The 54438-nt window shown below is 69.1% G+C and carries 64 protein-coding genes (1 of these 64 only partly in view); 8 read left to right on the top strand and 56 right to left on the bottom strand.

The window, feature by feature from the left end; genetic code table 11:
* From phnE (A4X16_RS12980) to A4X16_RS12960, 5 genes are all read right to left on the bottom strand, one after another.
* A protein-coding gene (gene phnE, locus A4X16_RS12980) for a phosphonate ABC transporter, permease protein PhnE (protein ID WP_067121181.1) crosses the window boundary here: on the bottom strand, positions 1–451 show its 5' portion. 386 nt of this gene lie to the left of the window's left edge; the window shows 451 of its 837 coding nt (coding positions 1–451); its start codon is at positions 449–451; the stop codon falls past the left edge of the window.
* Positions 448–1269 (bottom strand): phosphonate ABC transporter, permease protein PhnE, encoded by an 822-nt coding sequence (gene phnE / locus A4X16_RS12975; protein ID WP_231880364.1) that lies wholly within the window; start codon positions 1267–1269, stop codon positions 448–450. The genes phnE (A4X16_RS12980) and phnE (A4X16_RS12975) overlap by 4 nt, the downstream gene beginning before the upstream one ends.
* Positions 1266–2090 carry a phosphonate ABC transporter ATP-binding protein gene (gene phnC, locus A4X16_RS12970; protein WP_231880363.1) on the bottom strand — a complete coding sequence of 275 codons (825 nt, stop codon included), beginning with the start codon at positions 2088–2090 and terminating at the stop codon, positions 1266–1268. The genes phnE (A4X16_RS12975) and phnC overlap by 4 nt, the downstream gene beginning before the upstream one ends.
* A 1-nt stretch (position 2091) precedes the next feature.
* Positions 2092–3081 (bottom strand): phosphate/phosphite/phosphonate ABC transporter substrate-binding protein, encoded by a 990-nt coding sequence (phnD, locus tag A4X16_RS12965; RefSeq protein WP_067121179.1) that lies wholly within the window; start codon positions 3079–3081, stop codon positions 2092–2094.
* Between the two features lie 67 nt (positions 3082–3148).
* Entirely contained in the window at positions 3149–3796 is a 648-nt protein-coding gene (locus A4X16_RS12960) for an HAD family hydrolase (protein WP_067121177.1), read from the bottom strand.
* Between the two features lie 133 nt (positions 3797–3929).
* Here A4X16_RS12960 and A4X16_RS12955 point away from each other — a divergent pair, with 133 nt between their 5' ends.
* A complete protein-coding gene (locus tag A4X16_RS12955; RefSeq protein WP_231880362.1) occupies positions 3930–4583 on the top strand; it encodes an amino acid deaminase in 654 nt (217 codons plus the stop codon).
* Positions 4584–4686: 103 nt separating this feature from the next.
* Positions 4687–6009 (top strand): MFS transporter, encoded by a 1323-nt coding sequence (locus A4X16_RS12950; protein WP_067121436.1) that lies wholly within the window; start codon positions 4687–4689, stop codon positions 6007–6009.
* A 15-nt stretch (positions 6010–6024) separates the two neighbouring features.
* On the opposite strand, the gene A4X16_RS12945 is transcribed toward A4X16_RS12950, so the two are convergent.
* Entirely contained in the window at positions 6025–7476 is a 1452-nt protein-coding gene (locus tag A4X16_RS12945) for an XRE family transcriptional regulator (RefSeq protein ID WP_067121173.1), read from the bottom strand.
* Between the two features lie 131 nt (positions 7477–7607).
* Between A4X16_RS12945 and aceA the strand changes: the two genes are divergently transcribed.
* The 3 genes from aceA to A4X16_RS12930 all read left to right on the top strand — a co-directional run bounded on the left by aceA (position 7608) and on the right by A4X16_RS12930 (position 11145).
* Positions 7608–8933: an isocitrate lyase gene (aceA, locus tag A4X16_RS12940; protein WP_067121171.1), complete on the top strand. Its 1326-nt coding sequence runs from the start codon at positions 7608–7610 to the stop codon at positions 8931–8933.
* Between the two features lie 33 nt (positions 8934–8966).
* Positions 8967–10613, top strand: a complete 1647-nt coding sequence (gene aceB, locus A4X16_RS12935; RefSeq protein ID WP_067121169.1) for a malate synthase A — start codon at positions 8967–8969, stop codon at positions 10611–10613.
* 97 nt (positions 10614–10710) lie between these two features.
* Entirely contained in the window at positions 10711–11145 is a 435-nt protein-coding gene (locus A4X16_RS12930) for a hypothetical protein (protein WP_067121167.1), read from the top strand.
* Positions 11146–11502: 357 nt separating this feature from the next.
* Here A4X16_RS12930 and A4X16_RS12925 read toward each other — a convergent pair whose 3' ends face one another.
* The gene (locus A4X16_RS12925; RefSeq protein WP_082914455.1) at positions 11503–12564 is read right to left on the bottom strand and encodes an AraC family transcriptional regulator; all 1062 of its coding nucleotides are present in this window, start codon (positions 12562–12564) and stop codon (positions 11503–11505) included.
* 115 nt (positions 12565–12679) lie between these two features.
* Positions 12680–13189 carry an Lrp/AsnC family transcriptional regulator gene (locus A4X16_RS12920; protein ID WP_067121163.1) on the bottom strand — a complete coding sequence of 170 codons (510 nt, stop codon included), beginning with the start codon at positions 13187–13189 and terminating at the stop codon, positions 12680–12682.
* A gap of 111 nt (positions 13190–13300) precedes the next feature.
* Between A4X16_RS12920 and ald the strand changes: the two genes are divergently transcribed.
* Positions 13301–14395, top strand: coding sequence for an alanine dehydrogenase (gene ald, locus A4X16_RS12915; RefSeq protein ID WP_067121161.1), 1095 nt, complete (start codon positions 13301–13303; stop codon positions 14393–14395).
* A 63-nt stretch (positions 14396–14458) separates the two neighbouring features.
* On the opposite strand, the gene A4X16_RS12910 is transcribed toward ald, so the two are convergent.
* The 7 genes from A4X16_RS12910 to A4X16_RS12880 form a co-directional block, all read right to left on the bottom strand.
* Positions 14459–15289 (bottom strand): fumarylacetoacetate hydrolase family protein, encoded by an 831-nt coding sequence (locus A4X16_RS12910; protein WP_067121159.1) that lies wholly within the window; start codon positions 15287–15289, stop codon positions 14459–14461.
* Positions 15286–15693, bottom strand: coding sequence for a RidA family protein (locus A4X16_RS12905; RefSeq protein WP_067121157.1), 408 nt, complete (start codon positions 15691–15693; stop codon positions 15286–15288). The genes A4X16_RS12910 and A4X16_RS12905 overlap by 4 nt, the downstream gene beginning before the upstream one ends.
* A gap of 53 nt (positions 15694–15746) precedes the next feature.
* Positions 15747–18179 (bottom strand): bifunctional salicylyl-CoA 5-hydroxylase/oxidoreductase, encoded by a 2433-nt coding sequence (locus A4X16_RS12900; RefSeq protein WP_067121155.1) that lies wholly within the window; start codon positions 18177–18179, stop codon positions 15747–15749.
* Position 18180: 1 nt separating this feature from the next.
* The gene (locus A4X16_RS12895; RefSeq protein ID WP_067121153.1) at positions 18181–19839 is read right to left on the bottom strand and encodes an AMP-binding protein; all 1659 of its coding nucleotides are present in this window, start codon (positions 19837–19839) and stop codon (positions 18181–18183) included.
* A gap of 31 nt (positions 19840–19870) precedes the next feature.
* On the bottom strand, positions 19871–20737 hold the full coding sequence (locus A4X16_RS12890) for an acyl-CoA thioesterase (protein WP_067121151.1): 867 nt from the start codon (positions 20735–20737) through the stop codon (positions 19871–19873).
* Positions 20734–21174 carry a cupin domain-containing protein gene (locus tag A4X16_RS12885; protein WP_067121149.1) on the bottom strand — a complete coding sequence of 147 codons (441 nt, stop codon included), beginning with the start codon at positions 21172–21174 and terminating at the stop codon, positions 20734–20736. The genes A4X16_RS12890 and A4X16_RS12885 overlap by 4 nt, the downstream gene beginning before the upstream one ends.
* 78 nt (positions 21175–21252) lie before the next feature.
* The gene (locus A4X16_RS12880) at positions 21253–22080 is read right to left on the bottom strand and encodes a PaaX family transcriptional regulator (RefSeq protein WP_067121148.1); all 828 of its coding nucleotides are present in this window, start codon (positions 22078–22080) and stop codon (positions 21253–21255) included.
* Between the two features lie 95 nt (positions 22081–22175).
* Here A4X16_RS12880 and A4X16_RS12875 point away from each other — a divergent pair, with 95 nt between their 5' ends.
* Positions 22176–23378, top strand: a complete 1203-nt coding sequence (locus tag A4X16_RS12875) for a pyridoxal phosphate-dependent aminotransferase (protein ID WP_067121146.1) — start codon at positions 22176–22178, stop codon at positions 23376–23378.
* Positions 23379–23393: 15 nt separating this feature from the next.
* On the opposite strand, the gene A4X16_RS12870 is transcribed toward A4X16_RS12875, so the two are convergent.
* From A4X16_RS12870 to A4X16_RS12850, 5 genes are read right to left on the bottom strand one after another with little or no spacing between them, the layout of a single operon-like run.
* Positions 23394–23795 (bottom strand): VOC family protein, encoded by a 402-nt coding sequence (locus A4X16_RS12870; protein WP_067121144.1) that lies wholly within the window; start codon positions 23793–23795, stop codon positions 23394–23396.
* A 32-nt stretch (positions 23796–23827) separates the two neighbouring features.
* Entirely contained in the window at positions 23828–24973 is a 1146-nt protein-coding gene (locus A4X16_RS12865; protein WP_442922913.1) for a UDP-N-acetylmuramate dehydrogenase, read from the bottom strand.
* The gene (locus A4X16_RS12860) at positions 24973–25371 is read right to left on the bottom strand and encodes a MaoC/PaaZ C-terminal domain-containing protein (protein WP_067121142.1); all 399 of its coding nucleotides are present in this window, start codon (positions 25369–25371) and stop codon (positions 24973–24975) included. Before A4X16_RS12860 ends, A4X16_RS12865 begins: the two co-directional genes overlap by 1 nt.
* A complete protein-coding gene (locus A4X16_RS12855; RefSeq protein WP_067121141.1) occupies positions 25371–25826 on the bottom strand; it encodes an FAS1-like dehydratase domain-containing protein in 456 nt (151 codons plus the stop codon). The genes A4X16_RS12860 and A4X16_RS12855 overlap by 1 nt, the downstream gene beginning before the upstream one ends.
* Positions 25827–25875: 49 nt before the next feature.
* Positions 25876–26673: a sulfite exporter TauE/SafE family protein gene (locus A4X16_RS12850; RefSeq protein ID WP_067121139.1), complete on the bottom strand. Its 798-nt coding sequence runs from the start codon at positions 26671–26673 to the stop codon at positions 25876–25878.
* A gap of 219 nt (positions 26674–26892) precedes the next feature.
* Between A4X16_RS12850 and A4X16_RS12845 the strand changes: the two genes are divergently transcribed.
* Positions 26893–28464 (top strand): AMP-binding protein, encoded by a 1572-nt coding sequence (locus A4X16_RS12845; protein ID WP_067121137.1) that lies wholly within the window; start codon positions 26893–26895, stop codon positions 28462–28464.
* An 88-nt stretch (positions 28465–28552) separates the two neighbouring features.
* On the opposite strand, the gene rplQ is transcribed toward A4X16_RS12845, so the two are convergent.
* The 36 genes from rplQ to A4X16_RS18115 form a co-directional block, all read right to left on the bottom strand.
* Entirely contained in the window at positions 28553–29131 is a 579-nt protein-coding gene (gene rplQ, locus A4X16_RS12840; protein WP_067121135.1) for a 50S ribosomal protein L17, read from the bottom strand.
* Positions 29132–29195: 64 nt separating this feature from the next.
* Positions 29196–30185, bottom strand: coding sequence for a DNA-directed RNA polymerase subunit alpha (locus tag A4X16_RS12835; RefSeq protein ID WP_067121133.1), 990 nt, complete (start codon positions 30183–30185; stop codon positions 29196–29198).
* A gap of 125 nt (positions 30186–30310) precedes the next feature.
* The gene (rpsK, locus tag A4X16_RS12830) at positions 30311–30709 is read right to left on the bottom strand and encodes a 30S ribosomal protein S11 (RefSeq protein ID WP_045249905.1); all 399 of its coding nucleotides are present in this window, start codon (positions 30707–30709) and stop codon (positions 30311–30313) included.
* A 31-nt stretch (positions 30710–30740) separates the two neighbouring features.
* Positions 30741–31115 (bottom strand): 30S ribosomal protein S13, encoded by a 375-nt coding sequence (gene rpsM, locus A4X16_RS12825; RefSeq protein ID WP_067121131.1) that lies wholly within the window; start codon positions 31113–31115, stop codon positions 30741–30743.
* A gap of 147 nt (positions 31116–31262) precedes the next feature.
* A complete protein-coding gene (rpmJ, locus tag A4X16_RS12820; RefSeq protein ID WP_005050492.1) occupies positions 31263–31379 on the bottom strand; it encodes a 50S ribosomal protein L36 in 117 nt (38 codons plus the stop codon).
* 64 nt (positions 31380–31443) lie between these two features.
* Positions 31444–31665 (bottom strand): translation initiation factor IF-1, encoded by a 222-nt coding sequence (infA, locus tag A4X16_RS12815; protein ID WP_017201569.1) that lies wholly within the window; start codon positions 31663–31665, stop codon positions 31444–31446.
* A gap of 173 nt (positions 31666–31838) precedes the next feature.
* Complete coding sequence (locus A4X16_RS12810) at positions 31839–32507, bottom strand: DsbA family protein (protein ID WP_067121129.1); 669 nt, start codon at positions 32505–32507, stop codon at positions 31839–31841.
* 162 nt (positions 32508–32669) lie between these two features.
* Positions 32670–33518 (bottom strand): type I methionyl aminopeptidase, encoded by an 849-nt coding sequence (map, locus tag A4X16_RS12805; protein ID WP_067121127.1) that lies wholly within the window; start codon positions 33516–33518, stop codon positions 32670–32672.
* A 10-nt stretch (positions 33519–33528) separates the two neighbouring features.
* A complete protein-coding gene (locus A4X16_RS12800) occupies positions 33529–34125 on the bottom strand; it encodes an adenylate kinase (protein WP_067121125.1) in 597 nt (198 codons plus the stop codon).
* Entirely contained in the window at positions 34122–35444 is a 1323-nt protein-coding gene (secY, locus tag A4X16_RS12795) for a preprotein translocase subunit SecY (protein WP_067121123.1), read from the bottom strand. Before secY ends, A4X16_RS12800 begins: the two co-directional genes overlap by 4 nt.
* Before the next feature lie 104 nt (positions 35445–35548).
* Positions 35549–36175 (bottom strand): 50S ribosomal protein L15, encoded by a 627-nt coding sequence (gene rplO / locus A4X16_RS12790; protein WP_082914454.1) that lies wholly within the window; start codon positions 36173–36175, stop codon positions 35549–35551.
* Entirely contained in the window at positions 36175–36360 is a 186-nt protein-coding gene (rpmD, locus tag A4X16_RS12785) for a 50S ribosomal protein L30 (protein ID WP_067121122.1), read from the bottom strand. The genes rplO and rpmD overlap by 1 nt, the downstream gene beginning before the upstream one ends.
* Positions 36360–37037, bottom strand: coding sequence for a 30S ribosomal protein S5 (rpsE, locus tag A4X16_RS12780; protein WP_269454908.1), 678 nt, complete (start codon positions 37035–37037; stop codon positions 36360–36362). Before rpsE ends, rpmD begins: the two co-directional genes overlap by 1 nt.
* Before the next feature lie 20 nt (positions 37038–37057).
* Entirely contained in the window at positions 37058–37417 is a 360-nt protein-coding gene (gene rplR / locus A4X16_RS12775; protein WP_017201578.1) for a 50S ribosomal protein L18, read from the bottom strand.
* Between the two features lie 2 nt (positions 37418–37419).
* Positions 37420–37956, bottom strand: a complete 537-nt coding sequence (gene rplF, locus A4X16_RS12770; RefSeq protein ID WP_067121120.1) for a 50S ribosomal protein L6 — start codon at positions 37954–37956, stop codon at positions 37420–37422.
* A gap of 6 nt (positions 37957–37962) precedes the next feature.
* On the bottom strand, positions 37963–38361 hold the full coding sequence (gene rpsH / locus A4X16_RS12765) for a 30S ribosomal protein S8 (RefSeq protein WP_067121118.1): 399 nt from the start codon (positions 38359–38361) through the stop codon (positions 37963–37965).
* A 133-nt stretch (positions 38362–38494) separates the two neighbouring features.
* A complete protein-coding gene (gene rplE / locus A4X16_RS12760) occupies positions 38495–39085 on the bottom strand; it encodes a 50S ribosomal protein L5 (RefSeq protein ID WP_067121116.1) in 591 nt (196 codons plus the stop codon).
* Positions 39085–39444, bottom strand: coding sequence for a 50S ribosomal protein L24 (gene rplX / locus A4X16_RS12755; RefSeq protein ID WP_067121114.1), 360 nt, complete (start codon positions 39442–39444; stop codon positions 39085–39087). The genes rplE and rplX overlap by 1 nt, the downstream gene beginning before the upstream one ends.
* Positions 39445–39446: 2 nt before the next feature.
* Positions 39447–39815: a 50S ribosomal protein L14 gene (gene rplN / locus A4X16_RS12750; protein ID WP_053097479.1), complete on the bottom strand. Its 369-nt coding sequence runs from the start codon at positions 39813–39815 to the stop codon at positions 39447–39449.
* On the bottom strand, positions 39812–40129 hold the full coding sequence (rpsQ, locus tag A4X16_RS12745) for a 30S ribosomal protein S17 (RefSeq protein WP_025102400.1): 318 nt from the start codon (positions 40127–40129) through the stop codon (positions 39812–39814). The genes rplN and rpsQ overlap by 4 nt, the downstream gene beginning before the upstream one ends.
* A complete protein-coding gene (gene rpmC / locus A4X16_RS18425; protein WP_067121112.1) occupies positions 40129–40446 on the bottom strand; it encodes a 50S ribosomal protein L29 in 318 nt (105 codons plus the stop codon). Before rpmC ends, rpsQ begins: the two co-directional genes overlap by 1 nt.
* Positions 40446–40865 carry a 50S ribosomal protein L16 gene (gene rplP, locus A4X16_RS12735; RefSeq protein ID WP_045275476.1) on the bottom strand — a complete coding sequence of 140 codons (420 nt, stop codon included), beginning with the start codon at positions 40863–40865 and terminating at the stop codon, positions 40446–40448. Before rplP ends, rpmC begins: the two co-directional genes overlap by 1 nt.
* The gene (rpsC, locus tag A4X16_RS12730) at positions 40865–41620 is read right to left on the bottom strand and encodes a 30S ribosomal protein S3 (protein WP_067121109.1); all 756 of its coding nucleotides are present in this window, start codon (positions 41618–41620) and stop codon (positions 40865–40867) included. The genes rplP and rpsC overlap by 1 nt, the downstream gene beginning before the upstream one ends.
* Positions 41620–42018: a 50S ribosomal protein L22 gene (gene rplV / locus A4X16_RS12725; protein WP_067121107.1), complete on the bottom strand. Its 399-nt coding sequence runs from the start codon at positions 42016–42018 to the stop codon at positions 41620–41622. The genes rpsC and rplV overlap by 1 nt, the downstream gene beginning before the upstream one ends.
* Before the next feature lie 25 nt (positions 42019–42043).
* Positions 42044–42325: a 30S ribosomal protein S19 gene (gene rpsS / locus A4X16_RS12720; RefSeq protein ID WP_017201589.1), complete on the bottom strand. Its 282-nt coding sequence runs from the start codon at positions 42323–42325 to the stop codon at positions 42044–42046.
* Positions 42326–42337: 12 nt separating this feature from the next.
* A complete protein-coding gene (gene rplB / locus A4X16_RS12715; RefSeq protein WP_067121105.1) occupies positions 42338–43177 on the bottom strand; it encodes a 50S ribosomal protein L2 in 840 nt (279 codons plus the stop codon).
* Between the two features lie 21 nt (positions 43178–43198).
* On the bottom strand, positions 43199–43522 hold the full coding sequence (rplW, locus tag A4X16_RS12710; protein WP_017829206.1) for a 50S ribosomal protein L23: 324 nt from the start codon (positions 43520–43522) through the stop codon (positions 43199–43201).
* Positions 43519–44181, bottom strand: a complete 663-nt coding sequence (rplD, locus tag A4X16_RS12705) for a 50S ribosomal protein L4 (RefSeq protein ID WP_067121102.1) — start codon at positions 44179–44181, stop codon at positions 43519–43521. The genes rplW and rplD overlap by 4 nt, the downstream gene beginning before the upstream one ends.
* Before the next feature lie 2 nt (positions 44182–44183).
* Positions 44184–44843, bottom strand: a complete 660-nt coding sequence (rplC, locus tag A4X16_RS12700) for a 50S ribosomal protein L3 (protein ID WP_067121101.1) — start codon at positions 44841–44843, stop codon at positions 44184–44186.
* An 8-nt stretch (positions 44844–44851) separates the two neighbouring features.
* On the bottom strand, positions 44852–45160 hold the full coding sequence (gene rpsJ / locus A4X16_RS12695) for a 30S ribosomal protein S10 (protein WP_017201594.1): 309 nt from the start codon (positions 45158–45160) through the stop codon (positions 44852–44854).
* 860 nt (positions 45161–46020) lie between these two features.
* On the bottom strand, positions 46021–46245 hold the full coding sequence (locus tag A4X16_RS12690; protein ID WP_067121098.1) for a hypothetical protein: 225 nt from the start codon (positions 46243–46245) through the stop codon (positions 46021–46023).
* 166 nt (positions 46246–46411) lie between these two features.
* Complete coding sequence (tuf, locus tag A4X16_RS12685; RefSeq protein WP_067121096.1) at positions 46412–47605, bottom strand: elongation factor Tu; 1194 nt, start codon at positions 47603–47605, stop codon at positions 46412–46414.
* 147 nt (positions 47606–47752) lie between these two features.
* Positions 47753–49870 carry an elongation factor G gene (gene fusA / locus A4X16_RS12680; protein WP_067121094.1) on the bottom strand — a complete coding sequence of 706 codons (2118 nt, stop codon included), beginning with the start codon at positions 49868–49870 and terminating at the stop codon, positions 47753–47755.
* Positions 49871–49954: 84 nt separating this feature from the next.
* Entirely contained in the window at positions 49955–50428 is a 474-nt protein-coding gene (gene rpsG, locus A4X16_RS12675) for a 30S ribosomal protein S7 (RefSeq protein WP_045256225.1), read from the bottom strand.
* 5 nt (positions 50429–50433) lie between these two features.
* Positions 50434–50802: a 30S ribosomal protein S12 gene (gene rpsL, locus A4X16_RS12670; RefSeq protein ID WP_017201609.1), complete on the bottom strand. Its 369-nt coding sequence runs from the start codon at positions 50800–50802 to the stop codon at positions 50434–50436.
* Positions 50803–51009: 207 nt separating this feature from the next.
* Positions 51010–54438, bottom strand: a 3429-nt coding sequence (locus A4X16_RS18115) for an SCO7613 C-terminal domain-containing membrane protein (protein ID WP_067121092.1), incomplete at its 5' end; no start/stop codon positions are given.

Below are 54438 nucleotides of genomic sequence, written 5' to 3'. Positions count from 1 at the left end.
GAGCGAGCGCGCCCGTGAACGGAGTCAGCCCCGTCACCGACAGGATCACGATCGCGATGATGATCTCGGGCACCGCGCGGATGAGGGAGAACAGCCCGCGCAGCAGCGACCGCAGCCAGGCGGGCCCGAACCCGCGGGCGGCGACCAGACTGAGCGGCGTCGCGAGGAGGATGCCGAGGATCGTGCCGACCCAGGCCATCTCGATGCTCCGCCAGGTCTGCCAGAGCGCCTCGGGCAGCTTCTCCCAGTTCGGGTTCCCGAACATGAGCACGGTGTACCGCAGGATCTCGGAGGGCAGGTCGAGGAGACGTCCCCAGCTGATGTCGATCGACCAGAACGCCAGCACGACGATGCCGGTCACGAGCGCCCAGCCCGCGATGAGCCAGGGGCGCCGGGGGCGGTCGGGGATCACGGTGACGCCGTGGGTGCGATCGGGGATGAGCGCGGTCATACGAGCCTCCGTCGGATCGCGTCGGAGACGAGGTCGATCACGATGACGACGATGAGGATCTCCAGGATGATGAGCGAGAGCTGGTCGTAGCGGTAGAACGTGCGCACGGCGTCGATCAGGAGGCCCATGCCTCCCGCGCCGACGAGGCCGAGCACCGTCGAGGCGCGCACGTTGAGCTCGAAGACGTAGAGCGTCTGGTTCGCGAAGGCCGGCCACGCGTCGGGCAGTGCGAGGGTGCGGTTGATCTTCGCCTGGGTCGCCCCCACCGCGCGTCCGGCCTCGAGCGGACCGCGGTCGTTGGTGTCGATCGCCTCCGAGACGAGCTTCACGATGATGCCGACGTTGAACAGCAGCAGCGCGAGGATGCCGGGGAGCGCGCCGACCCCCACCATGGCGACGAGGATCGCGGCGTACAGCAGGTCGGGCACGCTGCGGATGACGTTGAGGATGCCGCGCACGGCGATGCGCGCCGGTGCGCTCGGGTTCGTCGCCCGCGCCGCCCAGAAGCTGAGCGGGAGCGACACCGCGGCGCCGATCGCCGTGGCGATCACGGCCATCTGCAGCGTCTCGGCCAGGGGCGGGATCGTCCGGGGGAAGAAGCTCCAGTCGGGCAGGAGCAGCTTCACGATCTTGTCGGCGCCGTTCTGCCAGTTGCGGGCGATCGCGCCGAGGTCGACGCCGATGCCGAGGCCGGGCAGGCACATGACCACGGTCACGGCGATCACGGCGACGAGGATGACCGGCCCCCTCCACGCTCCGCGGGGGCGGGCGGGGACGTCGAGCGGCGCAGGCTCCACGGGCGGGACGGTGCCGATCACGCGTCCAACCGGTCTTCCGGGGTGAGCGAGCGTCCGTAGATGCTCTCGAAGTCGGCATCCGTCGCGCTCGTGGCGGGGCCGTCGTAGACGACCTCTCCCGCGCGCATGCCGATCATGCGCGCGCCGTATTCGCGGGCCAGGTCGAGCAGGTGCAGATTGACGAGCACCGTGATGCCGAGGTCGCGGTTGATGCGGCGGAGGTCGTTCATGACGCCGTGGGCGGTGGGCGGGTCGAGGCTCGCGACGGGCTCGTCGGCGAGCACGATGCGGGGCTCCTGCGCGAGGGCGCGGGCGATCGCGACGCGCTGCTGCTGCCCCCCGGAGAGGTCGGAGGCGCGCGAGTGGAGCTTCGGGAGGATGCCGACGCGATCGAGAGCGTGGTACGCGAGCTGCCGATCGGTCTCGGGGTAGGCGCCGAGCAGCGTGCGCCACAGCGGCGTGTGGGCGAGCCGGCCGACGAGCACGTTCTGCAACACGCTCGCGCGCCCGGCCAGATTGAACCCCTGGAAGACCATGCCGACATCGCCGCGGAGACGCCGGAGGGTCCGCGGCGAAGCGCCGCTCACGCGGTGCTCGCCCACGTCGAGGGTGCCGGAGGTGACCGGCACGAGGCCGTTGATCGTGCGGATGAGCGTGGACTTCCCCGAGCCCGACAGCCCCACGACGGCGACCATCTCGCCGGCGTCGATGTCGAGCGAGACGCGATTCAGGCCGATCGTGCCGTTGGGATAGCGCACGGTGACGTCGTCGAGGCGGATCGCCCACGGCGTGGACGCCGCAGCCGGGGCCGCGGCGTCCACGTGCTGGATCTGGTCGGACAACTTACTGGAGCCCCAGGGCCTCGGCGGCACGCGCGACGACGTCGAGGGACTCCGGGTCGGCCGGCGCGAGCTTGGTGATCGAGTAGATGCTGGTGAGGATCTCCGAGCCCTCCTCGGTGTTCGAGAAGTCCTCGAGGGCCTTCGTGATGCGCTCCTGCAGCTCGGGCGAGAGGTCGGCCGAGACGGCGACGCCGTCGTTCGGGATCTCCTCGGTCATCGCGAAGACGACGACCTTCTGGCCGACGTCCGGGGTGTCCTTCTGCACGATCGTGCGGGCATCCCAGAAGCTGAAGCCCACCTCGGCGTCGCCGTTGTAGACGGCCAGCACCGAGGCGTCGTTCGCCGTGACCGGGATCTGCTCGATGTCGGCATCGGTGTCGAGTCCGGCCTCCTGCAGGGCGAGCACCGGGTAGATGTAGCCGGCGGGCGAGCCGGGGCCGAGGAGCGCGACCTTGGCGCCCTTCACCTTGTCGATGCTGTCGAGGCCCGCGGGGCCCGTCATGGCGTCGGCGCCGTTGCAGAACAGCATCCCGTCGCGCTCGACCGGCTCGTCGTCGCAGTACTTGTCGGGGTTGTTCGTCATGAACTGCGCGGGGTAGGTGATGTTGCCGTTGCGCTCGGTCTGCAGCACGACGGAGGCGTCGTACATGTCGTTCGCCTGCCACAGCTGCAGCGACGGGAGGAAGCCGATCTGCGCCTGGCCGGCACCCATCGCCTCGACAGCGGCCTGGTAGTCCTTCGACACGACGCCGGTGACCTCGATGCCGAGCTCTTCGGTGAGGTAATCGGTCAGCGGTGCGGCGGTCTCGACGAGGCCGTCCTGGTCCTGCGAGGGCACCAGGGCCAGCACGAGCGAGTCCGGGTCGGCGGCCGGGGCGGCCGAGTCCTCGGGGGCGGCGGTGCTGCTCGAGCATCCGGCGAGCACCACGGTCAGCAGCGCGCCGGCGGCGACGATTCCCGCGGCGGAACGGCGGAGGGGGGAGGTACGCATGGTCATCCTTCGATGTGTGAGAGGGGTGGAGGGAAGGTGGATGGACAGGACGGCGGAGAGGAGGGGGTCACGCGCGCAGCCAGTCCTCGAGCTGCGGGACCAGCTCCGAGAACGCGGACGCGCGGAAGGTGGGGGTCGCCGCGGGGTCGGCGAACCCGCCGATGAGGGCGGTCGCGTGGCCGCGGGCGTGGGCCGGGGCGAGGTCGTTGTGCCAGATGTCCCCCACGCTGAGCACCCTGGCGTCGGCGGGGAGATCCGCCAGGACGGTCTCGAGGCCGGTCGGCTTGCGTGCACCGGTGACGATCCGGTCGAAGAGCCCGGCCAGCCCGAGCGCCTCGAGCGCTTCGGCGATCCGGATGCTCGGCGCGTTCGTGACGAGCACGCGCTCGGCGCGACCGCCGGCCTCGGTCAGGAAGGCCGCGAGCCCCTCGGGCGCGAGGATCGGAGCCTGCTCCGTCGCGAGCCGCGTCCGGCTGGCACGATACGCGCTGCTGAGGAGCGCGGCGTCCGCTCCCCGCCCGAGCGCCTCGCGGCGCACCGCGTCGTATCCGTCGAGCACACCCGCCTCCGCCGCCGCGAGGGCCGAGCGGATGCCGTCGACGAGCCCCTCGCCGCGATCGCCGAGGCCGTCGGCGACCTCCTGGGCGTAGGCGAGCACAGGACCGTCGCCGAGGGCGATCGTGCCGTCGAAGTCGAACAGGAGGATGGTGTCCACGAAGAGCTTTCCGCTCCGGCCGCTGTGGTCCGGACGCTCCGTCCAGCATGAGCAACCGAGATGGACACAACGACCACGCGACGTGAACGCCGAGTGAACAATGCGTCCACGTCACTCGCGTATGGTGAGCGCCGTGTCCGAAATCGACGACCTCCTGCATGCCGCGAGCCTCGCCGCGAGCGGCTCCCCCGCGAGCGCCCGCTCTGCGATCGACGCCCTGCCCTGGTTGACCGCGTCGATCGCGGCCAACCGTGCGGCCGGGGCCTTCTCCGCGTGGGGGCGCTCCACGGTCGTCGACGAGAACACGGCGGAGCCGGTCCTCTCCCCCGCGCTGTTCGACGAGCTGCACCGGCAGGCCGGCATCACCGCCGCCTGGCCGGTGGGCAATGCGGGGCTCCTGCACTGCTACGGCTACCTCCTGTCGCTCGCCGAGACGCCCTACGGGGCCAAGCGCGACCGGTGGCTGGAGCCCGCACTCGCTCTCGCGTGCGGACGGGAGGCCGCGGCCTTCGCACCATGGGCGAGCGGTGCGACCCTGCTCGAGCGCGCCACGACGGCGGCATCCGCACTCCTCGACCACGGTCGCGAGCGTCTCGACCTCGTCGTCGATGCCCGCCCGGCCCGGGTGGCGCTGACGACGGCGTCCGGTCCCGGCGCGCTCGCCTACGCCGTGGCACCGACGCCGCACGACGAGCCGCTGCTGGTGACGATGTTCCCCGTGTCGGATGCGGCGGCGATCCGCGCGGAGGCGGATACGACCGCCCTCCTCCGGTGGAACGCCGCCTGACGCGTATATTGCATTTCTCTGACTATCGTCATAGTTTCGCCATAGCGGTCGGAGCGGACCGTGCTCACCGACGCATCGAGGCGTCATGGCGAAGGAGACGACGATGTCCACCACCTCCCCGACCGCAGCCGACGAGAGAGTGTGGCCGGTCCCCCGGGCCGTCACCGGGGTCGTGCTGTTCAGCTGCTGGCTGGCGATCCTCGCCGACGGCTATGACATCGGCGTGATCGGAGCCGTCCTGCCCGCCCTCGCCGAGGACTCGGCCTGGGCGCTGAGCCCGGTCGAGCTCGGCGGCCTGGCCTCGTGGGCCCTGGTGGGGATGCTGATCGGCGCGCTCTTCATCGGCACGCTCAGCGACCGCGTGGGGCGCAAACGGATGCTGCTCGTCTCGATGTCGATCTTCACCCTGATGCAGCTCGGAGCGGCGCTCGCCCCCACGCCCGAGCTCTTCGGCCTGTTCCGCTTCCTCGGCGGGCTCGGCATGGGCGGCATCATCCCCGTCGCCGCCGCGCTGACGATCGAGTTCTCGGCGCCGCGACGCCGCGCCCGGAACTACGGGCTCATGTACTCGGGATACTCCCTGGGCATCGTGGTGTCGGCGGTCGTCGCGATGGCGCTCCTGCCGCATCTCGGCTGGCGCTGGGTCATCGCGGTCGGCGCCTTCCCGATCCTGCTCATCCCGATCATCGCGAAGGTCCTGCCCGAGTCGCTGGAGTCGCTGGAGAACCGGGGCCGGCACGCCCGCGCCGCCGCGCTCGCCGAGCGTCTCGGCATCCGCCCCTACGTGCCGACCATCCGTCCGCAGACGACGCCCGGACACCGTCTGCCGTGGCAGCGCATCCTGCACCGGCTGTTCTCCCCGCCGTACCTCCGGTCGACCGTCTTCCTCTGGATCTCGCTGTTCGCCGGTCTCCTCCTCGTCTACGGCCTGAACTCGTGGCTGCCCTCGATCATGCGCGCCGCCGGCTACGACCTCGGCCCCGCGCTGGCGTTCCTGCTCGTGTTCAGCCTCGCCTCCGCCGTGGGCGGGCTCGTGCTCGGCCATCTCGCCGATCGATTCGGGTCGAAGCCGATCCTCATCGTCTTCTACACGGTCGGCGGACTCGCCTGCCTGCTGCTGATGTTCCCGAACACCATGCTGCTGAACCTCGTGCTCGTCGGCCTCTCGGGCGTCGGCTCCATCTCGACGTCGCTCGTGCTCACGGCCTACATCACCGACTACTACCCGGCGTCCGTGCGTGCGACCGCCGCGGGGTGGGCCCTCAGCTTCGCCCGCATCGGCGCCATCATGGGGCCGATGCTGGGCGGCTGGCTCGCGTCCCTCGCCGTCGCCGCGGCGTGGAACTTCGTCGCGTTCGCGATCGTCGCGATCGTCGCCGCGATCGCGGTCGCACTGGTCCCGAAGAAGCCCGTGACCGTGGAGTGACGCGGCCGCCGTCGCTCAGCGCGGCGCGTGCGCCTCGAGGAACTCGTAGACGTCGGTGGTGTCGACGCCGGGGAACGACCCGGTCGGCAGCGTCGCGAGCAGCGTGCGCGGCGTCTTGACGTTGGGCCAGGAGTTCTCCCGCCAGCGGCCCTCGAGCTCGGCGGGAGCCCGGCGACAGCACACCTCGACCGAGTGCTTCGACACCCCGCGGTGCGTCGTGTCCCTCCCCACGAACCATCTCGTGTCGTCGAAGCGCACCCCGACGCTCACCGAGTGGAGGCCCTCGCTCGAGGCCTCCACTCGCGCGGTGCACCAGTAGGTCCCGTTGCCGGTGTCGGTGTACTGGTAGTACGGGTTGAACCGGTCGTCCTCGTCGAACACCACGCGTGACGTCCATCGGCGGCAGCACATCTGTCCCTCGATCGCGCCGAGGCGATCGGTCGGGAAGTTGACGTCGTCGTTCTCGTACGCCTTCGTGATCGTCCCCGACTCGTGCACCTTGAGGAAGTGCACCGGGATGTCGAGGTGCCGGGTCGCGAGGTTGGTGAAGCGGTGGGCCGCCGTCTCGTACGAGACCGAGTACGCGTCGCGGAGGTCCTCGATCGAGATGGCCCTGCGTGCCTTGGCGTCCTGGAGCGCGGGGACGACGTGGGCTTCGGGGATGAGCAGCGCACCCGTCAGGTAGTTGGTCTCGACGCGCTGGCGCAGGAACTCCGCATAGCTGCGCGGTTCTGCATGACCCAGGATGCGGCTCGAGAGCGCCTGGAGCACCGCGGTGCGCGCGTCTCCCTTCGCGGGCACGCGGCTCGACAGGTACAGGCGCCCGTTCGCGAGATCCGCGACGCTGCGCGTGGTCTGCGGGAGGTCGGGCGCATAGTGCAGCGTGAACCCGAGATGGGCGGCGATCTCGGACGCCGTCCGCTGCGTGAGCGGGCCGCCGGGGTGACCGACCGCCGCGAGGATCTCGGCCGCCTTCGCCTCGAGGTCGGCGAAGTGGTTGTCCTGCCGGCGCATGAGGTGCCGGAGCTCCACGTTGGCCCGCCGGGCCTCCTCCGGGGTGGCTGCCCGTTCGTCCCTGAGCCGGTCGATCTCGCCGTGCAGGGCGAGCATGGCCTTGAGGGCATCCGTGGGCAGGCTCTTGGCGATGCGGAAGGGCTCGATGCCCAGCGCCCGGAACGTCTGCCCCTTCATGGCCCGCTCGAGGGCGATCTCGATCGCGCTGCGCTCGTCGAGCGGCTCGCCCTCGAGCAGCGCGTCGATCGTGACGCCGAGGGCACGCGCGATCGCCTGCAGCTGCGTGAGCTTGGGCTCGCGCTTGCCGGTCTCGATCATCGACATCTGACTGGGCGCCCGATCGACCGCGGCCGCGAGGTCGTCGAGGGTCATCCCTCGCGCGGTGCGGAGCTGGCGGATGCGGCGGCCGATCGTGAGGGCGTCGGCGTCTTCGCCGACGGTGGAGGTCGTCATGGCGCCGATTCTGTCACAGAAACAGAATTCCGGTCGATCTTCACACCGGATTCTGCACATCGGAGGTCGGATCTTCACTCACAGTGGAACACACCACCGGCACCGCAGCCGGACCCCACGGAGGAGACATCATGACGAACACCGCCGAGAACCACACGCCCCGTCCTGCCGGCCTGCGCGCCGGGGACCAGGTGCAGACGGCCGCCGAGCTCCAGGAGATCTGGGACACCGACCCGCGCTGGGACGGCGTCGAGCGCACGTACTCGGCCGCGGACGTCATCCGCATCCGCGGCTCGGTCCGCGAGGACTCGACGCTCGCGCACCGCGGAGCCGAGAATCTCTGGAACCTCCTGCACACCGAGGACTACGTCCGCGCCCTCGGCGCCTATACGGGAGGCCAGGCCGTGCAGCAGGTGCGCGCCGGACTCAAGGCCATCTACCTCTCCGGATGGCAGGTCGCCGCGGACGGCAACCTCGCGGGTCAGACGTACCCCGACCAGTCGCTCTACCCGGCGAACTCGGTGCCCGCGGTCGTGCGACGCATCAACAACGCCCTGCTGCGGCAGGACCAGCTCGAGCACGCCGAGGGCGAGATCACGCGGGACTGGCTCGCGCCGATCGTCGCGGACGCCGAGGCGGGCTTCGGCGGACCGCTCAACGCCTACGAGCTCGCGCAGTCGCTGATCCAGGCCGGCGCCGCCGCGATCCACTGGGAGGACCAGCTGGCCAGCGAGAAGAAGTGCGGCCATCTGGGCGGCAAGGTGCTGGTGCCGACGCAGCAGCACATCCGCACCCTCAACGCGGCACGCCTGGCTGCCGACGTCGCAGGCGTGCCGACGGTCATCATCGCTCGGACGGATGCTCTGGCGGCCGACCTGCTCACGAGCGACGTCGACGAGCGCGACCAGGAGTTCACGACCGGCGAGCGCACGACCGAGGGGTTCTACCGGATCCGCCCCGGCATCGAGTCGGTCATCAGCCGCGGGCTCGCGTTCGCCCCGTACGCCGACCTGCTCTGGGTCGAGACCGGGGAGCCGGACATCGAGCTCGCCCGGGAGTTCGCCTCGGCGGTCCACGCCGAGTTCCCCGGGAAGATGCTCGCGTACAACTGCTCGCCGAGCTTCAACTGGAAGCGCCACCTGTCGGATGCCGCGATCGCGACCTTCCAGCAGGAGCTGGCGGATCTGGGCTACCGGTTCCAGTTCATCACGCTGGCCGGCTTCCACGCCCTGAACCACTCGATGTTCGACCTCGCCCGCGGCTACGCCGAGCGCGCCATGAGCGCCTACGTGGAGCTGCAGGAGGCCGAGTTCGCCGCCGAGGCGGACGGCTACACCGCCACCAAGCACCAGCGCGAGGCGGGCACCGGATACTTCGACGTCATCTCGACCGCGCTCAACCCCGACAGCGCGACACTCGCCCTCGCCGGCTCCACCGAAGCCGCGCAGTTCCACTGATCCCCCACCGGCCCACGGACAAGGACACCTCTCATGACCATCACGACCACCACGACCACCACGACCACCACCCAGCAGGGCCCCGCGATCAGCGTGACAGGCCCGCTCCGCGATCGATACGACGAGATCCTCACGCCCGAGGCGCTCGCATTCCTCACGGAGCTGCACCACCGATTCGGCTCGCGTCGGCACGATCGTCTCGCCGACCGCATGCGTCGCCGGTTCGAGATCGGCAACGGCCACGACCCGCGCTTCCGAGACGACACCCGCCACATCCGCGAGGACTCGTCCTGGCGGGTCGCCGGCGCAGGACCGGGTCTCGAGGACCGCCGCGTCGAGATCACCGGGCCGACGGACCCGAAGATGACGATCAACGCGCTGAACTCGGGCGCGAAGGTCTGGCTCGCAGACCAGGAGGACGCCACCAGCCCCACCTGGCGCAACGTGATCGAGGGCCAGCTCTCGCTGCGCGATGCGATCCGCGGCGAGCTCTCCTTCACGAGCTCCGCGGGCAGGGAGTACCGGGTGACCGCAGAGCGCACGCCGACCATCGTGATGCGCCCCCGGGGATGGCACCTGCCGGAGAAGCACGTGGACTTCATCGACCGCGCCGGTCGCCGCACCGCGGCATCCGGCTCGCTCGTCGACTTCGGCCTCTACTTCTTCCACAACGCGCAGGAGCTGATCGCGCGGGGTCGCGGCCCGTACTTCTACATCGCCAAGCTCGAGTCCAGCGAGGAGGCGAAGCTGTGGGACGACGTCTTCTCCTTCAGTGAGGAGTACCTCGGGATCCCGCACGGCACGATCCGCGCGACCGTGCTGATCGAGACTCTGCCCGCCGCGTTCGAGATGGACGAGATCCTGTACGAGCTGCGCGACCACTGCGCAGGACTCAACGCCGGACGCTGGGACTACATCTTCTCGATCATCAAGAACTACCGCGGTCGCGGAGCGCGCTTCGTGCTCCCCGACCGCAGCGAGGTCACCATGACCGTGCCGTTCATGCGCGCGTACACCGAGCTGCTCGTGCAGACGTGCCACAAGCGAGGCGCCTACGCGATCGGCGGCATGAGCGCGTTCATCCCCAACCGCCGCGACCCCGAGGTCACGGCTCGGGCGATCGAGAAGGTGTCGGCCGACAAGAGGCGCGAGGCCGGCGACGGCTTCGACGGCACGTGGGTCGCCCACCCCGACCTGATCCCCACCGCGCAGGCCGAGTTCGACGCCGTTCTCGGCGACCGCCCGAATCAGGTCGACCGCCGGCGTCCGGAGGTGCACGTCGAGGCGTCCGACCTGCTGGACCTGCACATCGGCCGTCCGATCACGGCCCGCGGCGTGCGCGACAACGTCTCGGTCGCGATCCGCTACCTCGAGGCCTGGCTCCGCGGCCTCGGCGCCGTGGCGATCGACAACCTCATGGAGGACGCCGCGACGGCCGAGATCAGCCGCTCGCAGGTGTGGCAGTGGATCCACCAGGACCGGACGACCGAGGACGGCACGCCGATCACCGCGGAGTACGTCGAGCGGCTCATCCGCGAGGAGCTGGTACGGGCGACGCGCTCCGCGGGCGACCGCTTCGACGACGCCGCGGCCGTCTTCCGCGAGGTCGCCCTCCATGAGGAGTTCCCGACGTTCCTCACCCTCGGCGCCTACAGCCGATACCTGGCCGACGAGGTCTGAGGCGCGACGCCGGAGCCCCGCGGATGCTGTCGATCAGCGGCCGCGGGGCTCCGCCGCGTACGGGCTCGGCGGCGCACCACGGGCGTAGCCTGGATGCATGACCGCCGCCTGGGATGACATCGCGTCCGAGTTCCTGCACCTGTATCCGCGCGGGCGACGACTGCTCGTCGTGAGCGGAGCGGATGCCGAGCGCTCCCGCCGCGCCGCGGACGACCTCGCGGCGGCGTTGACCGCGGCGGGCCAGACCGTCGAGCGGGCCCACAGCGCCGACGGTGACGGGCAGGCGCTGCGGGCCGACGTGATCGCACCGTTCCGCGCCGCGGAGAGCGCAGGGACCGTGCTCGTGGTCTCCGGGCCCGCGGCGCTGATCGACGAGGACACCCGGGGGCTGTGGAACCACATCGTCTGGCAGCTCGTCGACGCCGAGCCGCCGCACTCGATCGCCTCGGCGATCGTCGACGTCTCGGATCCGGAGAACCCGACGCGGCGCTTCGCGGACTACTGCGCTCTCCCCGCGTCGTACGGAGCGTGACCCTCTTCTGATTCGCGAGTGCCCCGGTCGTCCCCCCGACCGAGGCACCCGCACGTCCGCCCGGACATCGCTGCCCGGACGATTCGTTGTGCCCTGCGCTCTCGCGCGCCCCCGGACTTCCGGACGGGCGGGACCCGCCACGTCCGGAAGCCATGATGACCGGGGCGGAGGGGCCGCGGCCCCTCTTCCGCCGATCGTCATGGCCCGCCTGGGGGCACGGGCAGGCTCAGGTTATGCGCGACCTCGCGCGTGCGTGCCGTGCGCCGACGTTCCTGTCTCCCGGAGCGCGGGAACCGGCACGGGATGACGTCGATGGCACGGGATCCGCGCTCCGGTGACATCGACATGCCCGTGCGCTCACGAGCCTCGACGGGACTGCTCGTCGGTCAGCAGCATCGCCTCGGCGAGGCGCGGGGGCTGCGTGAGCGCCTCGAGCCGGAAGGCGCTGGGGCTGAGCCCGACCCGTCGCGCGAACTGCGCCCGCAGCGCCGCCGCGTCCGGGAAGCCCGACCGCGCAGCGACCGCCGAGAGGTCCTGCGGCGGCTGCACGAGCAGCTCCTCGCGGGCGGTCTCGAGCCGGCGCTCGAGGATCCGGGTCGCAAGGCTCCCCTCCGCGCCGGAGAACAGTCGGAACAGCTGCCGACGGCTCATGTGCAGCTCGGCGGCCAGCGCATCGATGTCGAACGCCGCCTCGCGATGCCGCCGCTCGATGATCCGCACGGCGGCCGCACGGTGCTCCGTGGCCCTGTCGGTCGCCCGCGCACCGGGGAACTGCCGGAACAGTCCGCGCACGACGGCGAGGAGGGTCGTCTCCGTGCCCGCGAGCGCGCTGCGATCGCCCGCCGGCTCGCGCGACCACTCGTACAGCATCCTCACGAGCGCGGCGCCCGCAGCCCTCGTCAGCGGGGTGTCGGGGAAGAGGTCGGCGCCGCGCAGCAGCACGTGGTGATGATCCGGCAGCGCGGATGCCGGTATCACGACACCCGTGGTCTCGCTCACGTCGAGATGCTCGACGGCGGACGCGCCGAGGCTGGACATGAAGCCGAGACGCCCCACGCTCATCAGCCGCGTGCCGCCGTCGGTGCGGATCCGCTGCCCGCCGTGCCGCGCGACCCCGACGATCACGATGTCCTCGTCGGCATCCGGCTGCGTGCGATAGGTCACCGTGTGCGCCGTCTCCAGCGTGCTGAACAGCATCGTCGTGCCGATCGAGCGGCGCAGCAGCGCGGCTTCGAACGCGGCCGGGTCATCGGCGGCCATGGTCCCGAAGTTCGACAGCTGCAGCATCCCGAGGTGTCCGTCCAGTCGGATCACGCTCGCCGAGAACCAGTCCGGAATCCCGGCTCCGTCGCGCTCGTCACCGCCCGACAGCCGTCGCAGCCATGCGCGCAGCTGCGCATCGTCGAGCACTCGCCCCATCGATCCCCCCCAGCGGGCCCGCGCTCCCACAGCGTCGCAACCTCGTTCCGGCCCTCACCCTATGCACGGGCCGAGGGCCAAGCAATATACGACAGCGGGCCGGACCCGGGGGCGCTCAGCGGAAGGACGCGGCGACCGAGTTGCGGTGGTAGTCGAAGACGATGCTGGTCCGCGTCGAGGCCACGCTGCTCTGGGCCGAGAGGTGCTCGAGCACGAACTCGCGCATCTCCGAGGAGTCCGCGACGGCGATGTGCAGGAGGAAGTCGTCGTCGCCGCCGAGGAAGAAGACCTGGATCACCTGCGGCAGCACCCGCACCCGGTCGGCGAACTCGACGATGCTCTCCCGACGGCCGCTCGGGCGCAGAGTGACGCCGATGACGGCCTGCAGTCCCGCGCCCAGCATCCGCTCGTCCACGCTCGCGTGGAAGCCGCTGATGACGCCGCGGTCGACCAGGGCGCGCAGCCGGGCGTGCGCAGTGGACGGGGCGACACCGAGGTGGCCGGCGAGCTCCGCGTTCGTCATACGGCCGTCCGCGCTGAGGAGCTGCACGATCCGCGCGTCGATCACGTCGAGCGCGGGCGCCCGAACGGTGTTCGGCTGCGCGGCGTCGGGCGTTGTGTCCATGCGAACGATTATGCAGGATGCGCGATGATGCCGAATGTTCTTCAGCGTTTATGTTCTTGCATCGATGTTTCTGCGATCCTGAGACGAGCAGAGTCGTCACCAGGAGGATCGATGAAGATCGGCGTACCCGCAGAGGTCAAGAACAACGAGAACCGCGTGGCGCTCACGCCCGCCGGTGCCGACCGGCTGGTCCATGAGGGCCACCGGGTGCTGGTGCAGGCCGGTGCGGGCGTCGGCTCCGGCATCTCCGACGAGGCCTTCCGCATCGCCGGCGCCGAGATCGTGGAGACCGCGGCGCAGACCTGGGGCGAGGCGGAGCTCCTCATCAAGGTGAAGGAGCCGATCGCCGAGGAGTACGGCTTCCTCCGCGACGACCTCACGCTCTTCACCTACCTGCACCTCGCCGCCGACCGGGCGCTCACCACCGCGCTCGTCGACGCCGGCACCACGGCCGTCGCCTACGAGACCGTGCAGCTGCCCGACCGCACTCTGCCTCTGCTCGTCCCGATGAGCGAGATCGCGGGCCGGCTGTCCGTGACCGTCGGCTCGCACTCCCTCATGCGCTCCGCCGGCGGGCGCGGCGTGCTGATGGGCGGCATCGCGGGCACGCCCCGCGCCAAGACGGTCGTCATCGGCGGCGGCGTCGCCGGCGAGCACGCGGCCGCGAACGCGCTCGGCCTCGGCGCCAGGGTCACCGTCATCGACATCGCGCTGCCCCGCCTGCGCGAGCTCGAGCACCGCTACGGCGGCGCGCTCGAGACCCGAGCGTCGAGCCGCTACGACATCGCGGAGGAGCTCGCGAGCGCCGACCTCGTCATCGGCTCGGTCCTCATCCCCGGCGCCGCGGCGCCCAAGCTGGTCACAGACGACATGGTCGCCGCCATGAAGCCGGGCTCGGTGCTCGTCGACATCGCCATCGACCAGGGCGGATGCTTCGAGGGATCCCGTCCGACCACGCACGACGACCCCACCTTCGCGGTGCACGACTCGATCTACTACTGCGTCGCCAACATGCCCGGCGCCGTCCCGGAGACCGCGACGCGGGCGCTGACCAACGCCACTCTGCCCTATGTCTCGGCCATCGCCGGCAAGGGCTGGGAGCGCGCGGCGTCCGACGACGCGGCGCTCGCGAAGGGCCTCAACGTCCGGGGCGGCCGGATCGTGCTCGACGCGGTCGCGCAGGCGCACGGGCTCGCGACCGCCTGACGAGCAGCGGGCGACGGCCGGGGCGAGTACCGGGCGACGTCCGGACGGGCGCCGCGCGACGGTCTATGCGGCCACGCGGATCACGTTGCGGAGTGCTCCGATGCCGTCGATGGTCGTCGTGAGCACGTCGCCGTCGCGCAGCCATCGCGGATCCGGCATGCCGAGCGCGACGCCGCCCGGAGTGCCCGTGAGCACGAGGTCTCCCGGGCGCAGCACCGTGAACTGCGAGACGTAGGCGAGAAGATCGGCGGCGTCGAACACGAGGTCGGCGGTGTCCCCCTCCTGCATCACCTGGTCGTTCACCGCGCAGCGGATGCGCAGTCCGTCGCGCGGATCGAGTTCGTCGGCGGTCACCACCCACGGGCCGATCGGCGTCGTCGCGTCGAAAGCCTTGCCCTGGAGCCACTGGAGCGTGCGCTGCTGCCAGTCGCGGAGCGACACGTCGTTCGCCACGGTGTACCCGAGGATCGCCGACCGCGCGGTCTCGGAGTCCGCCCGCCGGATCTCGGCGCCCACGACGACAGCCAGCTCGGCTTCCCAGTCGAGCTTCGGCGCGCCCCGCACGGCGATGTCGTCGGTCGGGCCCGTGAGGGTGTCGGCGAACTTGGCGAAGAGCGTCGGGAACTCCGGCACCGCGCGGCCGGTCTCGAGGATGTGCTCGCGGTAGTTGAGACCGCAGCAGAGGATCTTCCCGGGGCGCGGCACCGGGTTCTCGAACGCGTCGGGCGCGATCTCGGTGCGCGCCGGATGCCGCAGCGCGGCTTCCGCCCGGGTGCGCCAGCGCGGCGAGGAGGCCAGCGTCTGCGCATCCGCCTCGTCGAGCACGACCCAGCCCGCGTCATCGCCGACGGCTGCGTGCGTGCCGTCCGGGCGGCGCACCGTGGCGAGCCTCACCGCTCCTGCCCGATGCCGATGTGCGCGACGCCCTGGATCTCGATGAGCGCCTCGGGCTGCCAGAGCCGCGTGACCCCGATCCCGGCCATGGCCGGGTACTCGGTGCCCGCGAGCTCGCGCCAGCGTCGACCGATCTCGCGGCCGTTGCGCTGGTAGTCGACGACGTCGGTGAGGTAGATCGTCACGTCGACGAGGTCGGAGGGGCTGCCTCCGGCCGCCGTGAGCGTGGTCAGGACGTTCGAGAACGCCTGCACGAACTGCTCGACGATTCCTCCGGGGACGATGCGCCCCTCGGCGTCCATCGCGGTCTGTCCACCCAGGTAGACGAACTCTCCCGCACGGACGCCGTGCGCGAATCCGCTCGGGGCCACCAGGGACTCGGGGTTGATGATCTGCCGCGTCATGGACGGGCCTCCTTCTCGTGTGTCAGCGTGTGTCGGCATGGGTCCGCGGGGAGTCAGCGCGCGAGGGCGTCGACCGCGGGGACGGGGTCGTATGCGCCGCGCGCCGCGGTCGAGGGGTCGGGCGTGCGCGGCGTCCATCGCCGGCGCGCGACCGTCTGCTCGTCGTGATCCGCGTCGCGGACGAGCGCCAGCCGCGGCCGGACCGCGTCGGTACGGGAGCTCGGGGGCTTGCGGGACCCCGCCCGGAACTGCGGGACCCAGTCGGCGCCGGGTCCGCGGTAGCCCTGATCCGCCGCCGCGTGCAGCGTCCACTGCGGGTCCCACAGATGCGTGCGCCCGAGTGCCACGAGGTCCGCCCGACCGGCGAGGAGGATCGAGTTGACGTCGTCGTGACTCGAGATCGCGCCGACAGCGATGACGCTCACGCCCGCCGCCGCGGCCACCCGGTTCCGGATGGCGTCGGCGAACGGCGTCTGATAGCTGCGGCCGAAGCGGGGACGCTCGTGTGCGGCGATCTGTCCGGACGAGACGTCGATGGCATCGGCACCGTGCTCGATGAAGGCGCGGGCGATCTCGACCGCGTCGTCGACCGTGTTGCCCTCCTCGATCCAGTCCTCCGCCGACAGCCGCACCGTCAGCGGCCGATCGGCCGGCCAGACCGCGCGCATCGCGTCGAACACCTCGAGCGGAAAGCGCAGCCGGTTCTCCCTCGACCCGCCGTACTCGTCCGTGCGGTGGTTCGACACCGGAGAGAGGAACGACGACAGCAGGTACCCGTGCGCGGCGTGGAGTTCGGCGAGGTCGAAGCCCGCATCCGCCGCACGTCGTGTCGCGGCCACGAACTCCTCCCGCACCGCGGTCATCGTCGCCCGATCGACCTCGCGCGGCGTACGGCTCGCAGGACCGTAGGGCAGCGCCGACGGGGCGATCGTCGTCCAGTTGCCCTGCTCGAGCGGCTCGTCGATCCCCTCCCACATGCGCTTGGTCGAGCCCTTGCGTCCGGAGTGGCCGATCTGCACACCCAGCTTCGCCGTCGAGTGGCGGTGCACGTGCGACACGATCCGCGCCCAGGCGTCGCGCTGCTCGTCGGTGTAGAGACCTGCGCAGCCGGGGGTGATGCGCCCCTCCCCCGAGACGCAGACCATCTCGGTCATGACGAGGCCGGCGCCGCCCATGGCCTTGGATCCCAGATGGACGAGGTGGAAGTCGCCGGGCACGCCCTCGACGGACGAGTACATGTCCATGGGCGACACGACCACACGGTTCTTGAGCTCGAGGCGACCGATGCGATGAGGACGGAACATCGCCGGCTCGTCGGCGTCGCGCGCGGCGAGCGGCGCCCCGCGCACGATCTCCGCGGCGAAGACCGGGTCGCGGAGCGCGAGGTTGTCGAGCGTGATGCGCCGGCTGCGGGTGAGCAGGTTGAAGGAGAACTGCAGCGGGTCCTGGTCCGCGTACTGACCGATCTGCTCGAACCACTCCAGCGACGCCTGGGCGGCGCGCTGCGTGGAGGCGACGACCGGTCGGCGCTCCGCCTCGTACGCGTCCAGCGCAGCGTCGAGCTCGGCATGCTCGTGCAGGCAGGCGGCGAGCGCGAGGGCGTCCTCCATCGCGAGCTTCGTCCCCGAGCCGATCGAGAAATGGGCGGTGTGCGCCGCGTCTCCGAGGATCACGAGGTTCTCGTGGTGCCAGTGCTCGTTGCGCACGGTCGTGAACGTGAGCCACTTGGAGTTGTTGGTGAGCACGTCGTGGCCCTCGAGGACATCGGCGAACAGCTCTCTGATCCTCCCCACCGAGTACTCGTCGCTGACACCGGGCGGGAACACCTCCTCCTCCGTCGCATCGAGCCCGGCGGCGCGCCAGACGTCCTCGTGCATCTCGATGAGGAAGGTGCTGCGCTGGTCCGAGTAGGGGTAGCCGTGCAGCTGCATGATCCCGTGCGGAGTGTGCAGGACGGCGAACGTGAACGCCTCGAAGACGCGGTCGGTGCCCAGCCACATGTACTTCGAGGCGCGGCGGTCGAGGTCGGGGACGAAGCTGTCGGCGAAGCGTCCGCGCACCTGGGAGTTCACCCCGTCGGCGGCGAGCACGAGGTCGTACTCCGCCATCAGCTCCGACGCGTCGGGGGCGGGGGTGCGGAACAGGACGGTCACGCCGAGCTCGATGCAGCGCTCCTGCAGCAGCTGCAGCAGCTCCTTGCGCCCCATCGCGGCGAAGCCCTGGCCTCCGATCGTGTGCGTCGCTCCCCCGAACGCGACGTCGATGTCCGTCCAGCGCGCGAACTGCTCGCCCATGCGCTGCGCGATCACGGGGTCGGCGTTCTCGATGCCGCCCAGCGTCTCGTCGCTGAACACGACGCCGAAGCCGAAGGTGTCGTCGGGGGCGTTGCGCTCCCACACCGCGATCTCGTGGGTGGGATCGAGCTGCTTCATGAGGGCGGCGAAGTAGAGGCCTCCCGGCCCTCCGCCGATGACGGCTACGCGCATGTCAGGCTCCTTGTGTCTCTGGTATCGCGGCGGCCGCGGCGGCCGCTCTCTCGCGGAGTATGAAGTGCTGCACCTTGCCGCTGGGATTGCGGGGCAGCTCGGTGAGGTAGTCGACGCGGCGCGGGCATTTGTAGACGGCGAGACGCGACTTCACGTGGTCGAGGATGTCGGCGGTGAGCTCGGGCGATCCCTCGACCCCGTCGCGCAGCACGACGAAGGCCGCGACGATCATTCCCCGGTCGTCGTCCGGGCAGCCGACCACGGCGCACTCGAGGACGTCGGGGTGGCCGAGCACGGCCTCCTCGACCTCGGGGGCTCCGACGTTGTACCCGGCCGTCACGATCATCGAGTCGTTGCGCGCCTGGAAGGTCAGATATCCGTCGTCGTCCTGCACGAACGTGTCGCCGGTGATGTTCCAGCCGTTCTGCACGTAGACGGTCTGCCGGTCGTCGTCGAGGTAACGGCATCCGGTCGGTCCGACCACGCCCAGGCGGCCCGGCTCCCCGGGAGCGACCGGGCGGCCGTCGTCGTCGAACACGGCGACGCGGTACCCGGGCACCGCACGGCCCGTCGCGCCGGGGCGGATGTCGTCTCCCGACGCCGACACGAACACGTGCAGCATCTCCGTCGAGCCGATCCCGTTGATCAGGCGGAGCCCGCTCGCGGCCTCGACGGCCTCGAACGTCGAGACGGTCAGATGCTCGCCGGCGGCGATGCCGATGCGCAGGCGCCGCAGCTCTCCGGCCAGGCCCTCCTTGATGACGCTGCGATAGCCGGTGGGGGCGGTGTACAGCACCGTGATGCCGAGCGGCTCGATGAGCTTCGCGAGCTCGACGGGTGTCGCGCGCTCGACCAGGACCATCGCACCGCCGGTGCGCAGCGGGAACACGACGTTGCCACCGAGGCCGAAGGTGAACGCGAGCGGCGCGGTGCTCGCGCTGACGTCGTCGGAGGTGAGGTGCAGCACATGGCGCGCGAAGGTGTCGGCGTTCGCGAGGATGTCGCGATGGAAGTGCATCGTGATCTTCGGGACGCCGGTCGTGCCGCTGGTCGCGCCGAGGAGGGCGACGTCGTCGGCCGCCGTCTCGACGGCGTCGAAGCGGCCGGACTTGCGTGCGCACGCCGACACCAGCTCGTCGCCGTCCCCGCCGGCGATCAGCACGGCGGGCGGCTCCGCGAGCGGCGCGAAGGCGCTCTCCGCATCGACGAGTCCGCGATGGTCGACGACGGCGACGGCGGGTCGCACGCGTTCAGCGATGGGACGCAGCTCCTGCTCGCGCCATGCCACCATCGTCGTCACGACGACCATGCCTGCCCGCAGCGCGCCGAGCCAGCAGGCGACGGTCCACGGCCCGTTCAGCATCCGCAGCAGGACCCGATTCCCCGGCACGAGGCCGTGGTCCTCCGTGAGCACCTGCGCGAACTGATCGGCTCGGCGCCGCAGCTCGCCGTAGCTCCAGGAGGAGCCGTCGGCGAGCAGGATCGCCGGACGTCGGTCGCCGTGTCGATCGATCGTGCGGTCGAGCAGCTCGACCGCGGCGTTGAGGCGCTCGGGATACCGGACGTCGGGGATGGTGAACTCGAGCATCGGCCACAGATGCGCCGGCGGCAGCGAGTCCCTCGCGAACGTGTCGACGTGCGCGGACGGGGAGAGCGTCATTGCTGGTCCCTTCGATTGCGGGTGGATGGATTCAGGACGGACGACCCGGGCGGATCATCCCCTCCTGTGCGACGCTCGCGACGAGGCGTCCGTCGCGGGTGAGGAAGCGGCCCAGGCCGAGCCCGCGCCCGTCGGAGATGCCGGCGCTCTCCTGGACGTAGAGGAGCCAGTCGTCGGCACGCGCGTGCGAGTGGAACCACATCGCGTGGTCGAGGCTGGCGGTGACGAGACCCTCCGTGCGCCAGGGCAGGCCGAGCACGCGGAGCACCGGCTCCAGGATCGTGTAGTCGCACACGTACGCGATCGCGAGCCGGTGCGAGCGCGGGTCGTCGTCGAGCCGGTCGAACGCGCGCACCCACACCGCCTGATGCGGCGAGCGCTCGCCCTCGACCTCCACGTACACGGGTCCCGGCACGTGCCGCATGTCGAAGCTGCGTCCGGCCGACCAGTACTCGACGTCCGGTCCGGACTGCCCCGCGAGTGCCTCCGCGGACGACCGCAGCTCCTCCGGGGCGGTGACCTCGGGCATCGCAGGGCCGTGCTCGGGGAAGTCCTCGGGGACGTGGAAGGATGCCGTCGCCAGCACAGCGAGCCGGCCGTGCTGATGTCCTCGCACGTGCCTGGTCGAGAAGCCCCGGCCGTCGCGGATGCGCTCGACCTCGTAGTGCACGGGCTCCGCCGTGTCCACGCCGCGCACGAACGTGGTGTGCAGCGAGTGCAGGCTGCGGTCGTCGTCGACGGTGCGCATCGCCGCCGCGGCGCTCTGCGCCACGAGGTCCCCGCCGTAGGCCTTGGGCCACGGAACGGGCTGCGGCTGTGCCTCGAAGGCGCGGTCCGAGAGGGTCGTCGCCACCTCGGTGAGCGCGAGCGCGTGCCGGAACGGCGCCGAGGTCGTCATACGCGGCGGAAGCCGTCGAGCGTGGCGTCGTCGACGTCGTCGAGGTTGACGACGATGTTGTCCGGAGTCCGGGTCGTGAGCCAGACGAGCTCCTCGGTGACGGACATGTTCGCCTCGACATGCGGCATGAAGGGCGGCACGAAGACCCAGTCCCCTGCCGTCATGTCGAGGTGCTCGCGATAGCCCTCGCCGAAGTAGATGCGCGCCGCGCCCCGAAGGACGTACCCGCCCGTCTCGGCCTCGCCGTGGTGGTGCGGCAGCGATCGATAGCCCGGATCGTTCGACACCTGACCGAACCAGATCCTCGTCGCGTCGGTGTGCTGCGGTCCGACGCCGGAGACGCGGATGCATCCCCCCGACGACATGGTCTGGGTGTCCTCCTCGCCGGTGCGGGTCACCTGCGGCACCCGGTCCCAGCGCAGTTCGTGCTCGGTCATGACAGCTCCTTCGCTCCGTGTCGAAGAAGTGTCACATACATGACGGTCGTCACACAAGTGCGACAGCGATATGCCGCGTCAGCTCAGGACGGCGGTCGCGAACCTCTCCGCCGCCGGCGCGAGATTCGCGTGCAGCTCGTCGAAGAGGCGGCCGGCTTCGACGCCCGCCCAGTGCTCGGGAAGCAGGTCGAGGGGGATGCCGGGGTCGAGGTACACCAGACGTCGCCACTGCGTGATCGCCCTCACGTAGGCGGCGAAGGCGCTGCGCTCGTCGGTCTCCCCCGCGGTCCCCGCGAAGGCGTCGATGAAACCGCGGTAGAGCGGCTCCATCTCCGCGAGATCCCACCAGCCGCGCACCGCGTCCTCCAGCGGCTCGGCCGAGACGCGCGAGCCGAGGAACAGCTCGACGTAGCCGTCGAGCTCGGCCCGCCGCAGGGCGGTGCGGGTCTCGTCGGCGATGAGTCCGGGGGCGATCCAGAGCCCTCCGCTGACCTGACCGAATCCGAGGCGCTGCAGGAGCCGGCGCAGCTGATGCCGCAGCGGGCGCTCGCTCTCGGGAACGCTGAACGAGGCGAGCAGCCACGGGTCGTCGCGCCCGGCCCGCCGCGATTCGAAGATGCGCTCGTCGCCGGCGGCGAACACGGCCTCCAGCGACGACGACAGACGATACGCGCCGCCGCCCTCGCTCACGAGGATCCCCCGCTGCTTCAAGCGCGACACGGAGGAGCGGACCACTCCCACCTCGACTCCGAGCGCGGCCATCATCTCGATGAGATCGGCGATGCGGATCTCGCCGCCGTGGGCGCGCACGTACCGGCCGAAGATCGTCACGATGAGGTGCTGGGGTCTGACCCCGGCCTCCGGCGTCAACTCGTCGGCATCCACCGATTCCCCGTCCCTGCTCATGTCGACTCAGCGTAGCGGCGGATCGGGAAAGAACCCGGGTTCTTGACGGCATCCGACCCCTCATCCGCCGTGCCCATCCGAGTACGCTCGTAGTCGTGACCGAACGCGCCCCTCTCTCCCGCAAGCTGTCCGCCATCGCCGAGTCGGCGACCCTCAAGGTCGACGCCAAGGCCAAGGCCCTCAAGGCCGAAGGCAAGGACGTCATCTCGTACGCCGCCGGCGAGCCCGACTTCGCCACGCCGCAGTTAATCGTGGACGCGGCGGCCGAGGCCCTCGCCGACCCGGCCAGCTACCGGTACACACCCGCTCCCGGGCTGCCGGCGCTGCGCGAGGCCATCGCCGCGAAGACGCTGCGCGACTCGGGCCTCGAGGTCTCGCCCTCGCAGGTCATCGTGACGAACGGCGGCAAGCAGTCGGTGTACCAGGCCTTCCAGGCGGTCGTGAACCCCGGCGACGAGGTCCTGCTGCCCGCGCCGTACTGGACCACCTACCCCGAGGCCATCCGCCTCGCCGACGGCACGCCCGTCGAGGTGTTCGCCGGAGCGGACCAGGACTACAAGGTCACCGTCGAGCAGCTCGAGGCCGCGCGCACCGAGCGCACCACCGTGCTCGTGTTCGTGTCCCCCTCCAACCCCACCGGATCGGTGTACACCGCGGAGGAGACGACCGCGATCGGCCAGTGGGCGCTGGAGCACGGCATCTGGGTCGTCTCGGACGAGATCTACCAGAACCTCACCTACGAGGGAGCCACGGCCACCTCGATCGTCCAGGCCGTCCCCGAGGTCGCCGGCCAGACGATCCTCGTCAACGGCGTCGCCAAGACCTACGCCATGACCGGATGGCGCGTCGGCTGGATGGTCGGACCGGCGGATGCCATCAAGATCGCCGGCAACCTGCAGTCGCACCTGTCGAGCAACGTCAACAACGTCGCCCAGAAGGCGGCGATCGCCGCTCTCAACGGCCCGCAGACCGAGGCCGAGCAGTTCCGCGAGGCGTTCGACCGCCGCCGCCGGCTGATCGTGTCTGAGCTGTCGAAGATCGACGGGCTCGTGGTCCCGAACCCGCTCGGCGCGTTCTACGTCTACCCTGACGTGCAGGGCCTCCTCGGTCGCACGTGGGGCGGGGTCACGCCGACCACGTCGCTGGAGCTGGCCGACCTGATCCTCGAGCAGGCCGAGGTCGCCGTCGTCCCGGGCGAGGCGTTCGGCCCGTCGGGCTACATCCGCATGTCGTACGCGCTCGGCGACGACCAGCTCCTCGAGGGCGTGCAGCGCCTGCAGCGGCTGTTCTCCGCCTGACGCACCCGACGAGGGTCACTCCTCGTCGTGGAACCCGATGAGCCAGCGGATGCCGTAGCGGTCGACGAGCGTGCCGTCGTAGTCGCCCCAGGGCCGCTTCTGCAGCGCGTCGATCACCCGGCCGCCGCGGGAGAGCCGATCGAACCAGCTGGTCAGCGTCGTGGCATCCGCTGTGCCGAGCAGCGACAGGAACATGCCGCTCATCTGCACGGCGTCGTCGTCGGCGCCCGCATCCGCTCCCGCGAGCTCGACGGGGCCCGAGAGCTGGCCGTGCGCGATGGCGTCGGCCGGTCCGTCGTGACGCCCGGCGTCCGCGTAGGCGAGCGTCTGCAGCTCGCCGCCGAACACCGAGCGGTAGTGCTCCAGCGCCTCGGCGGCGTTGCCCGGGAACAGCAGGTAGGGGATCGGTCCGCTCATCCCGCGAGTGTACGGGGAACCGGGGATCGCGCCTAGAGCTCGACGCCGAGGAGCACGGGCTCCGGCTGCAGCACGAGGCCGAACTCGGAGTGCACCCGGTTCTGGATGAAGCGGGCGAGCTCCGAGACCTCGGCCGCGGTCGCACCACCCCTGTTCGTGAGCGCGAGCGCATGCTTGGTCGAGACGGACGCCCGCGATCGCGGGAGGCGGAATCCCTTGCGGATCCCCGCCTGCTCGATGAGCCACGCCGCGCTCACCTTGACGTCGGGGGGCTCGATCCGCGCGGCGGGCACGAGTCCGTCGTACGACGCCAGCGGGATGACCGTGACCGCGTCGAGGTCCGGCGCGACGGGCCACCGCGGGCACTCGGGCGGCAGCGTGCGGGCCACCGCCTCGGTCACGATCGCATTCTGGAAGAAGGATCCGACGCCGTGGGTGTCGGGGTCGTCCTCGTCGAGGATCATGCCCTTCGAGGCCCGCGTCGCGAGGATGCGCTCGCGCACCCACGTCAGCGGGACCGGTGCGTCCGAGTCGAGGCCGAGAGCGCGGCGCAGCTGCTCGCCGCGGACCACGCGCTCCGTCGCGACCAGCAGGTCGACCGTGACCGAGAGGATCACGGCGCGGCGCTCGGACACGCTGCCGTAGTGGTGCTTCAGCACCGACGTGCGGAAGCCGAGCCCGAGCTCGGCCGCCGGCACGACCGACACCTCGGTCGCCCCCTCGTCGATGAGCGCGACCTCGACCAGGATCTCCTGGATCTCCTGTCCGTACGCGCCGATGTTCTGCACGGGCGATGCGCCGACGGTGCCGGGGATGCCGCTCATCGCCTCGAGCCCCGCGTATCCGCGCTCGACCGCGTAGGCGACGAGGTCGTCCCAGCCGTGACCCGCCTGGACCCGCAGCCGGATGCGGCCCTCATGCGGAGACGGGAGCTCCTCGATCCCGCGGGTCAGCACGCGGATGACGGTGCCGTCGAACGACTCGTCGCCGATGAAGACGTTCGAGCCGCCGCCGAGGACGAACCACTCCTCCCCGCGCGACCAGACGTCGGCGAGAGCCTCGAGGAGCTCCTCCGTCGTCGTCGCGTCGATCATGCGCGCCGGCGTCCCGCCCGTGCGGAGCGTCGTGAGCGTGGAGAGCCGCAGCGGCTCGATCTCGTGCACCACGGGGTCGCCCATCAGGCGGCGATGCGCAGCTGCGCCTTGACCAGCACGGTCGTCTCGCCGAAGGTGACCTTGAGGTCGATGCGCGTGGCGGTCTCGTCGACCGCGCCCACGGTCGCGATCACGTGCAGGTCGGCGCCGTCGACCGGGTCGACCACCACCGGCTTGGTGAAGCGCACCCCGTAGTCGAGGATCCGGGTTCCGGGCTCGAGCGCCGCGACCACCACGGACGAGGCGATGCCCATCGTGAGCATCCCGTGCGCGAGGACGCCGGGCAGGCCGACGGACGCCGCCACGTCGTCGCGGTAGTGGATCGGGTTGAAGTCGCCGGATGCCCCGGCGTAGCGCACGAGGGACTCGCGCGTGAGGTGGACGGTGCGCTCGGCGATCACGTCTCCGACGGTGAACGGCATCACTCGGCTCCTTCTTCGGCGCCCACCAGGAGCACGCTCGTCGCGGTCACGACGTGGTCGCCCGCGGCATCCGCGATCTCCGCCTCGCTCGTGATCATGGCGTTGCCGCCCATCATCCGGATGCCCGTGACCCGCAGCCGGCCGGTCAGCTCGTCGCCCGCGACGATCGGTCGCGTGTAGGCGAAGCGCTGCTCGGCGTGGATCGTGCGCGCGAGCACGATGCCGGAGTCCGGCTGAGACAGCAGCTGCTGCAGCGTGAGGTCCTGGATCACCATCGCGAAGGTGGGCGGCGCCACGACGTCGTCGAAGCCGGCGGCCCTGGCGGCCTCGACGTCGGTGTGCTGAGGGGCGTCGGCGAACACGGCGCGCGCGAACTCGCGCACCTTCTCTCGGCCGACGAGGTACGGGGACGTCGGCGGGAACTCCCGGCCGACCAGATCTTGGTTCACTGCCACCCCTCGATCCTACCGAGGCCTCCTGACAGTCCCGCCGGGGAAAAGGCGGTCAGCCCTTCTTCCGGCCCTTGATCGCCTTCATCGCCATCTGCACCGCGATGACCACGAGATATGCCGCGAACAGCATGTTGCCGGCGAGGGGGTCGATCAGCGTGGCGAGCCAGGCGCCGAGAGCCGTGGTGGTGCAGGCGGAGACGCCGACGAGCGCGGCGGCGACGAGGTCGACGTTGCGGTTGCGGAGATTGCCGATGGTGCCGGAGATGGCGGTGGGGATCATCATGAGCAGCGAGGTGCCCTTGGCGACGAGGTCGCTCGTGCCGAACGCGAGCATCAGGATCGGCACGACGATCACACCGCCTCCGACGCCGATGAGTCCGGCGAGGATGCCGGTGGCGATGCCGACCGCGACGAGCGCCAGACCGTTCAGCAGCTGCAGCTCGAATTCGGCGTCGCGCGACGGCACCACGAGGAAGAGGCTGACGATCACCACGAGGAGGAAGCCGACGAAGAACCATCGGAGCACGGTCTGCGAGATCCGCGGCAGCAGTCGGGTGCCGATCTGCGCGCCGACCACCGCGCCCGCCGCCAGGATGAGCGCGGGAATCCACGCCACCGCGCCGTTGATCGCGTAGGACACGACGCCGACGGTCGCCGTCGGGACGATCGCCGCCAGGGACGTGCCGGCCCCCAGCCGCTGGTTGAAGTGCAGGAACAGGACCAGCAGGGGGACGATCACCGTACCGCCGCCCACGCCGAAGAGCCCGGAGAGGAGGCCGGCGACGAGGCCGATTCCGATGAACGACGTGTAGGCGCGAGGCCCTCTGCTCAGGGTCTCTGCATCACTCACCGGATCAGCCTACTCCCGCTCCTCCGCCCGACCTGCCCCGGAGCGACCTGAGGTCGCTCTGGCTGGGCTGCAGGCGCCTTGCGGAGCTGCTCCTCGGCCATCGGCCCTCAGGATCATGCCCACCACCAGCGGCGCGACCGCCTCTGGGACCCAGTGCCCCGCTGTGCGACACTGGATCGCATCATCGGCATGGTGACTACCCGGATCGAAGGAAATCTCATGGTGCGCAGTTCCTTTCCCGACGTCGAGATCCCCGCGGTCTCGATCCACGACTTCCTGTTCGGCGACGTCGACGAGGAGCGCCTCGACGCCGTCGCACTCATCGACGGGACCACCGGCGCGACGACCACCTACCGGCAGCTGATCGGACAGGTCGACCTCTTCGCCGGCGCTCTGGCCGCCCGAGGAGTCGAGGTCGGGACGCGCGTCGGGGTGCTGTGTCCGAACGTCCCGGCATTCGCGACGGTCTTCCACGGCATCCTGCGCGCGGGGGCCACCGCGACGACCATCAACTCGCTCTACACCCCCGAGGAGATCGCGAACCAGCTGACGGATGCCGGTGCGACCTGGCTCATCACGGTGTCGCCGCTCCTCACCGGGGCGAAGGCCGCTGCCGCATCGGTGGGCCTCGCCGACGATCACGTCATCGTGCTCGACGGCGCAGACGGGCATCCGTCACTGCCGCAGCTCCTCGGCGAGGGGCATCCGGCTCCGGACGTCACGTTCGACCCCGCGACGCACCTCGCGGTGCTGCCCTACTCCTCGGGCACGACCGGGCGTCCGAAGGGCGTGATGCTCACCCATCGCAATCTCATCGCCAACGTGAGCCAGTGCCGTTCCACGATCTCGCTCCGCGACGACGACCGCGTGCTCGCCGTGCTGCCGTTCTTCCACATCTACGGGATGACGGTGCTGCTGAACTTCGCGCTGCGTCAGCGCGCGGCCCTCGTGACGATGCCCCGGTTCGACCTGACCGAGTTCCTGCGCGTCGTGCAGGAGCACCGCACCAGCTGGGTGTTCATCGCCCCGCCGATCGCGGTGGCTCTGGCGAAGCATCCGCTCGTCGACGAGTACGACACGTCGGCCGTGAAGGTCGTGTTCTCCGGAGCCGCCCCCCTCGACGGCGCGCTGGCGACCGCGGTGGCGACACGCCTCGACTGCACGGTGTGCCAGGGGTACGGGATGACCGAGACGAGCCCGGTCACGCACGCCATCCCCTACGACCGCGACGACATCGACCGGTCGTCGGTCGGACTTCTGCTCGCGAACACCGAGGCGCGCCTCGTCGGGGAGGACGGCACGGACGTCGCGGTGCCCGCCGAGGGCGCGAGCGCGCCCGGGGAGATCCTGATCCGCGGACCGCAGGTCATGGCGGGATACCTCGGCCGTCCCGAAGCGACGGCGGAGATGCTGGACGCCGACGGATGGCTGCACACCGGCGACGTCGCGACCGTCACGCACGACGGGGTCTTCCGCATCGTCGACCGCCTCAAGGAGCTCATCAAGTACAAGGGTTACCAGGTGGCGCCCGCCGTGCTCGAGGCGGTGCTGCTCGAGCATCCGTCGATCGCCGACGCCGCCGTGATCGGGGTCCCGGACGATGACGGGCAGGAGGTCCCCCAGGCGTTCGTCGTCGTCCAGGAGGGAGCCGACCTCGACGCCGACGCCGTGATGGACCACGTCGCCGCGCACGTCGCGCCGCACGAGAAGGTCCGCCGGGTCGAGTTCATCGACGCGATCCCCAAGTCGGCGTCGGGGAAGATCCTCCGCAAAGACCTGAGGGCGCGCTGACGTCGGGCAGCGACGCCGCTCGTCCCGGGCACAACGAAGCCCGCCGGCCCTCTCGGGTCGGCGGGCTTCGTCGTGTGAAGCGAGGTGCTTACTCGGACTTGTCCTTGACGGCGTCCTCGGCGGCGGCCTCGGCCGCCTCGCCCTCGGCCTGCGACTCGGCGCCGGCCTCGGCCGTGGGAGCCCCGTCTGCAGCGGTCTCCTCGGCGGGAGCCTCGTCTGCGGCGGTCTCCTCGGCGGGAGCCTCCTCGACCGGCTTCTCGGCCTTCTCGGCCTTCGGCGCGGACTTCGCAGCCTTGGTCTTCGGGGTCACGGGCTCGAGGACGAGCTCGATGACGGCCATGGGGGCGTTGTCGCCCTTGCGGTTTCCGACCTTGGTGATGCGGGTGTAGCCGCCGTCGCGGTCAGCGACGAGGGGCGCGATCTCGGTGAACAGGGTGTGCACGACATCCTTGTCACCGATGACCGAGAGGACGCGACGGCGAGCGTGCAGGTCTCCGCGCTTGGCGAAGGTGATCAGACGCTCGGCGAGCGGACGCAGACGCTTGGCCTTGGTCTCGGTCGTCTTGATCGACTTGTGGGTGTACAGAGCCGCCGCGAGGTTGGCAAGCAGCAGGCGCTCGTGGGCGGGGCCGCCTCCGAGGCGGGGACCCTTGGTGGGCTTGGGCATAATCTAACTCCTGGTCAGGAAAGGTCGGGTCAGCTGGCCTCTGCCAGATGACAATCCGGGTGGGTCAGAAGGACTCGTCTTCGCTGCCGCCGTAGAAGTGGGCGCCGTCGAAACCGGGCACCGAATCCTTGAGCGACAGACCGAGCGAGATGAGCTTGTCGCGCACCTCGTCGACCGACTTCTGGCCGAAATTGCGGATGTTCATGAGCTGCGTCTCCGAGAGGGCGACGAGCTCCGACACGGTGTTGATGCCCTCACGCTTCAGGCAGTTGTACGAGCGGACCGACAGGTCGAGGTCCTCGATCGGCATCGACAGCTCGCTGGAGTTCACAGCCTCCACCGGCGCCGGGCCGATCTCGATGCCCTCGGCCTCGACGTTCAGCTCGCGGGCGAGACCGAACAGCTCGGTGAGCGTCTTCGCAGCCGACGCGACGGCGTCGCGGGGGCTGATCGCCGACTTGGTCTCGACGTCGAGGACGAGCTTGTCGAAGTCGGTGCGCTCGCCGGCACGCGTGGCGTCGACGCGGTAGCTGACCTTGAGCACGGGCGAGTAGATCGAGTCGATCGGGATCTGACCGGCCTCGGCGTACTCGTTGCGGTTCTGCGTCGCCGAGACGTAGCCACGGCCACGCTCGATCGTCAGCTCCAGCTCGAACTTCGCGGTCTCGTTGAGGGTCGCGATGACGAGCTCGGGGTTGTGCACCTCGACACCGGCCGGAGCCGAGATGTCAGCGGCGGTCACTTCGCCGGCACCGGTCTTGCGCAGGTACGCGGTGATGGGCTCGTCGCGCTCGCTCGAGACGACGAGCTGCTTGATGTTGAGGATGATCTCGGTGACATCCTCCTTCACGCCGGGGATGGTGCTGAACTCGTGCAGCACGCCGTCGATGCGAACGCTGGTGACCGCGGCGCCGGGGATCGACGACAGCAGGCTGCGACGCAGCGCGTTGCCGATCGTGTAGCCGAAGCCGGGCTCCAGAGGCTCGATGATGAACCGGCTCCGGTTCTCGACGATCTTTTCCTCGGTCAGTGTGGGACGCTGTGCAATGAGCACTCTGTGTTCCTTTCGATCACATGCCCGCTATATGACATGTGGTGGGGTGAGGTCTTGAGTTGTGGAAGTCCGTGCCCGCTGACGGGCATGCGAGGGATGCCGGAGCATCCCTCGCATGAGCCGTGTCAGACGCGACGACGCTTCGGCGGGCGGCAGCCGTTGTGCGCCTGCGGGGTGACGTCCTGGATCGAGCCGACCTCGAGGCCGGCGGCCTGGAGCGAGCGGATCGCGGTCTCGCGGCCGGAGCCGGGACCCTTCACGAAGACGTCGACCTTCTTGACGCCGTGCTCCTGCGCCTGGCGCGCAGCGGACTCGGCAGCCATACCGGCGGCGTACGGCGTCGACTTGCGGGAGCCCTTGAAGCCCACGCCACCCGACGATGCCCAGCTGATGACGGCGCCGGACGGGTCGGTGATCGAAACGATGGTGTTGTTGAACGTCGACTTGATGTGGGCCTGGCCCAGCGCGATGTTCTTCTTCTCCTTGCGGCGCGGCTTGCGCGCGGCGGCCTTGGGTGCAGCCATGAAAGTGTTCTCCTAGTCCCTAGGGCCGCGCTTAGCGGGCCTTCTTCTTGCCTGCGACGGTGCGCTTCGGGCCCTTGCGGGTACGGGCGTTGGTCTTGGTGCGCTGACCACGGACCGGGAGACCACGACGGTGGCGGATGCCCTCGTAGGAGCCGATCTCGACCTTGCGGCGGATGTCTGCGGCGACCTCGCGGCGAAGGTCACCCTCCACCTTGTAGTTGCCTTCGATGTAGTCGCGGAGGGCGATGAGCTGCTCGTCGCTCAGGTCCTTCACGCGGATGCTCTCATCGATCTCGGTCGCCTTGAGGATCTCGACCGAGCGGGTACGGCCGACGCCGTAGATGTAGGTAAGGGCGATCACCACGCGCTTGTCGCGCGGGATGTCAACGCCGGCAAGACGTGCCATGCGGTTCTCCTGGATGTTGTGGAGGTGTGGAGCAGGATCGGTGCTCGGGCCTCCGCCCCGAGGTGTCCCCCACCGGAGTGGGATCTGATCCTGCCGTGTCGTATTGAGTTATGAGATTGCGAGAGCCGTGCTCACGCAGCGGGGCGATCAGCCCTGGCGCTGCTTGTGACGCGGGTTGCTCTTGCAGATCACCATGACGCGGCCGTGGCGGCGGATCACCTTGCAGTGATCGCAGATCGGCTTGACGCTGGGGTTGACCTTCATGATGTTTCCTGTTCGCTGTCTTCGTACCGCCCCGATGCGGGGCAGGCCGTTACTTCTCGACCGATCAGCGGTAGCGGTAGACGATGCGGCCGCGGGTGAGGTCGTAGGGGCTGAGCTCCACGACCACGCGGTCCTCGGGGATGATGCGGATGTAGTTCTGCCGCATCTTTCCGGAGATCGTTGCCAGGACCTTGTGTCCGTTGGAGAGCTCAACGCGGAACATCGCGTTGGGCAGAGCCTCGGAGATCACGCCCTCGATCTCGATGACACCGTCTTTCTTAGCCATAGCCTCGCTGACGCTTCTGCAGACCGGTCGATCTGCGGTGGGTGATGGGATTGCGGAGCCTCGCCGGTTCAGACACGCCGAACCAAGGCGCAAGGCACCAAGGATCTATGTTAGACGATGCAGGGAGTTCCGGCAACCTGAGCAGGGTGCCGGGACCCCCGTTATGGCGATCGTCAGCTAATCAGGTCCGTGAAGGTCTTGAAGTCCGCCTCGTTCTGCAGATCGAGCCGCGTTCCGTTCACCTCGACGGTGGGCGTGCCGGAGATCTCGTTGCTCTGTGCCTGGGCCTTGCCGAACTTCCGATAGGTCTCATCCGTGATGCACGAGACGGCGTCGTCCGCTCCGACCTGCGTCGCGAACTCTGCGAGCTGCTCGTTCGCCAGGCCCGACGAGTTCTCGGCGGGCTGGTTGTCGAACAGCGCCTTGGCGAAGTCGAGATACACCTCGGGGTTCGACTCTGCGACGCACACCGCGGCGCCCGCCGAACGCGAGGAGTACTCGGTGCCCTGCGAGAAGCGGTCCAGAATCGCGATCGGGTGGTAGGAGAGAGTGATGCGGCCGTCCGCCGAGGCAGTCTCCAGCGCCTCGCCGAACTGCTCTTCGAAGCTCTTGCACACAGGGCACTGGAAGTCGACGAAGACGGACACCTCGTCCTCCCCGTCACCGAAGGAGATCGCTCCGGTCTCCGAGTTGAAGGAGTCGTTCGCCTTCGGCGTGGCCCCCGGATCGTTGGCCCGATTGTTCAGAAGCACGACGACGGTCGCGAGCACGGCGAGCACGACCACGACGGCGGCCGACACCCCGATCACGAACCAGTTGGTGTTGCTCTTCGCGGCTGCCATTGCTTTCCGTTTCTGTCGGGGCGCGCATGACGTCGTGCCCGGCGTGAAGTCTTGGGGGTGCATGCACACCCATGCATCCATTCTGCCGAAAGAAAGCTATGCGCGAGTTGTGACTTGGGATCGCCGCCTGCGCGGCGACGACAGCGGTCGGGAGATCGGCGGTCAGGCGATCGGAGTCGGGGTCACGCCGAAGGGCGCGAGGCCCGCCGCTCCCCCGTCGGGCGCGGTGAGCACCCAGATGCCGCCCTCGTGACGAGCGACGCTGTGCTCCCAGTGGGAGCCGTCGGTGCCGTCGACCGTCGAGACCGTCCAGTCATCGTCCTCGACGAAGGTCTCCTCGCCGCCTGCCGTGACCATCGGCTCGATCGCGAGCACGAGCCCGGGCTTCACCTCCGCGCCCGGGTCGGGGGTGCGATAGTTGAAGACACTCGGCGCCTCGTGCATCTTGCGTCCGATGCCGTGGCCGACGTACTCGCGGAGGATGCCGTAGGGCAGTCCGGACACGGACGACGGGCCCTGGGCCTCGATGTAGCCCTGGATGGCCGCTCCGAGATCGCCGATGTGCGATGCGGTGGCCATCGCGGCGATGCCGGCCCACATCGATCCTTCGGTGACCCGCGACAGCTCCGCGCGCTGCGCGACGAGCTCGGGCCGCGCGTCGTCCGGGACGACGACCGTGATCGCGCTGTCGCCGTTCCAGCCCTGGTACTGCGCACCGCAGTCGATCGACACGATGTCGCCGGCCTGCAGCATCCGCTCGCCGGGGATGCCGTGCACGACCTCCTCGTTGACCGAGATGCAGGTCGTGTGGCGGTAACCTCGCACGAGCTGGAAGTTCGACTCGGCGCCTCGAGCCAGAATCACCCGATTCGCCTCGGCATCCAGCTCGAGCGTCGTGACGCCCGCACGGATCAGCGGTCGCACCGCGTCCAGCGCCGCCGCCGTGATCAGGCCCGGCTCCACCATGGCCCGCAGCTGGGCCGCGCTCTTGTAGATCGACTTGCGGAACATCGCGAGGGGCTCAGGCCGCGAGACGCAGGCCGCGCGCCGCGAGGGCGGCGAACACGCGCTCGGTGATCTCCTCGAGCGAGCCGACGCCGTCGATGCGGTCGACGATGCCGCGCGGTCCGTAGACCTCGAGGATCGGCGCCGTCTCGCGCTCGTAGATGTCGAGGCGATGCGCGATAGCCTCTTCCGTGTCGTCGGAGCGCCCCTGCTCCGCCGCGCGGAGCTTCAGGCGGGCGATGCTCTCCTCACGCGGGACGTCGAGGAGGATCACCGCATCGAGCGACTCGCCGCGGTCGGCGAGGAACGCGTCGAGGTGCGTCACCTGAGCGGCGTTGCGCGGATAGCCGTCGAGCAGAAAGCCCGTGGCGGCGTCGTCCTGCGACAGCCGGTCGCGCACGATCTCGCTCGTCAGTTCGTCGGGGACGAGGTCGCCGCGATCGAGGATCGCCGTGACCTGCTGACCGAGGTCCGTGCCGTCCTTGATGTTGGCCCGGAAGATGTCGCCGGTGGAGACGACGGGGATGCCGTAGGACTCCGCGATGCGGACGCCCTGCGTGCCCTTTCCGGAGCCCTGCGGGCCGACGATGAGAAGACGGGCGGATGCTGTCATCGGAGGAGCCCTTCGTAGTGACGCTGCTGGAGCTGCGCATCGATCTGCTTGACCGTCTCGAGACCGACGCCGACGATGATGAGGATCGAGGCGCCGCCGAACGGGAAGTTCTGATTGGCGCCGACGGTGGCGAGAGCGATCAGCGGGATCAGCGCGATGAGACCGAGGTAGATCGAGCCTGGCAGCGTGATGCGGGTGAGCACGTAGTCGAGGTATTCGGCGGTGGGGCGGCCGGCGCGGATGCCGGGGATGAACCCGCCGTACTTCTTCATGTTGTCGGCGACCTCGACGGGGTTGAAGGTGATCGCCACGTAGAAGTAGGTGAACCCGATGATCAGCAGGAAGTACGCCGCCATGTAGACCGGGTGGTCGCCCGTCGTGAAGTTCGCGCTGATCCAGGTGACCCACGGGGCCGGCTGGGAGCCGTCCTGAGGGGTGTTGAACTGGGCGATGAGCGCCGGGATGTACAGCAGCGACGAGGCGAAGATGACCGGGATCACACCGGCCATGTTCACCTTGATCGGGATGTAGGTGTTGGTTCCGCCGTAGGTGCGACGGCCGACCATGCGCTTCGCGTACTGCACCGGGATCCGGCGCTGCGACTGCTCGACGAACACGACGAGACCCATGACGATGATGCCGACGAGGAGAACGAGGAGGAAGACCTCGAAGCCCTTGCTCTCCCAGATCAGCCACATGGCGCCGGGGAACGTCGCGGCGATCGACGTGAAGATCAGCAGCGACATGCCGTTGCCGATGCCGCGCTCGGTGACGAGCTCGGCGAACCACATGATGAGGCCGGTGCCGGCGGTCATCGCCATGATGATGAGCAGCTGCGCCCACCACACGTCGTTCGTGAGCAGGTTCTGGCAGGCCGCCACGTCGGAGGTGCCGAACAGCTGGCCGCTGCGGGCCACCGTCACGAGGGTGGTCGACTGCAGCAGCGCGAGGGCGATGGTGAGGTACCGCGTGTACTGGGTGAGCTTGGCCTGACCGGCCTGGCCCTCCTTGTGCAGCGCCTCGAAGTGCGGGATGACGACGCGGAGGAGCTGCGTGATGATCGTCGCCGTGATGTACGGCATGACACCGAGCGCGAAGATCGACAGCTGCAGGAGGGCGCCGCCGGAGAAGAGGTTGACGAGCCCGAGGAGTCCTTCGGTGCCCGAGTTCAGGGCGAGGCACTGCTCGACGTTCGGGAAGTTCACGAACGGAGCCGGGACGTTGGAGCCGAGTCGGTAGATGGCGACGATGGCCAGGGTGAAACCGATCTTCCGACGCAGGTCGGGCGTGCGGAAGATCCGCGCGATGGCGCTAAACAAGGGACGTGCCTCCTGAAAAGGTTGCCGATCCCTGAAGGACGGCTGAAAGAACAGGCTAACCCATAAGAGGGGTCGGAGAATCTCCGACCCCTCTCATGCAGTGGTTACTTGACGGATCCGCCAGCCGCCACGATCTTCTGCTCGGCAGAACCCGAGACCTTGTCGACCGCGACGGTGAGCTTCACGGCGATGTCGCCGTTTCCGAGAACCTTGACCTTCTCGTTCTTGCGAACGGCCCCCTTGGCCACCAGGTCGCTCACGGTGACGTCGCCGCCCGCGGGGTAGAGCTCCGCGAGCTTCTCCAGGTTCACGACCTGGTACTCGACGCGGAACGGGTTCTTGAACCCGCGCAGCTTCGGGGTGCGCATGTGCAGCGGCATCTGCCCACCCTCGAAGCCGACGCGAACGGTGTTGCGAGCCTTGGTGCCCTTGGTTCCGCGACCGGCCGTCTTGCCCTTGGAGCCCTCACCGCGACCGACACGGGTCTTCGCGGTGTTGGATCCGGGGACCGGACGCAGGTGGTGGACCTTCAGCACGCCGGGGCGGGATGCCGGGGCATCCTTCGCCGGAGCCTTCTTGGCAGCGGGCTTCTTGGCAGGAGCCTCGGCCTTGGAATCGGCCGCAGCGGCCGACGCCTTCTTGGCCGCGGGCTTCTTCTCGGCGGCAGCCTTGGGAGCGGCAGCCTTCTTCGGGGCCTTCTCAGCCTCGACGGCTTCGTTCTTCTCAGCCATTAGTCGATCTCCTCAACCTTGACGAGGTGGGCGACGGTCTTGACGTAACCGCGCGTCTGCGCGTCGTCGGGGCGAACGGTGCTGTCACCGATGCGCTTGAGACCGAGGCTGCGCAGCGTGTCGCGCTGGTTCTGCTTCTCGCTCACCTTGGACTTGATCTGCGTGACCTTCAGGCGCGCAGCCATCAGGCACCTACCTTCTGTGCGGCGATGGCGTCAGCCTCCGCACGGACGAGACGCGCGGGGGCGACCTGGTCGAACTCGAGGCCACGGCGTGCGGCGACCGCACGGGGCTCCTCGAGCTGCTTCAGGGCGGTCACCGTCGCGTGCACGATGTTGATCGTGTTCGACGAGCCGAGCGACTTCGACAGCACGTCGTGGATGCCGGCGCACTCGAGCACGGCGCGGACCGGACCACCGGCGATGACACCGGTACCGGCAGCGGCCGGACGCAGCAGGACGACGCCCGCGGCGGCCTCACCCTGCACGGGGTGCGGGATGGTGCTGCCGACGCGCGGCACGCGGAAGAAGTTCCGCTTGGCCTCTTCGACACCCTTCGAGATCGCCAGGGGGACCTCACGGGCCTTGCCGTAGCCGACGCCCACCAGTCCGTTGCCGTCGCCGACGACCACGAGAGCGGTGAAGCTGAAGCGACGACCACCCTTCACGACCTTCGAGACGCGGTTGATGGTGACGACGCGCTCCAGGAACTGGTTGTCGCCACGGTCGCGCGAGTTGCGGTCGCGCCCACCCTGGTTGCGGTCACCACGGCCGCCGCGGCGGCCGTCGCGCTGATCGCGAGACGGCTCTGCCTGCGTGGTGCCGGCAGCAGTCTCGGAAGTGGCAGCAGCCGCTTCGGTCACTTCGTTCTCCTTGTTGTCACTCACAGTGCCAGACCCCCTTCGCGGGCGCCGTCGGCGATGGCGGCGACACGACCCGCGTAGCGGTTGCCGCCACGGTCGAACACTGCCTCGGAAACGCCTGCGGCCTTCGCGCGCTCAGCGAGAAGCTCGCCGACCTTGCGGGCCTTGGCGGTCTTGTCACCCTCGAGCGAGCGCAGGTCGGTCTCGAGCGTCGAAGCCGACGCGACGGTGTGACCCTTGCTGTCGTCGACCAGCTGCACGAAGACGTGGCGGGCCGAGCGGTTGACGACGAGGCGCGGACGAGCCTCGGTGCCGACGACCTTCTTGCGAAGGCGGGCGTGACGACGCGCGCGGGCGTCAGACTTTGACTTGAGAGCCATGGTTACTTACCACTCTTTCCGGCCTTGCGACGCACGACCTCGCCGGCGTAGCGCACGCCCTTGCCCTTGTACGGCTCGGGCTTGCGGATCTTGCGGATGTTCGCAGCTGCCTCGCCGACAGCCTGCTTGTCGATACCGCTGACGGTGAGCTTGTTGTTGCCCTCGACCGTGAGCGTGATACCGGCGGGCGGGTCGATGAGGACCGGGTGCGAGAAGCCGAGGGCGAACTCGACCGAGCTGCCCTTCTGAGCCACGCGGTAACCGGTGCCGACGACCTCGAGACCCTTGGTGTAGCCCTGGGTCACGCCGATGATGTTGTTGCTGATGAGCGTGCGGGTCAGGCCGTGAAGCGACCGGGACTCGCGCTCGTCGTCGGGACGGGTGACCAGAACCTGGTTCTCCTCGACCGCGACCTCGATGGGGCTGGCGACCGTCAGGGTGAGCTCACCCTTGGGGCCCTTCACCGCGACCTCACGGCCGTCGACCGAAACGGTCACGCCCGCGGGAACGTCGATGGGAAGTCGTCCAATACGCGACATTTTCGATTACCACACGTAGGCGAGAACTTCTCCGCCCACGCCCTTCTGCTCTGCCTGACGGTCGGTGAGAAGACCGGAGGAGGTGGACAGGATGGCCACGCCGAGGCCGCCGAGGACCCTGGGGAGCTCCGTGGACTTCGCGTACACGCGGAGGCCGGGCTTCGACACGCGCTTGATGCCCGCGATGGAGCGCTCACGGTTGGGGCCGTACTTCAGCTGCAGCGTGAGGTTCTTGCCCACGCGCGCGTCGGAGGTCTCCCAGCCGGCGATGTAGCCCTCCTGCTGGAGGATCTCGGCGATGTGCGTCTTGAGCTTGCTCGACGGCAGGGTCACGGAGTCGTGGTGCGCCGAGTTCGCGTTGCGCAGACGGGTCAGCAGATCTGCGACCGGGTCTGTCATTGTCATTGGTGTTTTCCTTTGTTCATGAGGTTCCGGCTGCCGTTACACGACAGACGGCCTGCGATGAGCACGCAATCTTCGATTGTACGTGCAATTCGACGGGCCCAGTGACCGGTGGCCGCTGAGCCCGTCGAAAGTGCTACGCCTGGGCGTCGTCCGCCCGGAACGGGAAGCCGAGGTGACGCAGCAGAGCGCGACCCTCGTCATCCGTCTTCGCGGTGGTGACGACGGTGATGTCGAAACCGCGAACCCGGTCGATCTTGTCCTGGTCGATCTCGTGGAACACGCTCTGCTCCTGGAGACCGAAGGTGTAGTTGCCGTTGCCGTCGAACTGCTTGCCCGAGAGTCCGCGGAAGTCGCGGATACGGGGCAGTGCGAGCGAGACCAGACGGTCCACGAACTCCCACGCGCGGTCACCGCGGAGGGTGACGTGCGCGCCGATGGCCTGCCCCTCGCGCAGCTTGAACTGCGCGATGGACTTGCGGGCCTTCGTGACGATCGGCTTCTGGCCGGTGATCTTGGTGAGGTCGTCGACCGCGCCATCGATCACCTTGCTGTCGCGAGCTGCCTCGCCGACACCGGTGTTCACGACGACCTTGACCAGTCCGGGGATCTGCATGACGTTCTTGTAGCCGAACTCGTCCTGCAGGGCCTTCTTGATCTCGGAGTTGTACTTCGCCTTCAGGCGGGGCTGCACCTTGACAGCCTCCGCAGCGTCAGTAGCTGCCATCAGAGGTCCTTACCGCTCTTCTTCGCGTAGCGCACGCGGACGGTGCGCTTGACGCCGTCCTTGGTCTGCTCCTCGACCCGGTGGCCGACCTTGGTCGGCTTCTTGGTCGAGGGGTCGACGAGTGCGACGTTCGAGATGTGGATGGACGCCTCGACAGTCTCGAGGCCGCCCGTCTTGGTGCCACGCTGCGTCTGTCCGACGCGCGTGTGCTTGGTGACGTAGTTCACGCCTTCGACGATGACGCGGTTCTTCTCGGCGAGGACCTCGAGGACCTTGCCCTGCTTGCCGCGGTCGCCGCCGCGCTCCTGCGTCGCTCCGGTGATGACCTGGACCAGGTCACCCTTCTTGATCTTCGCCATGATTAGATGACCTCCGGCGCCAGCGAGACGATCTTCATGAACTTCTTGTCACGAAGCTCACGACCGACCGGCCCGAAGATGCGGGTGCCGCGGGGCTCCCCGTCGTTCTTCAGGATGACGGCTGCGTTCTCGTCGAACTTGATGTACGAGCCGTCGGGACGGCGCGTGGACTTGACCGTGCGGACGATGACCGCCTTGACGACGTCGCCCTTCTTGACGTTTCCGCCCGGGATCGCGTCCTTGACGGTCGCGACGATGGTGTCACCGAGGCCGGCGTAACGACGACGCGAGCCGCCGAGCACACGGATGGTGAGCAGTTCCTTCGCGCCGGTGTTGTCGGCGACCTTGAGGCGGGACTCCTGCTGAATCACTTGGCCTTCTCCAGAATCTCCACCAGACGCCAGCGCTTCGTGGCGCTCAGCGGGCGGGTCTCGTTGATCAGGACGAGGTCGCCGATGCCGGCGGAGTTCGCCTCATCGTGCGCCTTGACCTTCGAGGTGCGGCGGATGACCTTGCCGTAAAGCGGGTGCTTCACGCGGTCCTCGACCTCGACCACGATGGTCTTGTCCATCTTGTCGCTGACGACGTAGCCACGACGCGCCTTGCGGTAGCCACGGGCATCCGCATCGCGGACGTCGTGTGCGGCGTGCTCAGCCTCGACGGCGGCTTCCTTCTTGGTGGCCATCACTCAGCCTCTTCCTTCACGGCGTCGTCAGCGGCATCCGCCTTCTTCGCCTTCGACTTGGTCGCCTTCTTGGCCGGAGCCTCGACGGGAGCGGGCGTCGCACGGATGCCCAGCTCGCGCTCGCGGATCACGGTGTACAGGCGCGCGATGTCGCGCTTGACGGCGCGGATGCGGCCGTGGCTCTCCAGCTGGCCGGTGGCCGACTGGAAACGGAGGTTGAACAGCTCCTCCTTGGCCTTGCGCAGCTCCTCAACGAGGCGCTGGTCTTCGAACGTGTCGAGCTCTGCCGGAGCGAGCTCCTTGGTGCCGATCGCCATTACGCGTCGCCCTCCTCGCGCTTGATGATGCGTGCCTTGAGCGGCAGCTTGTGGATTGCTCGGGTGAGGGCCTCGCGTGCGAGCTCCTCGTTCACGCCCGCGACCTCGAAGAGGACGCGACCCGGCTTGACGTTGGCGACCCACCACTCGGGGGAACCCTTACCGGAACCCATTCGGGTCTCGGCCGGCTTCTTGGTGAGCGGACGGTCGGGGTAGATGTTGATCCACACCTTTCCACCACGCTTGATGTGACGCGTCATCGCGATACGAGCGGACTCGATCTGACGGTTGGTCACGTACGCGGGGGTGAGGGCCTGGATGCCGAACTCGCCGAAGGAGACCTTCGTGCCGCCGGTGGCCTGGCCATCACGCTTGGGGTGGTGCTGCTTGCGGTACTTGACCTTGCGGGGAATAAGCATCAGGCAGACGCTCCTTCTGCGACGGGAGCCTCGTTGCGCGGCGCGCGGCGGCGGTCGCCACCACGGTCGTCACGACGGGACTTCGGTGCGTTGGCCTGCTCGCGAGCAAGCTCCTTGTTGGTCAGGTCGCCCTTGTAGATCCAGACCTTCACGCCGATGCGGCCGAAGGTGGTCTTCGCCTCGTAGAAGCCGTAGTCGATGTTCGCGCGCAGCGTGTGCAGCGGCACACGACCCTCGCGGTAGAACTCGGAACGGCTCATCTCGGCGCCGCCGAGGCGGCCGGAGACCTGGATGCGGATGCCCTTGGCACCGGCGCGCTGCGCGCCCTGGAGACCCTTGCGCATCGCACGGCGGAACGCCACGCGAGCAGACAGCTGCTCGGCGATGCCCTGCGCGACGAGCTGAGCGTCGGCCTCGGGGTTCTTGACCTCGAGGATGTTCAGCTGGATCTGCTTGCCGGTGAGCTTCTCGAGGTCGCCGCGGATGCGCTCGGCCTCTGCACCACGACGACCGATCACGATGCCCGGGCGGGCGGTGTGGATGTCGACGCGGACGCGGTCACGGGTGCGCTCGATCTCGATGTTCGAGACGCCGGCGCGGTCGAGCTGCGTCTGCAGCAGACGACGGATCTTGATGTCCTCGGCGACGTAGTCGGCGTAACGCTGGCCGGCCTTCGTCGAGTCCGAGAACCAGCGCGACACGTGGTCCGTGGTGATGCCGAGACGGAAGCCGTACGGGTTTACCTTCTGTCCCATTACTTGCTCGCCTTCTTGTTGCTGTCGCCCGTGGCGGCCGGAGCCGCCTCAGGCGTCGAGAGCACGACCGTGATGTGGCTCGTGCGCTTCTTGATCTGGAAAGCGCGACCCTGTGCACGGGGCTGGAAACGCTTGAGCGTCGTGCCCTCGTCCACGTACGCGCTCTTCACGTACAGGTCCTGCTCGTCGAGGTACTCGCCGTCACGATCCGCCTTGACCTGCGCGTTGGCCATGGCCGACGCGACAAGCTTGTAGATCGGCTCACTGGCGCTCTGCTGTGCGAACTTCAGGATCGCCAGAGCCTCCTGGGCCTGCTTGCCCTTGATGAGCGCGACGACACGACGAGCCTTCTGAGGGGTCACGCGGATGTGTCGCACGCGTGCGATGGACTCCACCATTTCTCTCTCCTCTATCGCCCCCGCGTCAGCGGCGGCGGCCCTTCTTGTCGTCCTTCTCGTGGCCGCGGAAGGTGCGGGTGGGCGCGAACTCGCCCAGCTTGTGGCCGACCATGGTCTCGGACACAAACACGGGGATGTGCTTGCGACCGTCGTGGACCGCGATCGTGTGACCCAGCATGGCCGGGATGATCATGGACCGGCGGGACCAGGTCTTGATGACGTTCTTCGTGCCGGCTTCGTTCTGCACGACCACCTTGCGAAGCAGGTGCTCGTCGACGAAGGGGCCCTTCTTAAGACTGCGAGGCATCTTCTCTTACTCCTACTTGCGCTTCTTGCCGGCGTTACGACGACGCACGATGTACTTGTCGCTTTCCTTGTTGGCGTGACGGGTGCGACCCTCAGCCTGACCCCACGGGGAGACGGGGTGACGTCCACCGGACGTCTTGCCCTCTCCACCACCGTGCGGGTGGTCGACCGGGTTCATCGCGACACCGCGGACGGTCGGGCGGACGCCCTTCCAGCGCATGCGGCCGGCCTTGCCCCAGTTGATGTTCGACTGCTCGGCGTTTCCGACCTCGCCGATGGTCGCGCGGCAGCGCGCATCGACGTTGCGGATCTCACCGGAGGGCAGACGCAGCTGGGCGAAGTTGCCGTCCTTGGCGACGAGACGGACGGATGCACCGGCCGAACGCGCCATCTTCGCACCGCCGCCGGGGCGGAGCTCGATCGCGTGGATGACGGTACCCGTCGGGATGTTCTTCAGCGGGAGGTTGTTGCCCGGCTTGATGTCGGCGCCTGCACCCGACTCGACGACGTCGCCCTGCTTGAGCTTCGCCGGCGCGAGGATGTAGCGCTTCTCGCCGTCGAAGTAGTGCAGCAGCGCGATGCGAGCCGTGCGGTTGGGGTCGTACTCGATGTGAGCGACCTTGGCGTCCACGCCGTCCTTGTCATTGCGACGGAAGTCGATGACGCGGTACTGGCGCTTGTGGCCACCACCGATGTGGCGGGTCGTGATGCGGCCCTGGTTGTTGCGACCACCGGTCTTCGAGAGCGGGCGCAGCAGCGACTTCTCCGGCGTCGATCGGGTGATCTCGGCGAAGTCAGCCACCGACGAGCCGCGACGGCCCGGGGTCGTGGGCTTGTACTTGCGAATAGCCATGATTGTCCTTTATCCCCCGGATCAGCCGATTGCCGTGAAGATGTCGATGGTGCCCGACTTCAGGGTCACGATGGCGCGCTTGGTGTCCTTGCGCTTGCCGGTGCCGAAGCGGGTGCGGCGTGCCTTGCCGACGCGGTTGAGGGTGTTGACCCCTGCGACCTTGACGCCGAAGATCTTCTCGATGGCGAGCTTGATCTCGGTCTTCGAAGCGCGCGGGTCCACGAGGAAGGTGTACTTACCCTCGTCGATGAGACCGTAGCTCTTCTCGGACACGACCGGCTTCAGGATGATGTCGCGCGGGTCCTTGTTCAGGGCCGTCTGGAGAACAGATGCCTGCTCGCTCATGCGGAGACCTCCTGGTTGACGCCGGACTTCGAGGCGATGAACGCCTCGAGAGCGGCCTGGGTGAAGACGATGTCGTCGGAGACGAGAACGTCGTAGGCGTTGAGCTGGTCGAACGTCAGCACGTGGACGTGGCCGAGGTTGCGGATGCTCTTGAGCGCGAGCTCGTCGCCGCGCTCGATGACCACGAGCACGTTCTTCGACGTCGCGACCTGGGCGAGGAAGCCCGCCGCGGCCTTGGTCGAGGGCGCGCCCTCGGTGCCGAACGTGTCGATGGCGTGCAGGCGGTCGCCGCGGAAGCGGTCGCTCAGCGCGCCCAGCAGGGCGGCGGCGATCATCTTCTTGGGCGTGCGCTGCGAGTAGTCGCGCGGCTTCGGGCCGTGCACGATTCCACCACCGGTCATGTGCGGCGCGCGGATCGAGCCCTGACGGGCGTTACCCGTGCCCTTCTGCTTGAAGGGCTTGCGGCCTGCACCCGAGACCTCACCGCGACGCTTGGTCGAGTGCGTTCCCTGGCGAGCCGCCGCGAGCTGCGCGACGACGACCTGGTGGATGAGCGGGATGTTCGTCTTGACGTCGAACAGAGCGGCGGGAAGCTCGACGGAGCCTGCCTTCTTGCCGTCTGCCTTGAGGACGTCGAGCGCGAGAGTGGAGTCAGCCATGATCAGGCACCCTTCACTGCGTTGCGGACGTAGACGATGCGGCCACGAGCACCGGGGACGGCGCCCTTGACGAGCAGCAGACCCTTCTCGATGTCGACGGCGTGCACCGTGAGGTTGAGGACGGTCACGCGCTCGCCACCCATACGGCCGGCCATGCGCATGCCCTTGAAGACGCGGCTCGGGGTCGACGATGCGCCGATGGAGCCGGGCTTGCGGTGGTTGCGGTGTGCACCGTGCGATGCCGAGACGCCCTTGAAGTTGTGGCGCTTCATGACACCGGCGAAGCCCTTGCCCTTGCTCGTGCCGACGACGTCGACGAGCTGGCCGGCCTCGAACGTGCCGTCGACCGTGAGCTCCTGGCCCAGCGAGTAGTCGCCGGCGTCCGCGGTGCGGATCTCGGTGACGTGACGACGCGGCGTGACGCCTGCGGCCTCGAAGTGGGCGCTGAGCGGCTTGTTCACCTTGCGCGGGTCGATCTGGCCGTACGCGATCTGCACGGCGTTGTAGCCGTCCTTCTCGGGGGTGCGGATCTGCGTGACCACGTTCGGAGCGAGCTCGATGACGGTGACGGGAACGAGCTTGCCGTTCTCGTTCCACACCTGGGTCATGCCGAGCTTGGTGCCCAGCATGCCCTTGGAAATCTTTGCGTTGATGTCAACCATGTCCGACCTCAGAGCTTGATCTCGATGTTGACGTCAGCCGGCAGGTCGAGACGCATCAGCGAGTCGACGGCCTTGGGCGTCGGGTCGACGATGTCGATCAGACGCTTGTGGGTGCGCATCTCGAAGTGCTCGCGGCTGTCCTTGTACTTGTGCGGCGACCGGATGACGCACACGACGTTCTTCTCGGTCGGAAGGGGCACGGGTCCGACGACGGTCGCGCCCGCACGGGTCACGGTGTCGACGATCTTGCGTGCGGACGTGTCGATGACCTCGTGGTCATACGACTTCAGGCGAATGCGGATCTTCTGTCCCGCCATTGTCTGCTCTCTCTCTTTAAGCGTCTTACCGTCCTGGGCCGGGTGACCCTGGGGCATTGGACGCACGTCGGCGCTGTTCGCGCCTCGGCACTCGAACGGCTCTCGCGAGTCGATCTGCTGCACCACTGTTCTGCTGTCATTCCGCACGCCCTGCGGCGAGTGGATGCCCGACCTCCGCCACGCACGGCGAAGCCCTCGTGATGAAGATGTCGGGGTGGTCCTGCCACCCGCGGCCTAGGTCCCTGCGCTTCTGCGCCGCCTATGCACTGCCCTGGTGGTGATCCGGCACACGCTGAGCGCGCCGGAATGTCGAACCTGTCTATTCTGCCACGGCCGATTTCACTTGCGCAAACCCGGGCGTGTCGCGACGGCTGAGCATCCGCTGTGCGTCCACGCGCAGCCCTCTTGCGGGGCCGCGTCGTCGCGGATCAGGAGGTCGGTGAGAACGGGGCGAGGCATCCCCATGCCTCGCCCCGCTTGGGGAGGGCGTTCAGTGCGAGGGGGCACACCGAACGCGAGGAGTCCGGCGTGAAGGGACGCCGGCATCCTCGACCGAGGGCGCGGCGGAATGACCGCCGCGCAGGCGGGAAGACGCTCAGGCGCACAGAGTGCGCGCGACGCACGATGATCCCCAAAATCGCTTCCCCAGTTTGACGCGGCGAACCGCGATGCTCGGGATGCCGAACCCCTTCGACATCCCTGACCGCAAGATCCCCAGGCGGTCATCGACCAGTCTAGGGGAAAGGTCCCGCGAAACGCGATACCGCGATCAGGAATACCGGGTTTCTCTTCGACGCCGGGTCTGCACGGAGAAGCGGCGGCCCCTCCCCCCGGAGGAACCGCCGCTCGTCCGTCCGCGACTACTCGTTGCCGACGGCCTTGTCGGCCTGATCGCGGATCTCGTCGATCTTGTCCGCAGCGCCGGGCGCGATCTTCTTGGCGAAGTCGGCGACGCCGTCGAGCACCTTGTCGCTGATGTCCTCGGCCTGCTCGCTCTTGACCGCCTCGGCGATCTTGTCCTTGTTCTGCTCGTACAGATCCTTGCCCTTGTTGACGACGTTGCCGACGTTCTCCTCGATACCCATGAGGGCCCCCTTTTTCTGCGGTGGATGCGGCGGATCCCCGACGCACGTACATTCTGCACGAGCGGATGCGCGGACGGTAGTGCGCGGACGTCCGCCGTCTCGGACGCCCCGGGTACGACGAAGGGGCCGGACCCGAAGGCCCGACCCCTGTGCCGCAAGCAGATGCTTACTTGATGATCTTCGTGACCGTACCGGCGCCGACGGTGCGTCCACCCTCACGGATGGCGAAGCCGAGGCCCTCCTCCATGGCGATCGGCTGGATCAGCTCGACCGTCATGTCGGTGGTGTCGCCGGGCATGACCATCTCGGTGCCCTCGGGCAGCGAGATGACGCCGGTGACGTCGGTGGTGCGGAAGTAGAACTGCGGGCGGTAGTTCGTGTAGAACGGGTTGTGACGGCCACCCTCGTCCTTCGACAGGATGTACGCGGTGCCCTCGAAGTCGGTGTGCGGCGTGACCGAACCCGGCTTGACGATGACCTGACCGCGCTCGACGTCCTCACGCTTGGTGCCGCGGAGCAGCAGACCACAGTTCTCGCCGGCCCAGGCCTCGTCGAGCTGCTTGTGGAACATCTCGATACCCGTGACCGTGGTCTTGACGGTCGGACGGAGTCCGACGATCTCGACCTCGGAGTTGATGGCCAGCGTGCCACGCTCGGCGCGGCCGGTGACGACGGTTCCACGACCGGTGATCGTGAAGACGTCCTCGACGGGCATCAGGAACGGCTTGTCGCGGTCACGCTCGGGGTCCGGCACGCTGTCGTCGACGGCCTGCATGAGCTCGAGGATCTTCTCGGTCCACTTCTCGTCGCCCTCGAGCGCCTTGAGCGCCGAGACCTGCACGACGGGAGCGTTGTCGCCGTCGAAGCCCTGGCTCGAGAGCAGCTCGCGAACCTCGAGCTCGACGAGCTCCAGGATCTCCTCGTCGTCGACCATGTCGCTCTTGTTCAGGGCGACGAGCAGGTACGGCACGCCGACCTGCTTGGCGAGCAGCACGTGCTCACGCGTCTGAGCCATGGGGCCGTCGGTGGCCGCCACGACGAGGATCGCGCCGTCCATCTGCGCAGCACCCGTGATCATGTTCTTGACGTAGTCGGCGTGGCCGGGGGCGTCAACGTGTGCGTAGTGGCGCTTCGGGGTCTCGTACTCGATGTGCGAGATGTTGATGGTGATACCACGCTGGCGCTCTTCCGGCGCCGAGTCGATGGAAGCGAAGTCGCGCTGCACGTTGGTGTCGGACGGGTACTTGTCAGCAAGCACCTTCGAGATCGCTGCGGAGAGCGTGGTCTTGCCGTGGTCGACGTGACCGATCGTTCCGATGTTGACGTGCGGCTTGGTCCGCTCGAACTTGGCCTTAGCCACTTGGTCCTCCTCAGGACGTCGTGTAGAGGTGTCCGGGCACTGGATTGCGACCGGATCTCTACGGGTTAGGTTCTCAGTTTAGTAGAGAGGGAATGTGAAGTTGTAGGTGACCTGGGAGCCGGGCCGGAACCCGGCTCCCAGAAGTCGTTACTCGCCGCCCTGGTGCTTCTGGACGATCTCGTCGGCCACGGCGCGAGGCACCTCAGCGTAGCTGTTGAACTCCATCGAGTAGACCGCGCGGCCCGAGGTCTTCGAGCGCAGGTCGCCGATGTAGCCGAACATCTCGGACAGCGGGACGTGCGCGCGGACGACCTTGACGCCGGCGGCGTCCTCCATCGACTGGATCTGGCCACGACGCGAGTTCAGGTCGCCGATGACGTCGCCCATGTACTCCTCGGGGGTACGGACCTCGACGGCCATGAGCGGCTCGAGCAGCACGGGGTTCGCGCGGCGCAGGGCCTCCTTGAAGCCCATGGAGCCCGCGATCTTGAACGCCATCTCCGAGGAGTCGACGTCGTGCGCCGCACCGTCGACGATGGTCGCCTTGACGCCCACGATCGGGTAGCCGGCGAGCACGCCGACGTTCATCGCGTCCTGGAAACCGGCGTCGATCGAGGGGATGTACTCGCGCGGGATGCGACCACCGGTGACGGCGTTCACGAACTCGTACGTCTTCTCGTCGTCCAGATCGAGGGGCTCGATGTTGAACTGGATCTTGGCGAACTGGCCCGATCCACCCGTCTGCTTCTTGTGGGTGTAGTCGTGCTTCTCGACGGCCTTGCGGATCGTCTCGCGGTACGCGACCTGCGGCTTTCCGACGTTGGCCTCGACGTTGAACTCGCGCTTCATGCGGTCCACGAGGATGTCGAGGTGCAGCTCGCCCATGCCCTTGATGGTCGTCTGACCGGTCTCGGGGTTGAGCTCCGTGCGGAAGGTCGGGTCCTCTTCGGCGAGCTTCTGGATGGCGACACCCAGCTTCTCCTGGTCGGCCTTCGTCTTCGGCTCGATCGCGACCTCGATGACGGGCTCCGGGAAGGTCATCGACTCGAGGACGACGGGCGATGCCGGGTCGGTCAGGGTGTCACCGGTGGTGGTGTCCTTGAGGCCGATGACGGCGTAGATGTTGCCGGCGGTGACCGCGGGGACCGGGATCTCCTTGTTGGCGTGCATCTGGAAGATCTTCCCGATGCGCTCCTTCTTGCCCTTGGTCGAGTTCACGACCTGGGCGCCGGAGTCGAGCTGGCCCGAGTAGACGCGCACGTAGGTGAGGCGACCGAAGAACGGGTGAACGGCGACCTTGAACGCCAGGGCTGCGAACGGGTCCTTCGCGTCGGGGTGACGCTCGATGATCGTGTCGTAGTCCTTGGGGTCGTGCGCCTGGATCGAGCCCACGTCGAGCGGGTTCGGCAGGAAGTCGACGACCGCGTCGAGCATCGGCTGGACGCCGCGGTTCTTGAACGCGGAGCCGCAGAGCACGGGGTAGATCTCGGAAGCCACGGTGAGCTTGCGGATCGCGCCCTTGATCTCGGCGACCGTGAGCTCCTCGCCGCCGAAGAACTTCTCGAGCAGCGCGTCGTCGGTCTCGGCGACGGTCTCGAGGAGCTGCTGACGGTACTCGTCGGCCTTGTCCTTGAGATCGGCCGGGATCTCCTGGATCTCGTACGAGGCGCCCATGGTCACATCACCCTTGGCGTCACCCGCCCAGACCAGTGCGCGCATCTCGATGAGGTCGACGACGCCGATGAAGTCGTTCTCGGCACCGATCGGGAGCTGGATGACCAGCGGCTTGGCGCCGAGGCGGTTGATGATGGTGTCGACGGTGAAGTAGAAGTCCGCGCCGAGCTTGTCCATCTTGTTGACGAAGCAGATGCGGGGGACGTTGTACTTGTCGGCCTGGCGCCAGACGGTCTCGGACTGGGGCTCGACGCCCTCCTTGCCGTCGAAGACGGCGACCGCACCGTCGAGCACGCGGAGCGAGCGCTCCACCTCGACCGTGAAGTCCACGTGGCCGGGGGTGTCGATGATGTTGATCTGGTTCTTGTTCCAGTAGCAGGTCACGGCGGCGGACGTGATCGTGATGCCGCGCTCCTTCTCCTGCTCCATCCAGTCGGTGGTCGATGCACCGTCGTGCGTCTCGCCGAGCTTGTGGTTGACGCCCGTGTAGAACAGGATGCGCTCGGTCGTGGTGGTCTTGCCAGCATCGATGTGAGCCATGATGCCGATGTTCCGAACCTTGCTCAGGTCGGTGAGCACGTCTTGTGCCACAGGAGTGTCCTTATCTTTTCATGCAGTCGTACTGCGAAGAGGGGGTGCCCGCCTCCGGCGAGTGGCCGGAGGCGGGCGAAGCTGTTACCAGCGGTAGTGAGCGAACGCGCGGTTCGACTCGGCCATCTTGTGAGTGTCCTCACGACGCTTCACAGCGGCGCCGAGACCGTTCGACGCGTCGAGGATCTCGTTCTGGAGACGCTCGGTCATCGTCTTCTCGCGACGACCCTTGGCGTAGCTGACGAGCCAGCGCAGCGCGAGGGTGTTGGCGCGGTGCGGCTTGACCTCGACCGGCACCTGGTAGGTCGAGCCACCGACGCGGCGGCTCTTGACCTCGAGAGTCGGGCGCACGTTGTCGAGCGCCTTCTTCAGCGTGGCGACGGCGTCCTGGCCGCCGTTCTTCGCCTCGACGCCCTTGAGGGCGTTGTAGACGATCGACTCGGCGAGCGACTTCTTGCCGTCGACCAGGATCTTGTTGACCAGCTGGCTGACGATCGGAGCGCCGTATACCGGGTCGTTGACGACGGGACGCTTCGGGGCGGGACCCTTACGAGGCATTGGACTCAGCCCTTCTTCGCGCCGTAGCGGCTGCGAGCCTGCTTACGGTTCTTGACGGCCTGGGTGTCCAGGGCGCCACGGACGATCTTGTAGCGGACACCGGGGAGGTCCTTGACACGACCACCGCGCACGAGCACCAGCGAGTGCTCCTGCAGGTTGTGGCCCTCACCGGGGATGTACGCGGTGACCTCGGTGCCGTTGCGGAGCTTCACACGGGCGACCTTGCGCATCGCCGAGTTCGGCTTCTTCGGGGTGGTGGTGTAGACGCGGGTGCAGACCCCGGCCTGCTGCGGGTTCGACTTCAGGGCGGGTGCCTTGGTCTTGGTGACCTTGGGCGAGCGACCCTTGCGAACCAACTGCTGAATGGTTGGCACGTTCTCTCCTCATAGTGCTGCACGGTGACAGCGTGATGGATTCACATCATGACCCACCGGCACGCCGGAACCGACGAGCTTTTGGTGTGGTGGGTATGCCGTGGGGGCGGACCGGCTATGGAGCCGACGCCCAGCGCGCACGCGAAGACGTGCACACACCTGATCAAGTGTAATGCCGCGTAACGTGGCGGTCAAATGGGGTCGGGGTCACCGGAGGTCCCTGATCCGCGCCGCGACGGACCCCGCCTCCCCCGTGCGACGCTCGGCCGTCACGGCGATGATGAGCAGCACCGCCCCCATCACCGCGAGGGTGATCCACCAGGGCATGGATTCGATGCCGCGGCCGATCTGCACGGAGAACACGAAGACGTTCTCGATCGGGAGCACCACCAGGCCGATCAGGAACGGGGCCGCCAGACGGCCGCGGGATCCGACGAGGAGCGCGGCGAGCGCGAGCACCATGACGAGGATCGCCCGCCAGGTGAGCGGATCGGTGAAGGTCGAGACGATCGACGCGATCATCATCGTGACGAGCCCCGGAGCGAGCAGCGCCCACGAGCCGCTCCACCGGCCGGGCCAGCTGTCGAGCGTCCCGCGGGTCCTCGTCGTCACCGCACCGGCATCCGTCGCCCCGCGCATCCCGATCGCCCCGGCCAGCAGCAGCATCGCCCCGAGCGGAAGGGAGAACCACTCGACGCGGAGGTCGCGCGGGCTCCAGGCCACGATCGCCGTCGCGAACGCGATCGCGAAGAGGACCCACACCGGCGGCAGCGCCGTGGGTCCCCGGCGCTGCCGTGCGGCGGTCACCGCCATCAGCACCAGGTATCCGAGCATCAGACTCCACATCGCCCAGATCGAGAACCAGTCGCGCTCGATGGCGCACCAGCTGCCGGCCGCGAGCGCCAGCGCCGCCGGGGCCGCAAGCCAGCGCGACGTGCGCAGCCGGGACGCCTCGGGCACCGCGCCGCGTGCGCCCTCGCCCGCGACGAGGAGCGCCGCGGCGCCGAGAGCGCTGATCCCGACGCAGGCGAGGAGGAGGCCGGCGCCGGAGAGGGACGGGGCGTCCAGGCCGAGCCCCCAGCGCACGCCCTGCACCGTGCCCGCGAGTGCCGCGAGGCCCGCCCCCAGCAGGGTGGGGAGGCGCAGGACGCGGAGCCTGCGCATCCGCGGACCGGCGTGGCGACGTACGACGGCCTCCAGCGCGAGCAGCATCCACGCGCCGGCGAGCAGACCGGTGACCCGCCACGCGCCGACCCCGGCTCCCGCGTCGCCGCTGCGCGACACGGCGACGACCGCGAGCAGGGGCGCGATCGCGATCAGCAGGCCGGCCGCGTACAGGCCGGTCGCCCGCCCGCCCCGCAGGGTCAGCGCGACCGCCACGGCCGCCGCGCCCAGCGTCGGGGGCAGCAGGTACGCCTCGAGCAGCTGGACGCCGGCGAGGCCCCAGACGCACCAGAGCGCTCCCGTGAAGGCCGCGCCGGCGACGCCCCAGGCGTAGCGTCGGGACGCGAACACGGCCGCAGCCACGGCGCCGAGACCGAGGATCAGCAGGACGAGGAACGTCGTGCCGAGTCCGGCGGCCTCACGAGCGAGAGCCAGCCCCGTCGCGATCGCCCCCGTGACGAGCGCCGAGCCCTCGATCGCCAGGCGTGCCGCGTCGGCGGATGCGAGCGGAAGGCCACGCCGCGCCAGCGCCGTGCGGATCAGCGCCGTCGACGGCAGGACCAGCGCCACGAGCACCGCGATGAGCGGCAGCACGACGGGAGAGCCGCTCGATGAGAGGAGCTGCGCGCCCAGGCAGACGATCACGACCGCGACCGTCGGCACGAGCAGTCCCGCGGCGAGGGTGCGGACCGCCGTCGTCAGCCCGGGTCGACGCGTCAGCACGAGCGTCAGAGCGAGGACCGACATCAGTCCGGTGGAGAGCGCGGTCCATCCGCTCCGCTCCACGACCACCTGCAGCACCCCGATGCCGAACGGCACCGCGGAGACCACGAGCACGGCCTGCCAGGCCCGCGCGCCGATCCGCGGCGTGTAGGTCGCCGCGATCGCGACCAGCAGGCCGGCCGACGCCGTGAGGCTCAGTCGAGCGATCGCCCCCAGCCCGGCCTGCTCCGCTCCCGCGTTCTCGAGCGCCGTCGCCAGCAGGACCAGCCCGTACGCGAAACCGGCGCCGACATGCAGGAAGCGCCACCGGACGGAGGTCGCGGCGGCCAGCGCGCCGAGAGCGAGCAGGATCCCGACCCCGGAGAGCGGGACGGTCTCGGCATCGCGCCACGAGATCATCACCGCGCACGCCAGCGCCAGGTGCGCGGAGATCACGAGGATGACGCGGACTCCCGCCGCGGAGACGCCGAGGGCTCCGGTCCGCAGGAGCGCGGCGACCGCGACGACCGACACCGCGAGGACGACGACCGCCCACGGGAGGGGCAGCAGCGGTCCGCACCCCACGACCAGCACCGCGACCACCGCGAGACACAGCGAGATGCGCGCGGTGGCCAGGGCGAGCGGGCGGATGCCGTCGCGTCGGCGCGCCAGTGCGCTGAACCCCGCGAGGCCGGCCGCGAGGGCCAGCAGGCCGAAGGGGACGCTCCACCCCGGCATCCCGAGGACGGAGCCGCCGGACCCTCCGCGGAGGAAGTCCCCCACCGTGGCGACCCCGGTCATGGCGGCCGGGGCGAGCACGAGGAGGGTCGGCCCGGCGAGGACGGCGAGCGCGCCGCCGGCGACGACTCCCCGGGGCACCGCGCGCGGAAGCGGGACGACGGCGCCCACGAGGACCAGCGCGAGGGCCGCGGCGGCGGGGACGATCGCGAACACCCACGAGCTGCCGGCGGGCCACGCTGTCATTCCGGCGTAGGCGGCGACGATCACCGCGACGGAGCCCACCGCGCCGACGCCGAACGCCCACACCCTCGACAGGAGGCGCCTCGCCGCGACCACGGCGTGCAGGGCGACGAGAGCGAGGAGCGCGCTCACGGTCAGCAGATACTGCACGCCGTCGAACGCCTCGACGCGCCAGACGAGCATGAGGGCCACGACGGCCGCGCCGAGCTGCACGACGGTGAGCGTGATCCGCTCGACCTTCGGGACGGGGATCGCCTCGACGATCGCGGTGCCGGCGGCAGCGACGCCGATCGCGCCGAGCGCACCCGTGAGTCCGGTGCCGCCCGCGGTGCCGAGCATTGCGGGGACGAGCGCCAGCGCGAGTGCACCGGTCCACTGCCAGATGCGGATGCCGCGACGGCCGCCGGCCCGCAGCATCACGGCACCGGCGGCGACGGTCGCGACCGCGGCGGTGAGCCACGGGTCGATGCCCGGCGCCGCGAGCTGGGCGATCGCGTGGATGTCGAGCGCCCCGAACACCAGGCCGAGGCCGCCGACGGCCTCGGCGGAGAAGCGCAGTCCGCGGCGGGACAGCATCCACGCGCCTCCCAGGAACACCACCGTGACGAGTCCGACGATCACGCTGCGCAGCGCGCGGTCCGCGAGATCCGGATTGAAGTAGGTGAACACGATCGCGGCGACCGCGAAGAGCGCCGCGCCCGCCGTGGCGAGCACCGACTGCAGCGTCGCGCTCCCCTGCGGGTCGCCCTCGACGGCGTTCCTGCCGGAGGACGCGGGCGGGGAGGGCGG

The sequence above is a fragment of the Microbacterium sp. H83 genome, assembly GCF_001650405.1.
Classification (GTDB): Bacteria; Actinomycetota; Actinomycetes; order Actinomycetales; family Microbacteriaceae; genus Microbacterium.
The sequence above is the reverse complement of the archived record's forward strand: the minus strand, read 5'-3'. Positions and strand labels throughout refer to the sequence as shown.

What these genes read in the sequence shown, in the direction of transcription:
- A4X16_RS12810 (WP_067121129.1), bottom strand. Translation starts at nt 32,507, where the DNA reads ATGGCAGCCGCGAAGAGCAACACCAACTGGTTCGTGATCGGGGTGTCG.
- A4X16_RS12905 (WP_067121157.1), bottom strand. Translation starts at nt 15,693, where the DNA reads ATGACGCGGCAGATCATCAACCCCGAGTCCCTGGTGGCCCCGAGCGGA.
- rplW (WP_017829206.1), bottom strand. Translation starts at nt 43,522, where the DNA reads ATGAGCGAGCAGGCATCTGTTCTCCAGACGGCCCTGAACAAGGACCCG.
- A4X16_RS12890 (WP_067121151.1), bottom strand. Translation starts at nt 20,737, where the DNA reads ATGACGACCTCGGCGCCGTTCCGGCACGCGCTCGCGCTCACCGAGGTG.
- rplF (WP_067121120.1), bottom strand. Translation starts at nt 37,956, where the DNA reads ATGTCGCGTATTGGACGACTTCCCATCGACGTTCCCGCGGGCGTGACC.
- A4X16_RS12925 (WP_082914455.1), bottom strand. Translation starts at nt 12,564, where the DNA reads ATGGGGCGAGTGCTCGACGATGCGCAGCTGCGCGCATGGCTGCGACGG.
- A4X16_RS12885 (WP_067121149.1), bottom strand. Translation starts at nt 21,174, where the DNA reads ATGACCGAGCACGAACTGCGCTGGGACCGGGTGCCGCAGGTGACCCGC.
- rpsH (WP_067121118.1), bottom strand. Translation starts at nt 38,361, where the DNA reads ATGACAATGACAGACCCGGTCGCAGATCTGCTGACCCGTCTGCGCAAC.
- A4X16_RS12945 (WP_067121173.1), bottom strand. Translation starts at nt 7,476, where the DNA reads ATGACGACCTCCACCGTCGGCGAAGACGCCGACGCCCTCACGATCGGC.
- rplQ (WP_067121135.1), bottom strand. Translation starts at nt 29,131, where the DNA reads ATGCCCAAGCCCACCAAGGGTCCCCGCCTCGGAGGCGGCCCCGCCCAC.
- A4X16_RS12900 (WP_067121155.1), bottom strand. Translation starts at nt 18,179, where the DNA reads ATGCGCGTAGCCGTCATCGGCGGAGGGCCGGGAGGCCTCTACTTCGCC.
- rpsM (WP_067121131.1), bottom strand. Translation starts at nt 31,115, where the DNA reads ATGGCACGTCTTGCCGGCGTTGACATCCCGCGCGACAAGCGCGTGGTG.
- rpsQ (WP_025102400.1), bottom strand. Translation starts at nt 40,129, where the DNA reads ATGGCCACCAAGAAGGAAGCCGCCGTCGAGGCTGAGCACGCCGCACAC.
- phnD (WP_067121179.1), bottom strand. Translation starts at nt 3,081, where the DNA reads ATGCGTACCTCCCCCCTCCGCCGTTCCGCCGCGGGAATCGTCGCCGCC.
- rpsS (WP_017201589.1), bottom strand. Translation starts at nt 42,325, where the DNA reads ATGCCTCGCAGTCTTAAGAAGGGCCCCTTCGTCGACGAGCACCTGCTT.
- rplP (WP_045275476.1), bottom strand. Translation starts at nt 40,865, where the DNA reads ATGCTTATTCCCCGCAAGGTCAAGTACCGCAAGCAGCACCACCCCAAG.
- A4X16_RS12865 (WP_442922913.1), bottom strand. Translation starts at nt 24,973, where the DNA reads ATGGGCGACCCCGTGGTGCACGAGATCGAGCCGCTGCGGCTCTCCACG.
- aceB (WP_067121169.1), top strand. Translation starts at nt 8,967, where the DNA reads ATGACCATCACGACCACCACGACCACCACGACCACCACCCAGCAGGGC.
- A4X16_RS12950 (WP_067121436.1), top strand. Translation starts at nt 4,687, where the DNA reads ATGTCCACCACCTCCCCGACCGCAGCCGACGAGAGAGTGTGGCCGGTC.
- rplO (WP_082914454.1), bottom strand. Translation starts at nt 36,175, where the DNA reads ATGGCTGAGAAGAACGAAGCCGTCGAGGCTGAGAAGGCCCCGAAGAAG.
- infA (WP_017201569.1), bottom strand. Translation starts at nt 31,665, where the DNA reads ATGGCTAAGAAAGACGGTGTCATCGAGATCGAGGGCGTGATCTCCGAG.
- rplD (WP_067121102.1), bottom strand. Translation starts at nt 44,181, where the DNA reads ATGGCTGACTCCACTCTCGCGCTCGACGTCCTCAAGGCAGACGGCAAG.
- rpsJ (WP_017201594.1), bottom strand. Translation starts at nt 45,160, where the DNA reads ATGGCGGGACAGAAGATCCGCATTCGCCTGAAGTCGTATGACCACGAG.
- map (WP_067121127.1), bottom strand. Translation starts at nt 33,518, where the DNA reads ATGTTCCGCAAGTCGATCTACAAGAGCGCGGCCCAGCTGCGGGCCATG.
- A4X16_RS12800 (WP_067121125.1), bottom strand. Translation starts at nt 34,125, where the DNA reads ATGACAGCATCCGCCCGTCTTCTCATCGTCGGCCCGCAGGGCTCCGGA.
- A4X16_RS12920 (WP_067121163.1), bottom strand. Translation starts at nt 13,189, where the DNA reads ATGGACACAACGCCCGACGCCGCGCAGCCGAACACCGTTCGGGCGCCC.
- rplE (WP_067121116.1), bottom strand. Translation starts at nt 39,085, where the DNA reads ATGGCAGCTACTGACGCTGCGGAGGCTGTCAAGGTGCAGCCCCGCCTG.
- aceA (WP_067121171.1), top strand. Translation starts at nt 7,608, where the DNA reads ATGACGAACACCGCCGAGAACCACACGCCCCGTCCTGCCGGCCTGCGC.
- A4X16_RS12870 (WP_067121144.1), bottom strand. Translation starts at nt 23,795, where the DNA reads ATGAGCGGACCGATCCCCTACCTGCTGTTCCCGGGCAACGCCGCCGAG.
- A4X16_RS12860 (WP_067121142.1), bottom strand. Translation starts at nt 25,371, where the DNA reads ATGCCGTTCACCGTCGGAGACGTGATCGCCGAGCGCACCGTCCACCTC.
- rpmC (WP_067121112.1), bottom strand. Translation starts at nt 40,446, where the DNA reads ATGGCGATCGGCACCAAGGAGCTCGCTCCGGCAGAGCTCGACACGTTC.
- A4X16_RS12930 (WP_067121167.1), top strand. Translation starts at nt 10,711, where the DNA reads ATGACCGCCGCCTGGGATGACATCGCGTCCGAGTTCCTGCACCTGTAT.
- A4X16_RS12845 (WP_067121137.1), top strand. Translation starts at nt 26,893, where the DNA reads ATGGTGCGCAGTTCCTTTCCCGACGTCGAGATCCCCGCGGTCTCGATC.
- rplC (WP_067121101.1), bottom strand. Translation starts at nt 44,843, where the DNA reads ATGGTTGACATCAACGCAAAGATTTCCAAGGGCATGCTGGGCACCAAG.
- rplX (WP_067121114.1), bottom strand. Translation starts at nt 39,444, where the DNA reads ATGGCGAAGATCAAGAAGGGTGACCTGGTCCAGGTCATCACCGGAGCG.
- rpmD (WP_067121122.1), bottom strand. Translation starts at nt 36,360, where the DNA reads ATGGCTGCGCGCCTGAAGGTCACGCAGATCAAGTCCAAGGTGAGCGAG.
- A4X16_RS12880 (WP_067121148.1), bottom strand. Translation starts at nt 22,080, where the DNA reads ATGAGCAGGGACGGGGAATCGGTGGATGCCGACGAGTTGACGCCGGAG.
- ald (WP_067121161.1), top strand. Translation starts at nt 13,301, where the DNA reads ATGAAGATCGGCGTACCCGCAGAGGTCAAGAACAACGAGAACCGCGTG.
- rplV (WP_067121107.1), bottom strand. Translation starts at nt 42,018, where the DNA reads ATGGTGGAGTCCATCGCACGCGTGCGACACATCCGCGTGACCCCTCAG.
- rplR (WP_017201578.1), bottom strand. Translation starts at nt 37,417, where the DNA reads ATGGCTCTCAAGTCAAAGTCTGACGCCCGCGCGCGTCGTCACGCCCGC.
- A4X16_RS12690 (WP_067121098.1), bottom strand. Translation starts at nt 46,245, where the DNA reads ATGGGTATCGAGGAGAACGTCGGCAACGTCGTCAACAAGGGCAAGGAT.
- A4X16_RS12895 (WP_067121153.1), bottom strand. Translation starts at nt 19,839, where the DNA reads ATGACGCTCTCCCCGTCCGCGCACGTCGACACGTTCGCGAGGGACTCG.
- rplB (WP_067121105.1), bottom strand. Translation starts at nt 43,177, where the DNA reads ATGGCTATTCGCAAGTACAAGCCCACGACCCCGGGCCGTCGCGGCTCG.
- rpsC (WP_067121109.1), bottom strand. Translation starts at nt 41,620, where the DNA reads ATGGGACAGAAGGTAAACCCGTACGGCTTCCGTCTCGGCATCACCACG.
- rpsK (WP_045249905.1), bottom strand. Translation starts at nt 30,709, where the DNA reads ATGGCTGCACCCAAGGCCGCCGCGCGCAAGCCGCGCCGCAAGGAGAAG.
- rpsG (WP_045256225.1), bottom strand. Translation starts at nt 50,428, where the DNA reads ATGCCTCGTAAGGGTCCCGCCCCGAAGCGTCCCGTCGTCAACGACCCG.
- rpmJ (WP_005050492.1), bottom strand. Translation starts at nt 31,379, where the DNA reads ATGAAGGTCAACCCCAGCGTCAAGCCGATCTGCGATCACTGCAAGGTG.